This window comes from Micromonospora sp. NPDC005806, from assembly GCF_042871425.1.
Taxonomy (GTDB): domain Bacteria; phylum Actinomycetota; class Actinomycetes; order Mycobacteriales; family Micromonosporaceae; genus Micromonospora.
This window is the reverse complement of the sequence record NZ_JBIAIL010000001.1, coordinates 392465-448187: the sequence shown is the minus strand read 5'-3', so window position 1 is coordinate 448187 and position 55723 is coordinate 392465. Positions and strand designations below refer to the sequence as shown.

Below are 55723 nucleotides of genomic sequence, written 5' to 3'. Positions count from 1 at the left end.
CTGCCCGGTCGGTACGTCCACGATCGCCGGCACGGTGATGCCCCGGTCGTACCCGGGAAACCGGGTGAAGTACGCCTCGGCCAGCCGCTCGATGCCGAGCACCGGGTCCCGGCCACCGGGGTCGAGGTCGAAGGTCCAGCTCCGCTTGTCGTGGGTCGGGCCGGCCACCGCCATCGAGATGGCGTCCTCCAGCCCGAGCAGCCGGCGGACGATGATCAGCCGGTTCGCCCAGGGACAGGCCCGGCTCACCGCGAGCCGGTACCGGCCCGGCTCCACCGGCCAGCCGTCCCGACCGTCGGCGGTGATCCGGGTGGCGATGTAGCGCTGGTCCCGGGTGAACTCGCCGCCCGGCTCGACGTACTTCCCGCCGGTCCGCTCCAGGATCTCGTCGCTCTTGTCGCCCACGCCGCCTCCCGAGGTTGTCGTCCCGTCCCATCATGGTCGCTGCGGCGGCTCTCGACAGGCCGACCGGCCGGGAGCGGGGCTAGGCTGCCGCGGTGACCGATGTGGAGGCGGCGGCCCGACGCTTCATCGCCGACGTGTGGAACGCCGGCCGCGAGGAGAGCGCGTACGACCTGATCGCCGCGGACTGCCCGGGGCTGGGCGGGACCGGGCCGGCGGCCGCGCTGGCCTGGCACCGGGACCGGCGGGCGGCCTTCCCCGACCTCCGTTACAAGATCGTCGAGCTGGTGGCGTCCGGTGACCGGGTGGCCGTGCACTGGCGGGCGGCCGGCACCCAGGCCGGCCAGTTCGGCCCGGTGCCGCCGACCGGCCAGGTGGTCAGCTATTCGGGAGCATCGTTCCTGCGCTTCGACGAGGCCGGCCGGATCGTGGACGTGTGGAGCGTCAACGAGCTGTTCCAGGTGCTCCAGCAGCTCGGCGTCGAGATGATCCCCCCGCCTCCCACCATCGACGTCTGACGGTGGTCGGCCCGCAACCGGGCGATCCGCCGGGTGGTGGTCGCGCGCGACGGGGGCACAGGGCAGGATGGGCGGCATGAGCGAGCGGAGTGGTGCGCGCGGCGAGGGACTGGTGAAGGGGCTGGCGGTCACGCTCCGGACGATGACCCGCCGGTCGACCACCCAGCAGTACCCGGACGTCGCCCCCGAGCTGCCGCCGCGCTCGCGCGGCGTGATCGCCCTGCTGACCGAGAACTGCACGGTCTGCATGCTCTGCGCGCGGGAGTGTCCGGACTGGTGCATCTACATCGACTCGCACAAGGAGGAGGTGGCGGTGCCCGGTGCCGCCCGCCCCCGCCAGCGCAACGTGCTCGACCGGTTCGACATCGACTTCTCGCTCTGCATGTACTGCGGCATCTGCGTCGACGTCTGCCCCTTCGACGCGCTCTACTGGTCCCCCGAGTTCGAGTACGCCGAGTACGACATCAAGGACCTGCTGCACGACAAGGACCAGCTCGGCGAGTGGATGGCCACCGTGCCGCCACCGCCGGCCCACGACCCACAGGGCGAGCCGGCCAAGGAGGAGACCACCGCCGCCCGCAAGGCGTCGGCGCCCGCCGCCCGTCCGGCCCCTTCCGCGGTACGCCCGGAGCCCGGCGCTGAGCAGGGCGGAGGCACGCCGTCATGACGGGTGCGGACGTGCTGCTGCTCGCCCTCGGCGCGGTGGCGGTGGGCGCGGGTGCGCTGGTGGTCGGCACCCGGCACCTGGTCCGGGCCGGCCTCTGGCTGGTGGTCTGCCTGGGCGCACTGGCCGGCGACTACCTGGTGCTCGCCGCCGAGCTGGTGGCCTGGGTGCAGGTGCTGATCTACGTCGGCGCGGTGGTGGTGCTGTTGCTCTTCGCGGTGATGCTGACCCGGGCCCCGATCGGTGCCTCCGACGACCTGGACCGGCCCGGCTGGCCGGCCGCGCTGATCGGCGGGGGCAGCGGCCTCGGCCTCGCGGTGCTGCTGGTCGACGCGTTCCACTGGTCCCGGGTCGACCTGCCCGCGGCGGGCACCGCCGAACGCCTCGGCGAGCAGGTGTTCCGCTCCTGGGTGCTGCCGTTCGAGGTGCTCTCGGTGCTGCTGCTCGCCGCGCTGGTCGGCGCGATCGTGCTGTCCCGCCCGGAGATCGGCCGCTCCGGCCCGGCGGCGGCCGGTACGCCGGCCGATCCCGGTCGGCCGGTCGGCGGCCCGCGTACCGCCCCGGCCCCGGTCGCCGTCTCCGCCGACGAGGGCGGGCGCGCGTGAGGCCGGTCATCCCGTACGTCACCGCCGCACTGCTGTTCGGCCTGGGTGGCTACGGCGTGCTGCGCCGCCGCAACGCCGTCCTGGTGCTGATGGCCGTCGAGCTGATGCTGAACGCGGTCAACCTGATCCTGGTCACCGCCGACAGCACCGTGCGGGCCCAGCTCCCGCACTCCGGCCAGGTCTTCGCGCTCTTCGTGATCGTGCTGGCCGCCGCCGAGATCGGGGTCGGGCTGGCCATCGTGCTCCAGCTCTACCGGCTGCGGGCCAGCGTGACGGTGGACGACGTGCCGCTCACCGAGCCCTCGGAGGGGCCGGCGGCCCCGGCGAAGGATGAGGTGCCGCGGTGAGCGACGGGACCATGGTGACCGGTGCGACCACGTGGCTGGCGCCGCTGCTGCCGGCCGTGCCGCTGGCGGCCGGCCTGGCCGGCCTGCTGCTGCCGCCCGCCCCGCGCGACGGCGCGACGGGCGAGGACCGGGCCCGGCGGGCGGCGATCGCGTTGGGCGTGGCCGCCGCCTCCGTGGCGCTGCTGACCGCGGTGCTCCTGCTGACCCGGACCGACCACCTGGTCGAGGCTTCCACGACCTGGGTGGACCTGGGCGGGCTGCGGGTGACCCTGGGCTACCGGCTGGACGGGGTGGCCGTGCTGGTCGCCACGGCGGTGACCGCGGTGGCGCTGGCCGTCCAGGTCTACTCGATCGCCTACCTCCGGCGCGGTCCGCACGACGACGTCGAGGTCGACCACCGCTACCCGGCGTACGCGGCGCAGATCAGCCTCTTCACCGCCGCGATGCTGGTGGTGGTGGTCTCCGGCGATCTGATCATGCTGCTGGTCGGCTGGGAGGTGATGGGCCTCTGCTCGTACCTGCTCATCGCCCACGACCGCCGGCTGCCCGAGGCGCCGGCCGCCGCGATGAAGGCGTTTCTGGTCACCCGGGTGGGTGACGTCGGTTTCCTGCTCGGCATCGCGCTGCTCGGCGTCTCCGCCGGCAGCTTCCGGATCACCGACGTGCTCGCCCACGACCACTCCACCGCCACCCTCACCGCCGCCTGCCTGCTGCTGCTCGCCGGGGTCGCTGGCAAGAGCGCCCAGTTCCCGCTGCACACCTGGCTGCCGGACGCGATGGCCGGCCCGACGCCGATCTCCGCGCTGATCCACGCGGCCACCATGGTCGCCGCCGGCGTGTACGTCGTGGCCCGGCTCTTCCCGCTCTTCGAACGCGCCCCGGTGGCGCTCGCGGTGCTCGGGGTGATGGCCTCGACCACCCTGCTGCTCGGGGCGTTCGCGGCCACCGCCCAGGACGACATCAAGCGGGTGCTGGCCTGGTCGACGGTCTCCCAGATCGGCTACATGACCGGGGCCCTCGCGGTCGGCTCGCCCACGGCGGCGCTGTTCCACCTGCTCACCCACGCCGCGTTCAAGGCGCTGCTCTTCCTCGCCGCCGGCGCGGTAATCCACGCCGTCGGCACCACGCTGATGTCCCGGATGGGCGGCCTGCGCACCGGCATGCCGGTGACCTTCTGGTGCACGGTGGTCGGCCTCGGCGCGCTCGCCGGGGTGCCGCCGCTCTCCGGGTTCTGGAGCAAGGACGGAGTGCTCGCGGTCGCCGAGGCCGCCGCGCTGGACGGCGCCGGCCCGGCCCCCGGCTGGGTCGGCTGGCTGGTCTGGCTGGCCGGGTTGCTCGGCGTCGCGGTCACCGCCTGGTACGCCACCCGCCTGCTGCTGCGCACCTTCTTCGGCGACACCCGCATCCCGCTCGCGCACCCGCACGACCCACCGGCGCTGATGCGCTGGCCGGTGCTGCTGCTCGCCGTCCTGGCCGCGTTGCTCGGCCTGGCCGCGTTCTGGGGGCCGTTCACCGACCGGATCTTCGCGCCGAGCACCGAGGTCGAGCTGACCGACTTCGGCGTCTCCCTGGTCCATTTCGCCCCGACGCTGCTCCTGCCGCTCGCCCTGCTGCTGGTCGGCGCGGGCGTCGCCTGGGCCGGCTGGCGCCGCGACCCGGCCGCCGACCCGGCCCGCTTCCTGGGCCCGCTGCGGCCGGTCTTCGCCCGGGCGTTCCGGCTCGACGACGTCCAGCATGCCCTCGTCGTACGCCCGACGACCGCGCTCGCCCGGGCCGTGCGCACCGGTGACGAGTTGGGGGTGGACGGCCTGGTGGAGGGGACCGGCCATACCGCGGTGCGGGTCGGCGGCGGGCTGGCCGCGCTGCACCGGGCGGCGCTGCCGCGGGCGGCGGCCGCCGTGCTGGCCGGCGCGCTGCTGATCGGCCTCGCCGCCGCCCTGATCGGGGGGATGGCATGAGCTTCGGACAGTTCCTGCTGATCGCGGTCCTCGCGGTGCCCGCATTGGGTGCGGTCGCGACCGCCGCGACCCCGGGCGACCGGGCCGGACGCCTGGTCGGCACGGCCGCCGCCGGGCTGACTCTGCTCGCCACCCTGCCGCTGGTCGGCGGCGACCACGGCTGGTTCGGCTACGGCCCCCGGCCGGCCGTGCAGCCCTGGCACCAGGTGAACCTGCCCTGGGTGCCCGGCCTGGACCTCCGCTTCCACCTGGGTGTGGACGGCATCTCCTGGCCGCTGGTGGCGCTGACCGCGCTGCTCACCCTGCTCTGCTGCGGGTACACGCTGTGGCGGGTGCCCGAGGGCGGCGGCAGCGGGAAGGCGCTGGTCGCGCTCCTGCTGGTGGTCGAGGTGGGCATCCTGGGCACCTTCCTCGCCCTCGACCTGGTCCTCTTCTTCCTCTTCTTCGAGGTCGTCCTGCTGCCGATGTACGCGATCATCGCCGGCTGGGGTGGCGAGGACCGGCGGCGGGCGGCCCGGAAGTTCACCCTCTACACGCTGCTCGGCTCGGTGCTGCTGCTGGTCGGCGTCTACGTGGTGGTCGCCACCGCTGGCACCGCCGACCTGGTGACGCTGACCGGCGGCGCCGCGCTGTCCCGGGGCACCCAGCTCGCCGCGTTCACCCTGCTGGCGCTCGCCTTCGCGGTGAAGAGCCCGCTCTGGCCGCTGCACTCCTGGTTGCCCGACGCGCACACCCAGGCGCCCACCGTCGGCAGCGTGATCCTCGCCGGGGTGCTGCTCAAGATGGGCACCTACGGCCTGATCCGGGTGGCGGTCGGGGTGGCCCCGGAGGGCGCCCGCTGGGCCGCCCCGGCGCTCGGGGTGCTCGCCGTCGCGGCGATCCTGGTCGGCGCCCTGGTCTGCCTGGCGCAGGACGAGCTGAAGCGACTGATCGCGTATTCCAGCGTCGGGCACATGGGCTTCGTGCTGCTCGGGGTCGCCACCCTCACCGCCACCGGCCTGCAGGCCGCACTGATCGGCAACATCGCGCACGGCGTGATCACCGGACTGCTCTTCTTCCTGGCCGGGGCGGTCAAGGACCGTACGCACACCGGCTCGCTCGCCGAGCTGTCCGGGCTGCGGGAGACCGCGCCCCGGCTGGCCGGGCTGCTCGGCTTCGCGGCGGTCGCCTCGCTCGGGCTGCCCGGGCTGGCCGGCTTCTGGGGCGAGGCGTTCGCCGTGATCGCCGCCGTCCGGCGGGGCGGTGGGCTGTGGACCACCCTGGCCGTGCTGGCCGCGCTCGGCGGCGCGCTGACCGCGGCGTACTTCCTCCGGCTGCTGCGCCGGGTCACCCACGGCCGGCCCAGCCCGGCGGTCGGGCGGCTCGCGCCGGGGCTGGCCGGGGCGGAGTTGACCGCCTGGGCACCGCTCGTGCTGCTCGCCCTCGCCGTGGGCCTGGTTCCCGCCCTCGTCCTGTCCTACGCCTCCGGCCCGGTCGAGGCCCTGGTGGGAGTGGTCACCAAATGAGTCTGGTGCAGAGCGTGGACCACGTGGCGCTGCTGCCGGCGTACCTGGCTGGCGGCACGGCCGTACTCGTGCTCCTGGCCGACCTGCTGGTGGCCCGGGCCGCCGTCACGGTGGCCGTGGCCGCGGCCGGCGCGGCGGCCACTGCGCTCGGCGCGGCCCTGGTCGGCACGGGCGGTGAGCGGCGAACCTTCTGCGTCGGTGCCGACTGCTCGTGGCTGTACGGCGGCCGGGCGGCCCTGGTCGCGGTGGTCTTCGCCCTGCTCACCCTCGGCGTGCTGGCGCTGTCCGGTCCGCTGCTGCGGGCCGGCCGGACGCCGGTGGGGGAGTACTGCTTCCTGCTCGCCTGCGCGCTGACCGGCGGGGTGGTGCTCGGCGCGGCCGGCGACCTGATCACCCTGGTGGTGGCACTGGAGACGCTCACCCTGCCGCTGTACGTCCTGGTCGGGCTGCGCCGGGGCAGCGTGGCCGGCGCCGAGGCGGCGCTGACCTTCTTCGTGGTGAGCGTGGTGGCGACGACGCTGACCCTGCTCGGCGCGGCGCTGCTCTACGCGGTCACGGGCGGGCTGCACCTGGACCGGCTCGGCGCCGCCTTCGCCGACCGGGAGGACCTGCTCGACCTGCCGCTCACCTCGGTCGCCGTGGCGCTGGTGGTGGCCGGGCTGGCGTTCAAGGTGGCCGCGGTGCCGTTCCACGCCTGGGCGCCGGCCACCTACGACGGCGCGCCGCTGCCGGTGGCCGCGTACCTGTCGACCGCGTCGAAGCTGGGCGGGGTGGTGGCCCTGCTCGCGGTGGTGCAGCGGGCGCTGCCGGCCACCGTCACCGGGCCGGTGCTGGCGCTGCTGGCGGTGCTCACCATGACCGTCGGCAACCTGGTGGCGCTGCGCCAGCGGCGCACGATCCGGCTGCTCGCCTGGTCCTCGGTGGCCCAGGCCGGCTACATCCTCGCCCCGCTGGGCGCGCTGGCGCTGGCCGGTGGCCGCACCGCCGACGCCCGCGCCGCGGCGTACGCGGCGGCCGTCGCGTACGCGGTGTTCTTCGTGCTGCTGGAGCTGGCGGCCTTCGCGGCGGTGGTGGCGCTGCGGCCGGCGGAGGGGGACGGTGGCACCCTGGCCGACCTGAGCGGGGCGGCCCGCCGGCATCCGTGGGTGGGTGGCGCCTTCGCCCTCGCCCTGATCGGACTGGCCGGGTTGCCGCCCGGGCTGGCGGGGCTCTTCGCCAAGGTCACCGTGGTCCGCGCGCTGCTGGCCGGGCACGCCGGCTGGCTCGCCCTGGTGGTGGCGGTGAACGCGGTCCTCGGCCTGGCCTACTACCTGCGCCTGGCCGCCACCCTCTACGCCGCGCCCGGACCGGTCACCGCCCGGCCGGCCCGGGTGGTGGTCGTGGCCCTCGGGGTGGCCACCGCGCTGGCCGTGGTGGTCGGCTTCGCCCCGCAACTCGTGCTCGACCTGGCCGCCCGCTGAGCGGGCGTTTCGTCCCTCGGTGCGCAGAGCGCACAGCCGGCCCACAGAAATCCTCAGCCAACTTTCAGCAATGAGCAGGATGGTTGACGGGTACCGGTGGTGTTGAACCGGTCAGCGGGTCCCGCGCGGGCCCGCGCACCGAAGGAGCGATCGTGCATCACAACCGTCTGAAGACCGCAGCGCTGCTCGGCCTGTTGACCTCGCTGATCCTCGCGGTCGGCTACTGGTTCGGCGGAAGTGGCGGCCTCGTCATCGCCGTCGTCGTCTCGTTGCTGATGAACGGCGTGACCTACTTCTACTCCGACAAGCTCGCGCTGCGCTCGATGGGCGCGCAACCGGTCAGCGAGGCACAGTTCCCCGAGCTGTACCGGATGGTGCGGGAGCTCTCCACCCAGGCGGGCCAGCCGATGCCCCGCCTATACGTCAGCCCCACGTCGCAGCCCAACGCGTTCGCCACGGGACGTAACCCGCAGCACGCGGCGGTCTGCGTCACCCAGGGCATCGTCGAGGTCCTCGACTACCGCGAGCTGCGCGGCGTGATCGGACACGAGCTGTCGCACGTCTACAACCGGGACATCCTCATCTCCAGCGTGGCGGCCGGCCTGGCCGGCATCATCACCACGCTGGCCAACCTTGCCTGGTTCATCCCGCTGGGCTCCTCCGACGACGAGGACGGCCCGAACCCGGCGGTGCTACTGCTCACCCTGATCCTCGGCCCGATCGCGGCGACGGTGATCCAGCTGGCGATCAGCCGGAGCCGCGAGTACCAGGCCGACCAGTCCGGCGCCGAGCTGAGCCGGGACCCGCTGGCGCTGGCCAGCGCCCTGCGGAAGATCCACATGGGGACGCAGACGCGTCCGCTGCCCCCGCAGGGCCAGCTCACCAGCACCGCGCACCTGATGATCGACAACCCGTTCAAGCGAGGTGGCGCCATCGCCGCGATGTTCTCCACCCACCCGCCGATGGAGCAGCGGGTGGCCCGGCTGGAGCAGATGGCCCGCAACTCCGGGCCGGTGCAGTTCCAGCGCTGACCCGACCGACCACGCCGCCCGCGTCCGACGCCGGACGCGGGCGGACGTGTCTCAGGAAGTGGCCTCGGGCAACTGGTCCGGCCGGGTGAACAGCACGGCGACGAGCAGCACCACCCCCGCGGCCAGGTACGCGGTGGCCGGACCGAACAGCTCGGCCGTGCTGCCGAGCACGAAGATCCCGCAGCCGGAGACGACGATGTTCCCGGCCACGATGGTCGCCTCGACCTGCCCCATCCGCTCCTTGGGTGCCAGCCGGGCGAAGGTCGCCTGTGCCCCGATCAGCCAGCCACCACCCGCGCCGATCAGCGCGTTCGCCCCCGCCAGCGCCCAGGCGGGGGCGTCGACCGCGACCAGCGCCCCGGCCAGCAGCAGCGCCCCGCCCAACGTGGCGGCGGCGGCCACCTGACCGGCCACCCGGGCCAGCCAGGCCCGCCGCCCCGCCACCAGCACGAAGACCGCGCCGCCGAGCGCCGAGGCGGCCAGCACGACCGGACGCCAGGCGCCACCGGACAGGTTCGGGGCGAGCGTCTCCGGCAACGCCCCGGAGAGCACCGTGCCGAGGGTGAGCAGGGCGACGCCGCGCAGCACCGGGTGGCCGGCGATGGTGCGCACGCCCGCGGTGGCCGGCGGCCGGGCCTTGCGGCGCTCCCCCCGGCCGCCGGGGAGCCCGGCCAGGACGACAGCGGCGAGCAGGAACGACACCAGGTCGACCAGGAGCGCCACCCGGGGGCCGAGCGCCACGGTCACGCTGGCCCCGGCGAGCAGGCCGGTCACCTGCCCGAGCTGGTTCGCGAAGGCGGAGAGGCCGAACAGCGGCAGTCGCAGCGGGGTGTCCACCGCCTCGGCGGCGATCGCCACGTTGACGCTGGAGTACGCGGCCCGGATCGCGCCCAGCAGGCCGGCCGCGACGATCGCCGGCACCAGCCGGGGGACCGCGGTCGGAATCGCGATCAGCACCGCACCGGCCAGCGACAGCCCGACCAGCATGGTGCGCCGGGCCGGAACGTCCAGCCAGCCGCTGAACACGGTGGCGACCAGCAGGGCGGGCAGCGTCCGGGCGGCGTACACGGTGGCCGGGCCGAGCACCGACTGCGTCTGGTCGTACGCGAGCAGCAGCAGGGCGGCCAGCCCGACGAAGTCGCCCAGTTCGGAGATCCCGCGGGCGACAACCAGCCGGGAGGCGACCGGATGGCGGAACAGGGCTCGGTAGCCGGGCGGTGGCGCGAGCCGTTCGTCGGCGTCGGTCATCAGTTCGGCTGGTCCGCTTCCTCAACGCCGATCGGCTGGTAGTTGGCGTGCTCACGCAGCCGGCGGGCCTGCTCCCGCCGGTAGCTGCTGCGGATCTCCGGGTCCTGTCGGCGGCGGCGCAACGCCACGAAGTCCCCCCACACGTCGTCCGGCCACTCGGCGAGGCCCTGCCCGGTCACCAGCTCGGCCTTGCGCGCCGCCTCCAGCGTGGAGCGGTGCACCGGTTGCAGGCACATCAGCGGGAGGTCGCGGTAGAGGCGTACCACCCGGCCGGGCTCGGTGAGCCGCATGATGGTCGGCAGGAGCGAGGTGTACCAGTCGGTCTCGACCACGCCCTCGTAGATCTGCAGCCCGGCCTGGGCGGGCCAGTTCGGCACGCCGCGGGCCAGCAGGCACCAGCCCGGCGAAGTGCGGGCCACCACGCCGGTGACCAGCTCGATCATGTTCGCCGCCCGTGGGTCGGCGTTGATGAACGGAATCTCCCCGCCGTACCGGTCGAAGATGTCCAGGTCGTCCCGGAACCGGTCGGGTGCCTTCGCGAGCTGGGCGGCGGCGTCGGGCAGCTTGCCGTCGTACCCGCCGGCCAGCGAACGCCAGCGGACCGGCTCGTTCTCCTCCAGCAGGCTCCACTCGGTCTCCTGCCCGTCCCAGCGCAGCGCGAAGTCGGCGGGCGGGTGAACGTACCAGCCGAGACCGGACCCGGCGGCGACCGGCGGGCACTGCTGCACAGCCCGGGCCGGGAGCGACCCGCGCAGGCTCGGGGAGGCGGCCTCGGTGGGGCGGGCGTCGGCGTACAGCGAGTAGATCTCCACCCGCAGCGGTTCGATGGTGGTGCCGGTCATCGGACCTCCGTGCGGCGTTGGGCGGAGTCTGCGGGGGTATGGACCTAGTTCGATCAGCAACCTACCGCGTCCCGGCCGGCGAGGCAGCCCCGCCCCGGGCCACCGGTGTGAGCGAGTCGACCATCCCCACGGCGACCTGCGGCGTTAGGGTCGGAAGGGATTCCGCTCGTTACCTGTCCGCACCGGAGGTGCACCCTTGGCCGCGCTGCGCCACTACCTGGGCGTCTGGCGGATCCCCGGCGCCCCGATGCTGCTGATCCTCGGCATCATCGGTCGGCTCGGGATCGGCATGACCTCGCTGGCGCTGCTGCTCGTGGTCGAGGAGGTGACCGACCGGTACTCCCTCGCCGCGGTGGCCGGCGGCGTCTACGCCCTCTCCGGCGCCGCGCTCAGCCCGGTGGCCGGCCGGATCGCCGACCGGGTCGGCCCCACGCCGGTGCTGCTCACCACCGCCGTCGCCCATCCGCTCGCGCTCTTCGGCCTGCTCTGGGCCAGCCGCTCCGGCACCGGCAGCCTGGCCCTGATCTACCTGGCCGCCGCCGCGGCCGGGGCCACCTACCCGCCGCTCACCGCCGCCATCCGAGGTGCGTGGAACGACCTCACCGCCCCGACCACCGGCCGGGCCCACCTGCGCAACACCGCACTCGCCGCGGAGACCTCGCTCTTCGAGATCGTCTTCGTGCTCGGCCCGCTGCTGGTGGCCGCCTTCGTGCTGATCTCCGACGCCGCCGCGGCGCTGGTCGGCGCCGCCGTGGTCACCCTGGTCGGGACCACCGCCGTCGCGCTCGGGCAGGTGATGCGGAGCTGGCGGCCGCACCCCCGGGAACACCACGCCCGAGGGCTCGGCCCGCTGCGGGTCGGCGGCTTCCCGGCCCTGCTGCTCTGCGTGGCCATGCTCGGCATCGCGTTCGGCGCGGCCGGCGTCATCGTCCCGGCCTTCGCCGGGGACGCCACCGCCGACGACCCGGAGAGCCTCGCCGGCCTGCTGCTCGCCGTCTGGGGCATCGGCAGCGCCGCCGGCGGCTTCTGGTTCGGCGTACGTAAGCCCGCCGCCAACATGACCCGTCAGTTCGCCTGGCTGCTCGGCGCGGTCGCGGCCAGCTTCGCCGTCTTCGCGGTGATGCCCACCCCGCTGGCCCTCGGCGTCGCCCTGGTGCTCGGCGGGGCCACCATCGCCCCCGCGCTGACCCTGGAGAACACCCTGGTCGGCCGGATCGCCCCGGCGGGCATGCTGAACGAGGCGTACACCTGGGTGGTCACCATGTCGGTGGCGGCGAGCGCTGCCGGCGGCGCGGTGGCCGGGCTGATCGTCGACCACGCCGGCGGCGTGCCGTGGGCCTTCCTCTTCGCCGGGGCGGCGGTCGCTGTCGGGGCCGCGGTCGCCGCGCTGCCCGCCGGCCCCATCGCCCGCGCCGAGGCCGTGGCGGTACGCGCCGAGCAGCCGGTCGCCGTCTGACGGCTCAGCGTCACCGGCGGATCAATGCCGTCCTGACGGGTACCCGCAGGGATGTTCGTCTTCTTCTCGAACCGGATCGGCTGTCTCGGCTCGATCCTGGTCAGCGCGATCGTGACCGTGATCCTGCTGCTGGTCTTCGCCCGCTGAGCCCGGACCGCCCGTTGCCCCAACCTTCACCGACGGCAACGCCGACATCGGCCGGCATTGAGAAGAACACGTGCCCGATGGTTCTCCGCGCTGGGCGGGCTGTTGCTCAGTGCCGGCCTGCTCACCGGATGCGGAAAGCCGGCGACGGCCTGCCGCACCTGACCGAAGCGGGCGAGGCCGTCGCCAGGCCGTCCGGCGCCGCACAGGGCTACCCACGACGACCCGTGGCGACGGCTCCGCCCAGGCTGTGCGGCGTCACCGCGCTGCGACCAGCGACCGGCGGACGCTCCTACCGGTAGTTGGTGAACTGCAGGGCGACGCCGAAGTCCTCGCCCTTGAGCAACGCGATGACGGCCTGGAGGTCGTCCTTCTTCTTGCCGGTGACCCGGAGCTGGTCGCCCTGGATCTGCGCCTGGACGCCCTTCGGGCCCTCGTCGCGGATCTTCTTGCTGATCGCCTTGGCCTTGTCCGAGTCGATGCCCTGGATCACCTTGGTGTCGATCTTGAAGACCTTGCCGGAGGAGCGCGGATCGCCGGCGTCCAGCGACTTGAGGGAGATGTTCCGCTTGACCAGCTTCTCCTTGAAGACCTCCAGGGCGGCCCGGACGCGCTCCTCGGTCTCCGCCTGGAGGCTGATCGCCTCCTCGCCCGACCAGGAGATCTCCGCGCCCGTCCCGCGGAAGTCGAACCGCGTCGCGAGCTCCTTCTCCGCTTGGCGGAGGGCGTTGTCGACCTCCTGCCGGTCGACCTTGCTCACGATGTCGAACGACGGGTTCGCTGCCATGATCATGCTCCTGCTGTCCGGCGGTCTGTCCTGTTCCATCCCCCGCTGACCAGCGTGGGACCCCCTGACGGTACCCGGTTGTGACGGCACCGGGGGCAACCGCTATTCTTGCTTCCGCCGCCGCGTTACGACGCGGTGGTGCGCCCTGGCGGGTTGCCCGAGCGGCCAATGGGAGCGGACTGTAAATCCGTCGCGAAAGCTACAGAGGTTCGAATCCTCTACCCGCCACCAGGGAACGGCAAGGCCCTTGACCTACGGAAACGTCGGTTGGGGGCCTTCTTCGTCTGCTACTCGTGATGACCGCTGTTGCCCTTGGTCATCCGTCTGATCGGGCACGTATCGGGCACGCTCGGAGGCTAGGGTGGGCGACCGACACGGTGAGGCCCTTCGCGCCGACTCCAAGCCACGGGTCCAGGGCTTTCCGGAGGCGAGGAGGCGTCCGTGCACGACAGCGAGCTGACCCACCGGTTGTCTTCCCCGGCCACCGCCGAGAGCGATCCGGCCGGCTGGTTCGAGCGGCTCTACGCCGACGCCGAGCGGGGCGAGTCGGTCGTCCCGTGGGACCTCGACCGGGCGCATTCCCTGCTCAGCGAGTGGACCGACCGGACCCGGCCGGACGGATCCGGTCGGCGCGCCCTGGTCGTCGGGTGCGGCTTCGGCCGCGACGCCGAACATCTGGCCCGCCTCGGCTTCGCCACCGTCGCCTTCGACATCTCTCCCACGGCGGTACGGGCGGCCCGCCGTCGCCACCCGGACTCCCCGGTCCGGTACGAGACCGCCGACCTGCTCGACCCGCCGCACGACTGGCTGGGCGGGTTCGATTTCGTCCTGGAGAGCATGAACGTGCAGGCACTGCCGGCTGAGCTGCGGCAGCGGGCGATCCCGGCGGTCGGCCGGCTGGTCGCGCCGGGCGGGACGCTGCTGGTGATCGCGGCCGGCCGGCGGGACGACGAGGTCGTCGAGGGCCCGCCCTGGCCGCTGGCCCGAACCGAGGTCGACGCCTTCGCGGCCGGCCCGCTGACCCCGGCCCGGGTCGAGGAGATCGTCGCCCTTGACGGTGGGATCCGCTGGCGCGCGGAGTTCCGCCGCTCCTGAGGTTGGCAACGCCGGGCCTGAGGGTGGCGAACGGGGGGGCACGCGACTCGCGGTGGGTTGGACGGAAACCGGCGCGCTGACCAGCCGCGAAGCTCAGATCATGCGTCGTAGCGCGGTCTCCACGGCATCGATCAGCGGATCACCTTCGGTCCGTGGGTGCCGGGTGAGACCGAGTTCGACGTCCGGCAGGGTGGGCAGGGCGTCCGCGTCGTGGCAGGCCATGGCCGGTTCGAGGTTCGCGGGCATGAGCGCCGCGACGCCGAGCCCGGCCCGTACCGCGGCGAGCACACCGACCAGGCTGTTGCTTTCGAACGCCACCCGCCAGCGCCGATCGGCACGTTCGAGGGTTTCCAGTACTGACGTACGCCAGAAGCATGGGTTCGAGAACAGCACCACCGGCAGCGGATCGGCAGCCACGTCCACACCGTGGCCGATCGCCCAGACCAGCGGGCGGCGCACCGTCCAGCGCGGCGGCCCGGGAACGTACGGCACCTCGTCGAGCACGAGTTGGACGCGGCCCGCGTCGTAGGCCTCCCGCATTGCGGCATTGGAGAAGGTGAGCACCTCCAGCGTGGCGCCGGGGTGCAGCCGGGCGAGGTCGGCGAGGGCCTGTGGAAGCTGGGACGCGGCGAGGTCTTCGAGCAACCCGACGCCGCAGCGGCCGGTAAGCGCGCGCCCGGTTTCGGTGAGTGCCTGTGCGGAGAGCGAGAGAATGCGTTCGGCGTACGGCAGGAGTTCCTCACCCGCCCGGGTCGGCGAGACGCCAGACGGCGACCGGTAAAGCAGCGGACGGCCGACGGCCCTCTCGAGCTTGCGCAACTGCTGGCTGAGCGCGGGCTGGGTATGTCCGAGCGCGGTCGCGGCGCGGCTGATGCTGCCCGTCCGCACGGCGGTGACGAACGACCGCAGCAACGCCGTCTCAAGATCTCTGGCCATAAGCATTCATTATGGCAGGTCCAAGAAGTTGACCACTTCCTACGATCTGACGGGAGATCTAGCGTCACGCAGGTGACCAGATACCGACAGGTACTCGCCGTGCCAGGGATGGCATCGCTGCTGGGCGTCTCGCTGCTCGCCCGTGCCGCGATCACGGCTGACGTGATGGCGCTGACGATGTATGTCGTGCTGGGTCTGGACATGAGCTACGCGGCAGCGGGTGGTGTCGCAGCGGCTCTGACCGCCGGGGTGGCACTGGGCGGGCCGCTGCTTGGCCGCATGATCGACTGGCGGGGCCTACGTCCCGTACTGCTGGCAACTGTCGTACTGCAGGTCTTGTTCTGGCTGAGCGTGCCAATCCTGCCGTACGGGATCCTGCTGGGCGCCGCCTTCGCGGCGGGTCTGCTGATGGTGCCGGCCCAGCCGGTGACCAGGCAGGCGATCGCCGCGATGACGACGGCGGGACAGCGCCGGGCCGCGTTCGCCCTGGAATCGGTGCAGGGGGAACTGTCGTACATCGTGGGCCCGGCTGTAGTGATCCTGTGTGCGGCGAAGATGTCCCCCGATGTGGTGGCGTGGGGGGTCGGCGCCGCGATCGCGGCTGGCGGAGCCGGGATCGCCTTGCTCAACCCGCCGCTGCGTGCCGAGGACGAGGCGGATGCCGGCGCGGCCGGACGGCCCCCGCGCCGGGAGTGGCTGGGCACCGGCATGATTGCCATACTGACGATGGCGTTCGGTGCCACGACGCTGCTCAGCGGCGTCGACCTCGCCATCGTCGCCACGCTCAAAGAAGTAGGTCAGGTGTCCTGGGCCGCCGTGGTCGTAGCCGTGTTCGGCGTGGCCTCCGTCGCCGGCGGGCTGATTTATGGCGCGCAGTCCCGGCCGCTGCCCACGTGGCTGCTGCTCGGCTTGCTCGGACTCGTGACGATTCCCGCCGGGCTTGCCCACGACTGGCCCTGGTTGTGCGTGGCCGTTGTCGGCGCCGGGCTTCTCACCGCGCCGACCCTTTCCACGGTGGCTGACGCGGTGAGCCGGCTGGCGCCGGCCAGCGTGCGGGGTGAGGCGACAGGTCTTCAATCCTCGGCCCTGAGCGCGGGTTTCGCGCTCGGATCCCCGATCGTCGGGCTGGCGATCGACGTCTCCGTGCCAGCGGGCGGCTTCGCGGCGGCCGGGCTGGCCGGCCTCGCCGCCGCGCTGGCTGGATGCCTGCTGTCCCGCCGCTCGCCCGCCCGAACGCGGTCTCCGCTCAGCGATCTCGGCCGCGCCGGGGCACCGGACCTTGAGCCGTCCGGGGCCGGCGCCCGGCCTGGCGCATGAGGTACGGCCGGTGCCTACGGCCGCGCCGCTCCGGTGACGAGTTCAGCCCAGCCGGCCGCGCTCGCGGGGCGGGACGGGGTCGTCGTAGGCACCCGGCGGACCCGTGTACCGCTCACCGTCGAGGGACGGCATGGCGTTCGCGGTGCAGCCGTGCAGGCCCAGCGTCTGCTGCTGCATGACGGGGGCGGGTCGCCCTCGCCCGGGGCACCGCTCGTGACCGTGACCGAGACGGTGCCCGACTTCATGGTTGATCATGTACTGGCGGTAGGTGGTGAGGCTGGCCCCGTAGCCCGGCACGCCCTTCACCCAACGGGCCACATTCAGTACCACCCGGTCGCCGTTGCGGCAGGACGTGTAGCCGTCCCGCCGGTCCTGGCACAACTCGTCGCGGGTGCCGGGCGTGACCAGGTAGATGGTGAAGTCGGCCGGCTGCCCCCAGGCGACCCGGCGTAGCCGCAGCCGCCCATCCGCGGTCCACCCCCGGGCGTCGTTCAAGGTCCTGGTGACCTCCGCCGCGAACTCGGACACGGGGAGGTTCTGGATGTCGCGCTCGACCGCCACGCGGTAGCGCAGCAGTCTTCCCGGACCCGGCGGGGCCGGCACCTCGGCGGTGGCGAAACGCCACCGGTTGCCGCCGTCGGCGGGATAGCTGACCGGGGTGGCCGGTCGCGACGCCGTGCGCATCGGCGGCGGCACCGCCGGCGCCGAAGTGGCGGGGCCGGCTGTCGGGGCGGCCGGGATCGCCGACCGTCCAGCTGCCGGTGCCGCACACCCGGACAGCAGCGCTACCAGCACCATCCCCGATATCGCGCCGACACCAACCGAGCCCGTAGTCTTTCCCGCCATGTGTCTCTCCTCGCTGCGCAGCGTTGGCTGGTGCTGCGCAGCGAGGAGGACGGGTGGACCCGCCGGAAAGTTGGTCTTGCGCCGGCTCAACCTTTCACCCGTCCCACTCGTCCTGTCCGGCGTGGGATGTGGGAAGGGCCGGCATGGCCCGGGGTGACGCGGACTTCGTGGAGTTCGCCCGGGCGGCTTCCGGCCGCCTGGTGCACGCCGCCTTTCTGATGACCGGTAACTACCACCAGGCCGAGGACGCGGCGCAGACCGCACTGGTCCGCACGTACGCGTCGTGGTCCCGGGTCCGTGACAACGACGCCTACGGGTACGCCCGCTCGGTGCTGGTCAACCATCTCATCGACGGCTGGCGGCGCCCGATCCGCGAGTACCCCAGCGAGGACCTCCCCGAGCAACGCCGTGGGGACGTCGCCGACGAGGTCACCACTCGTCGCTGGTTGCTCGCCATCCTCCGCACGCTCAGTCCCCGCGAGCGCGCCATCGTCGTACTGCGCTACTACTTCGACCTTCCGGAGACGCAGGTGGCCCGCGAGCTCGACGTATCGGTCGGAACGGTCAAGAGCACCAGCTCCCGTGCCCTGGAGAAGCTGCGCGGGTTCCGAGTGCCGGAGACGCAGGGGACGTGCCGATGAACGAGGTGGAGCAGTTCCGCCAGGCCATGCGGGCGACCGAACGTGCCGACGGGGAGGCCCTCGACCTGACCACCATCATGCGCGACGGCCGCCGGCTGCGCCGGCGCCGGCGACTCGCCGGCGCCGGCGCGGCGGTGCTGTCGGTGGCGGTCGTCCTCGGCGTGGCGGTCGGGTTGCAGCGGGCCGGCGCGCCGGAGGCGGAGCGACGGTCCGCTCCGGCCGTCATCGCACCCACCCGTCTCACGGCGACCCCCACCCGGCAAGCGCCGCGACCGAAGCCAATCGGCGACGTGGTGGCCAGCGGGCTTCGGTACGGCAGCGAGGAGCGGGTCTTCTACTTCGTCCCGGTCGATGTCCCCCGCCAACCCCACGTGACGATCGGGTTGATGGCCGGCCGCCGCGCCGCCGACGGGGAGCTGATCTCGGACTTCCTGGTCAACGACATCGAGGGCAGCGACCGCCGGCCGGGATTCCACGGGATCGGCTACGACAAGAGTGGAGGCATCCCACCGAAGACTCCGATGCCCACCTTCGGGTATTTCGTCGGACCCGCGAAGCGGATCGTCGGCACCGCCGACGGCCGGCAGGTCACCGCCCGGCTGGCGACGTGGAGCAGGGACCCGCAGGTGATGATCTTCTGGTTCGACCTGCGGCAGCTGGCTCCCGGGGTACCGCTGGACGGCATCGTCGCCCGCGACGCGCACGGCCGGAAGCTCTAGGCAGCCACACCTCTGAAACTCCGCCGAGTGTCGCTTCCCAAGATCGCATTAGGTCGTGGCGAGTGGCTTCCGTCGTTCCTGGCTCGTTTGTCCGCAGTGACGCAGTGATACGAGAGGAAGCGCCGTGCCTGTGTTGGGATTCTGCGCCGGGTTGATGACGGATGGGTGAGCCGGGCGGCGAGCGGCTCATGCGCGAGAAAGCCGACTGGCGGCGGGCGACCGTCCTGGAGCTGCTCTTCGATCTTGTATTCGTGTTCGCGCTCAATCAGGTCAGCTTGCGGCTGATCAAGGACTTCAGCACCGGGGACGAGCTCCTGATCGGTGAAGCTGCCCCGACCCTGCTGCTGTTCCTGGCGTTCTGGGTCCTGTGGTTGTCGACGGTCGCAATCACCAGCCGGCGAAGTCCGGACTCGCTGCTGGTCCAGATCGTGGTGTTCATGTCGATGGCCGGCGCCGTGGTGATGGCCGTCGTGGTACCGCAGGGGTTCGAGCAGCGGGCTCTCGTCTTCGCCGGCGCCTATGCGGCGGTTCGGATTGGCCGCCTGCTGCTCCTCCTGCTCTTCCGCCGGCTAGCGATCCCTCCCTCAACGGGGCTCTGGGTTGCCGCGAGCGGGGTGCTGTGGATCGTGGGCGCGCTGGTGCCCGACCAGGGTCTCCGCGCCGTGCTCTGGGCCCTCGCGCTGGCCATCGGCTACTTCGGGTTCACGGCCGGCTTTAAACGATTCACTGGCGCACCGATCGCGGGTGAGCACCTGGCCGACCGGCTGCAGCAGTTCTATCTGATCACGTTGGGTGAGGCGATCTTCGTGGCTGGCAAGGGCCTCAGCACCAGCGACTTAGGCACCCCGCACACGGCCGGGTTCGGGCTGGCGTTCGTCGCCATCGTGCTGCTCTGGCGGGTCTACTTCTACCGGGCCGGCGCTGTCCTGCCGGTGGCCATCACAGGTGCCCGGAACCCGGTCCGGCAGTCCGTGGCGGTAGCCGGGACTCACCTGCTCATGATCGCCGGTGTCTTCCTGGCCGGTGTTGGCTTCGAGCTGTACATCGTGGAGCCGCTCGGCCGGCCGGAACCGAACTGGCTCATCGCCATCCTCGGCGGGCCCGCGCTGTTCCTGGCGGGGCGGTCACTTCTCGAACTGCAGGTCTTCAGCCGAATCTCCCGATCGCGGCTAGCTGGCCTGCTCGTCCTGGGCCTCCTGATCCCGGCCACCTGGCACCTGCCGCCCCTGGCCGCCGGTGGTGGCGCCGCCGCGGTACTGGCCGGAATCGCCGGCTCGGACGCTTGGCGTGCCTGGGGCCGTGCCCCCGAGCTACCTGCCCCACGGATCTGACCCACCGGGGAAGGTGGTCCGCCGGGCTGATTGAACGCGGAACCGATACGACGACCAGCTCAACCGATCGGTGCCAGGGGCAACCGCCCGGGCAGGTCAGGCCTTGATCGTTGGGGCCCTCTCGGGAAGGGGTTGACACGAGGTGCGGCAGGAGGCATATTCAACCCATAGGTTAATCAACCTGTCGGTTGAGAAAGGCGGAGACAGTGGACCGGCTGAGCGAGGTGTTCAGCGCCCTCGCCGACCCCACCCGGCGGGCCATCCTGGCCCGGCTGGCGGAGGGCGAGGCGACGGTCAATCAGCTCGCCGAGCCGTTCCCGATCAGCCTCCAGGCCATCTCCAAGCACCTGAAGGTGCTGGAGCGGGCGGGGCTGATCACCCGCGGCAAGGAGGCGCAGTGGCGGCCGTGCCGCCTCGACGCGGGGCCGCTGCGCGAAGTGGCCGACTGGATCACCGGCTACCAGCGGTTCTGGGAACAGCGCTATGACCGGCTCGACGAGTACCTGAAACAGCTCCAGAAGGATGGAACGCAGCAGGAGGAGGAGTGAAATGAGCGACGACCTGACGGTGACCCTGCCGTCCGACCTGGAGATCAAGATGGTGCGCGTGTTCGACGCGCCGCGCGAGCTCGTCTTCGAGGCGCACGCGAAGAGCGAACACCTCAAGCACTGGTGGGGGCGGGGCAACCCGGTCGACTGCGAGATGGACTTCCGCCCGGGCGGCACCTACCGCTTCATCGAGCACGCGCCGGACGGCCAGCAGTACGCGTTCCGCGGCGAGTATCGGGAGATCCAGGTGCCGGAGCGGATCGTGCAGACCTTCGAGTTCGAGGGCATGCCCGGCCACGTGTGCGTGGAGACGCTGGAGCTGACCGAGGAAAGCGGCAAGACGACAGTCACCAGCGTCACCCGGTTCGACACGAAGGAAGAGCGCGACGGCATGGTCTCCTCCGGCATGGAGGGCGGCGCCCGCGAGTCGTACGACGCCCTGGCCGCGTACCTGGCCAAGCTCTCCTGAACCGGTCGGACTGTCTCACCCCCGGCGACCCGAAAAGTGGTCACGGCCCCTGAGCGGCAGGACTGCTGCTCAGGGGCCGCTGTCGTTCGCCGTCCGGCTCCGCCGGAAACCACCGTTCCCGACACCGTCGGCACGTGGTTCGAGTCCCGCCTACCTGAGAGATCTTCTCGACGGGCGGGTCCGGTCGGATCCGCGACCCGGGGTTGCCCAGCGGCCAGGGTGAGTTATGGTGGTCGATGCAACGACTCGCGGGGCGATGGACCGGGCCGCCCTGATGGTCGGATCCACGGTGGCATCACCGGATTTGGGCCGTTGGTGAGATTGAGCGATTCGTGGACAGGGTCAGCCGGGCCTGCCAAGCCGGCGATCTGACACGACGAGATGGTGAGGGCTGGGCCGAACGGCGGCACCTGACCGATACTCGGGCCACACGCGGTCTCCAGGCTTTGCTGCCCGTGCGCCGTGTGGCACGATCGTGGGAACCTCCGCCATCCTCGTGACAATTCCCCGACAGGAGCAATGATGTCTGGACGAAGGCTGGGCCGGCTGCTCGGCTCACTCCTCCTGCTCGCCGGCGTCCTGGTCGGTTCCGGCGTGCTCAACTCCGACGCGCAGATGTCCGACGTCATCTGGGGTGCCGGCATCTTCCGGTAAGCCACCGACGGGCTCGTGCCGAGTAGGGGAGTGGTATGGCGGGCCGAGACCAACGACGCAGGTCGACGGAACGCGCCTGGCTCATCACCGCACCCCTGACGCTTCTTGCCGTCGTCTTCAGCACCGCGATCGCCGTCATCTCCGATCAGCCCGTCGGTGAGTGGGGACTGGCGCTGGTCCTCTTCGTGGCCATGACGGCCGTCAGCGTCCCGGTGCTGAACTTCATCGTCCGGCGCCAGTCGGTGGCCGTGACGCTGACCGAGGTGCCGCTGGTGGTGGCGCTGTTCTTCCTGCCGCCACTGACGGTCGTCGTCATCTACACACTGTCGTCGTTGGCGCGCTGCGCCTGGCATCGCTTCGCCCCGGCCAAGTTCTGGTTCAACGTGGCCAAGGCCGCGGCAGCCACCTCCCTGGCCGGTCTACTTCTGCTGGCCCTGCCGCCGCTGCAGGGCGTGGGTCCGGGGACCTGGGGCAGTCTCTTCCTCGCCGTCAACACCATCACGCTGGTCAGCCTGGTGTCGGTGGTCGGCGTGCACGTGCTTCTGCAGGGTTGGCAGGCGGGCCGGGAAGCGCTGCGTACCACTCCCTCGGTCTTCCTGACCACCTCCATCAACGCCTCGGTCGGCCTGCTCCTCCTGATCGCGTTGGAGCGGACGTGGTGGTCCGCGCTGCTGCTGGCCGCGCTCTTCGCGGCGCTCGCCCAGGTCTACCGGTCGTACTCGCAGTTCTTCCAGCAGCACCGCACGTTGACCGGCATGTACGACCTTTCCCGCACGATCACCACCAGCGCCGACGGCGCCCTCGGTGATGTCCTGCTCGGTCGGGTCCGGGCGCTGATGCAGGCTGAGTACGCGACGCTCTGGTTGCCCGCCCAGGGGCGGCATCCCGAGGTGCTGCTCACTGCCCGCGTCGACGCCCCGGGGCTGCTGGATGTCGCCCCGACTCCCGCCGCGTTCCGCGAGCAGGCCCGCGAACTGGGCAGGACCCTGTCAACAGGGCGGCTGCTCGGGGGCGACAGCGCGCTGCGCGGCGTGGCAAACGTGAATCAGGTCAAGGACGCGATCGTCGTGCCACTGCGCTCGGGGCAGGCGGTGATCGGCACTCTCGAGGTCGTCAACCGGCTCAGCGATGTCGGCCACTTCACGCCGACGGACGTCCCCGTCTTCGAGACGGTCGCCGCGCACGCCGCCGTCGCTCTGGAGAACTCCCGCCTGGTCGACCGGCTGCGGCACGACGCGAACCACGACGCGCTCACCAAGCTGCCCAACCGGCGGCGGGTCACCGCGGCGGTGGCCGAGGCGGTCACGATCGCGGCACCGGGCGAGGTGGTGGCGCTGCTGCTGTTCGACGTGGACCGGCTGCGTCAGGTCAACGAGTCGCTCGGCCACGCGGCCGGCGACAAGGTCCTCGTCGAGGTCGCCGAGCGGCTGCGTGCCTGCGCCCCCTCCGCGGCGCTGGTCGGTCGACCCGGCGGCGACGAGTTCCTGGTCACCCTGCGGCTGGAGAGCGCCGAGGCGGCGCTGGAGCTGGCCGGTCAGCTGCGCGAGCAGATCCGCGACGAGATGGTCTTCGACGGGCTCACCCTGGATGTGGACACCGCGGTCGGGGTGGCGGTTCACCCGGACCACGGCAGCGACGCGGTGGCCCTGCTCCAGCGGGTGGACCTGGCGGCGACGGCCGCCAAGTCGGTCCCGGGCAGCGTCCAGCTCTACAGTCCGGCGCTGGAGTCCCGGTCGTTGCGCCGGCTCGGCCTCGCCGGCGACCTGCGCCGCGCGTTGAACGACGGCGCGCTGCAGGTCTACTTCCAGCCCAAGGTGACGCTGCGGGACCGGCGCCTGGTCGGGGTGGAGTGCCTGGCCCGCTGGGAGCACCCCGCGCACGGCACGGTGGCCCCGGACGATTTCGTCGCGGTGGCGGAGCACACCGGCCAGCTGGGGCGGCTCACCGAGTTCGTGCTCCGGGAGAGCCTGCGGCGCAGCCGGGACTGGGGGCACGGCGAGCAGCCGCTCGCGGTCTCGGTCAACCTCGCCGCCCGCACCCTCACCGACCAGCACTTCCCCGCCATAGTGCGGGACCTGCTCGAGGAATACGACGTGCCGCCACAACGGCTCACCCTGGAGATCACCGAGGCCGGGGTGCTGGATGGCACCGAGCGTCCGATACCCACCCTGCGACGCCTTCGCGACCTCGGTGTCCGGCTCTCGGTGGACGACTTCGGCACCGGGAACTCGTCCCTGGCGCAACTGCGCCGGCTGCCGGTGCACGAGGTGAAGGTCGACCGCTCCTTCGTGCAGGGGATGGCGACCGACCCGGGTGACCTGGCGATCGTGAATGCCGTGGTGACCCTCTCGCAGCAGTTCGGCCTGGCGGTGGTGGCCGAGGGCGTGGAGAGCGAACTGACCCTGGAGCTGCTCCAGGACATCGGCTGTGAGATCGGCCAGGGCTTCCTGTTCAGCCGGCCGCTGCCGTACGAGCGGCTGGAGGCCTGGTTCGGTGCCCAGGTCGACCCCGAAACGATCTCCGCCAGCGAGCTTCCCCGGCTCCGAGTGGTGCCCTGAGCTGCGAGTAGGCGGCAAAGGGGGATCCGATTTCACCTCGGCGGCGAGGTCGTGTACTGTTTCCTCTGCGCGGCACCCCACCAGGTGATCGGGCAGGCCCCCTTAGCTCAGTCGGCAGAGCGTCTCCATGGTAAGGAGAAGGTCTACGGTTCGATTCCGTAAGGGGGCTCAAAGGGTCCGGCTGGACCCGCCACGGCGGTGTAGCTCAGATGGCAGAGCAAGCGGCTCATAATCGCTGTGTCGCCGGTTCAAGTCCGGCCACCGCTACTCTCGTCCTCCGGGTTCACCCGGTGGTCGGTGGGATGGGCGCCACAGGCGCCCACTTTGCGTGTCTGCGTCATCAGCGCGTAGGCTGATGCGCCGTAGTTGTTACCCGTTAGCGAGGAAGGCACTCCGCCGTGGCGAAGGCGACCGATGTCCGGCCGAAGATCACTTTGGCGTGTGTGGAGTGCAAGGAGCGCAACTACATCACGCGCAAGAACCGTCGTAACGACCCGGACCGCATCGAGCTGAAGAAGTTCTGCCCCCGGGACGGCAAGCACACGGTCCACCGCGAGACCCGCTGACCCACGGCCGGCCCCGCCGGCCCGGTCCCCGAGCATCTCCCGAAAGCCGATCCGCACGGACGGCGGTCTCGAGCCGCCCACCCGTACGGATCGGCTTTCGTGTTTCCGTGTAGGTTCGCGACATGTCCCTGGACCCGTCCTTCGTCGGCCGGACCTACCCGCCGACCGCCCCCTACCAGGTGGGCCGAGAAAAGATCCGCGAGTTCGCCACGGCCATCGGCGCCACCGACCCGGCGCACCACGATCCGGAGGCGGCCCGGGCGCTCGGGCACCCCGACGTGGTGGCCCCGCCCACCTTCCCGGTGATCGTCACCATGGCCGCCAGCCGGCAGATCATCGAGGACCCGACGCTCGGCGTCGACTACAGCCGGGTGGTGCACGGCGACCAGCGCTTCGCGTACACCCGGGCGGTGGTGGCCGGTGACGAGCTGGTCTGCGTCAACACCATCGAGGAGATCACCAACCGGGGCGGGCACGGCTTCCTGACCACCCGTACCGACGTGAGCACCGCCGCCGGCGAGCCGGTGGTCGCCGTCTGGTCCAAGATCGTCGTACGCGGGGAGGCCTGACCCATGGAGCTGCCCACCCAGACCTTCCGGGTGACCCGGGCGGACCTGGTCCGCTACGCGGGCGCCTCGGGCGACTTCAACCCGATCCACTGGAGCGACCGGACCGCCACCAAGGTGGGGCTGCCGGGGGTCATCGCCCACGGCATGTTCACCATGGCGCTGGTCGGCCGGGCGGTCGCCGCCTGGGCCGGCGCGCCGGACGCGGTGGTCGACTTCGGGGTCCGGTTCACCCGCCCGGTGGTCGTCCCGGACACGGACGAGGGCACCGAGATCGAGGTCAGCGCGGTGGTCAAGGAGGTCACCGAAGACGGCCTGACCAGGCTCGACGTCACCGCGACGTGCCTGGGGGAGAAGGTGCTGTCGCAGGCCCGGGCGACCGTCCGGACGCCTCGCTGAAAAGACTGTCGACGCGCTAGGGGCAGACCGGTTGGGAAAGTCGCACGACTACCCGTACACTGGTCCGCCGTGGGGCAAGTGACCCCTGCCCGGCACTGTGTGCGCGGGTGGGGTGGCAGTTGCCGCACAGGGGTGTAGCTCAATTGGCAGAGCAGCGGTCTCCAAAACCGCAGGCTGCAGGTTCAAGTCCTGTCACCCCTGCGCCTCAGGCCTGACCGTTCCCGTGGGTCGCGCCGCCCGGATGGCGGCGTCCGGCCCGTGGTGGTGGCACCGGCGAAGTGGTTCCGAGGCATTCGGGGCCCTTCCGGTCGGTCCGCCGGCCGCGGCCCGTCGCGGGACGGTTGGTCCGGCCGGCGTGACCACACGCCGCGCACGCCCATCGGCGTGCGACCCGATATCCCGCACGGAGGGCGAAGTGGCCGAGAGCAAGCGGCGCGGCGAGGACGCCGGCGACGAGCGTCTGCCTGAGGACGCGGTCGTCGACGACGTGGCCGACGACGACGCCACCAACGCGGACGAGCCGGTCTCCCGGGGCGGCACCGCCACCCGCAAGCGGGCCCGCGCCGAGTCGACCGAGGGCCGGAAGACCCGGAAGGACACCGAGCGGATCGGGCTGTTCGCCCGCATCGCGCGGTTCTTCCGCGAGGTCGTGGCCGAGCTGCGTAAGGTCATCTGGCCGACCCGCAAGGAGCTGCTGACCTACACGGCCGTGGTGGTCACCTTCGTCGCGGTGATGCTGGCGATCGTGGCCGGCCTGGACTACGGCTTCGCGAAGGCGGTGCTGTTCGTCTTCGGCAACCCCAGCTGACGGGCCAACAGCGATAGTGACGGAAGTGAGCGAGCGTGCCTGAGTACGACGAGACCGCCGAGACCCCGGACGAGCAGTCCGCGGTGGCGACGGCGGCCAACGAGGAGTCGGTCGGGGCCGCCAGCGAGCCGGAATTCCCGACCGCCGAGCCGGCGGACGAGGAGTTCGACCCGGTCGCCGAGCTGCGCCAGAAGCTGCGCTACGCCCCGGGCGACTGGTACGTGGTGCACTCGTACGCCGGCTACGAGAACAAGGTCAAGACCAACCTCGAGACCCGGATCACCTCCCTCGACATGGAGGACTTCATCTACCAGGTCGAGGTGCCGACCCGGGAAGAGGTCGAGGTCAAGAACGGCAAGCGGTCGCAGGTCCAGGCGAAGGTCTTCCCGGGCTACATCCTGGTCCGGATGGAGCTGACCGCCGAGTCCTACTCCTGCGTCCGGAACACCCCGGGCGTCACCGGCTTCGTCGGGGCGACCGACCGGGCCGACCGCCCGGCGCCGCTGAGCCTCGACGAGGTGCTGAAGTGGCTGGCCCCGGCGGTCGAGGCCGTGGAGAAGAAGGCCAAGCCCGAGGTCAAGGTCCTCGACTTCGAGGTCGGCGACTCGGTCACCGTCACCGACGGCGCCTTCGCCTCCCTGCCGGCGACGATCAGCGAGATCAACGCCGACCAGCAGAAGCTCAAGGTGCTGGTCTCGATCTTCGGCCGGGAGACGCCGGTCGAGCTCAACTTCAACCAGGTCGCCAAGATCTGACGTACGCCTGGCACCGGCGGTGGGCCTCCCGGCCCGCCGCCGGTGTGTCGTTTCGCCGCCCCGCCGGACCTCGGCGGAGAGGATGGCGGAAGGCTGCGCTACCCTAGAACGTCGGCTGTCCGCACCGCGCTGACCGTGCGCGCCCGCGGACCGGCGAAATTCCCAGTTCCAAGCCCCAGGAAGAGACATGCCTCCGAAGAAGAAGCTCGTCAAGACGTTCACGCTTCAGCTGCCGGCTGGCCAGGCCACCCCGGCGCCGCCGGTCGGCCCCGCGCTCGGTCAGCACGGTGTGAACATCATGGAGTTCTGCAAGTCCTACAACGCGCAGACCGAGTCGCAGCGGGGCGACATCGTCCCCGCCGAGATCAGCGTCTACGAGGACCGGACCTTCACCTTCGTCCTGAAGACCCCGCCCGCCGCCCGGCTGCTGATCAAGGCCGCCGGCGTGCAGAAGGGCTCGGGCGTCCCGCACACGCAGAAGGTCGGCTCGGTGACCCGCGCCCAGCTGCGCGAGATCGCGGAGAAGAAGATGGCGGACCTCAACGCCAACGACATCGAGCAGGCTGAGAAGATCATCGCCGGCACCGCCCGGTCGATGGGCCTGACCGTCGCCGACTGACCTCTCCTCACCGCTCCACCCGATCAGATCGTGGGAGGGCCGCGGACGTCGCGGGCCCGCCAGAGACCACAGGAGTAACGAGAAATGCAGCGCAGCAAGAGCTACCGCAAGGCCGCCGAGGTCATCGACCGGTCGAAGCTCTACTCTCCCGCCGAGGCCGTCAAGCTGGCCAAGGAGAGCACCAACGTCAAGTTCGACGCCACGGTCGAGGTCGCGATGCGCCTCGGCGTCGACCCCCGCAAGGCGGACCAGATGGTCCGCGGCACGGTCAACCTGCCGCACGGCACCGGTAAGACCGCCCGCGTGATCGTCTTCGCCGCCGGCGCGAAGGCCGAGGAGGCCGCCGCCGCGGGTGCGGACGAGGTGGGCACCGACGAGCTGGTCGCCCGTATCCAGGGCGGTTGGCTGGACTTCGACGCGGCGATCGCCACCCCGGACCAGATGGCCAAGATCGGCCGGATCGCGCGGATCCTGGGCCCGCGCGGCCTGATGCCGAACCCGAAGACCGGCACGGTGACCATGGACGTCACCAAGGCCGTCTCGGACATCAAGGGCGGTAAGATCACCTTCCGGGTGGACAAGCACTCGAACCTCCACCTGATCATCGGCAAGGCCTCGTTCACCGAGACCCAGCTGATCGACAACTACGCGGCAGTGCTGGACGAGGTGCTCCGCTCGAAGCCGTCCGCGGCCAAGGGCACCTACCTCAAGAAGGTCACCCTCACCACCACCATGGGCCCGGGCGTCCCGGTCGACCCGAAGCTGGTGAAGAACCTGCAGGAGGCTCCGGCCGAGGCCTGAGCACCACTGCCCTGACGGGGCCCCGCCACCAGGTGGCGGGGCCCCGTTCGTCTGTCCGGTGTGGCAGGCTCGGCGCATGCGGCTGGAAGGCGTCTGGCTGCGGTACCACCGGCGCGACCCGTGGGTGCTGCGGGAGACCGAGGTACGGATCGGCCCGGCCTCCCCGCCGCCGAGGCGGACCGGGCGGTCCAGCGCTGGGTCGGCCGGCTCGGCCTGACCCGGTTCCACGGGGTCCGGCTGCCGCAGCTCTCCAAGGGCACCGCCCAGAAGGTCGGCCTGGCCCAGGCGCTGCTGCGCCCGCCTGGGCTGCTCGTCCTCGACGAGCCCTGGGAGGGCCTGGACGCCGCCGCCCGCGAGCTGGTGCCGGAGGTGATCGACGAGGTACTGGCTGATGGCGGCACGGTGCTGGTCAGCGACCACCGCGGCGAGACGGTCCGGCTGCCGGCCGCCCGGCACTGGACGGTCGCCGGCGGCGCGGTCACCGAGCAACCGGCGTCCGGGGACGCGGCCGTCGCGGTGGTCGAGCTGGCGGTCCCGGCCGCCGGGGCCGCCGCCGCCGTCGCCCGGTTGCGCGCCGACGGCCACCACGTCCTTCGGGTACGCGACCACGTCGCCCCGCCCCCTGCCACGCGACCCGACACCGGGCCGCTGTCCGACGTCACCCCGGATCCCGCCGTCGACCCGGGCCGTGCCGTCGACCCGGGCCGTGCCGTCGACCCGGGCCGTGCCGTCGGCCCGGGCCTGACGGCCGCCGCGGCGATCCCGGTGGCACCGGCTCCGGCTCCGCCCGACGGTCCTGCCGCGGCGGAGCGGGACCTGACCGGGCCGGCCCCGGAGGTGGCCCGGTGACCGCGCTGGTCCGGCTGCGGCTGGCCGGCTTCCTGCGTACCGGGCGGGCGCTGGCCCCGGTCCTGGCCGGCCTGCTCGCCCTCGGTGTCCTCTACGGCGGCGGCCGGGCCCAGCCGGCGGAGGCCTACGGTGTCTTGGCCGTGGTGCTCTTCCCGGTGCTGGCCTGGCAGACCAAGATCCTTCTGGACGTGGAGCCGGACGTGCAGCGCCGGCTGGCCCAGGTGCTGGTCGGGCCGGCCCGGGAGCGGGTCGCCGGCCTGCTCGCGGCGGCCGTGGCCGGGCTCGGCACGGTGGCCATGGCGCTGGTCTTCCCGTGGTTGGTCGGCGGGGTGAGCGGCCCGGCCGGGCCGGGCGACCGGTCGGTGGTCGCTGGGCTGGCGCTCGGCTGCTGGGCCCACCTGCTCGCGCTGCCCGGCGCGGTGGCCGTGGGTGCCCTGGCCAGCCGGGCGGTCACCCGCAGCGCCGGGTACGGCGTCGCGGTGCTCGCCCTCGGCGCGGTCGGGGCGAAGGTTCTCGGGTTGTCCGGCTCGATGGCGCCCTGGCTGGTGCCGCCGCTGCTGCCGACGGCCCGGGCGCTGGTCGGCCACCTGACGGTCTCCACCGTGCTGCTGCTGACCACCTGGGCGGCCTCCTGGGCGGCCCTGGCGCTCGCCGGCTACGGCTGGGCCCGGCGCACCCGGACATGATGGGCGAAAGGGCGCTCGCGGGCCGTGAGCGTCCCTGAGATCCGCAGAGGTGCGGCGATGCGGTGGCGGCTGGCGGGTCGGTTGCCGGATGGTGACGGGGGGCACTCGGGGGGCGATTTGGAGGTACCGGGACACGTCGCGTAACCTTGTCGCGTAGTTCCACCCAGAGACCGCTGGTCACCGTGCCCTGGCACGGTCGAAGGTCCCGCGATGACGGGCGACCCGCGTAGGGCGGCAAGCGAAAATCGGAGCTGTCCGTGGTCCGCCGACCGCGTCCATGCTGCCGGCCCTCGCCCCGTGCGCCCTGCGCCGGGGCTTTTCTCGTTGTCGTGATGCCTCCGCCGCCGGCGCGAGCCTCCGCTCGTCGCCGGCGTACCAGCTCCGAGCAACGAGAGAGGAGGGACATGGCGGACAAGCCGATCCGGGCCGACAAGGCCACGGCCGTCGCCGAGCTGACCGAGAGCTTCCGCAACGCGGGGGCGACCGTGCTGACCGAGTACCGCGGGCTCACGGTTTCGCAGCTCACCCAGCTGCGGCGCTCGCTCGGCAAGGAGACCAGCTACACGGTCGCGAAGAACACGCTGGCCAAGCGTGCGGCGACCGAGGCGGGCATCTCCGGCCTCGACGAGCTGTTCACCGGTCCTACCGCGCTGACTTTCGTTTCGGGCGACGTCGTCGAGGCGGCGAAGGGGCTTCGCGAATTTGCGAAGGCCAACCCGAAGCTCGTCATCAAGGGCGGTGTCTTCGAGGGCAAGGCCATTTCCGCGGCCGAGGTCACGAAGCTCGCCGACCTGGAGTCCCGCGAGGTGCTGCTGGCGAAGCTGGCCGGCGCCATGAAGGGCAACCTGAGCAAGGCCGCGGCCCTGTTCCAGGCTCCGCTCGCCAAGACCGCGCGTCTGGCGGCCGCTCTGCAGGACAAGCGCGAGAAGGAGGGCGCCGAGGCGGCCTGAGGCCACCCGGCGCACCCACGTTCTTAGTTAAACCATTCAGGAAAGGACGCCAGACATGGCGAAGCTCAGCACCGACGAGCTGCTCGACGCGTTCAAGGAGATGACGCTGATCGAGCTCTCCGAGTTCGTGAAGCAGTTCGAGGAGACCTTCGAGGTCACCGCCGCGGCTCCGGTCGCGATGGCCGCCGCCGCCCCGGGTGCCGCCCCGGCCGCGGTCGAGGAGGAGAAGGACGAGTTCGACGTCATCCTCGACGCCGACGGTGGCAAGAAGATCCAGGTCATCAAGGTCGTGCGTGAGCTGACCGGCCTGGGCCTGAAGGAGGCCAAGGACCTGGTCGAGGCCGCGCCGAAGGCCGTCCTGGAGAAGGCCAACAAGGAGACCGCCGAGAAGGCCAAGGCCAAGCTCGAGGGCGAGGGCGCCAAGGTCACCCTCAAGTGACCTTGCGTTGACCTGACGCGCGTCCGGCTCACGTGAGCCGGGGCACACCGCGTAGCGGCGGGCGGTGATCCGGGAACGGATCGCCGCCCGCTGTGGTTGGTGGACTCCGGTGGCAGCGGCGTGAGCAGGGCGTCCAGGTTGCTCGTACCGGCTTCACAGCTACGCCTGTCGGTAGCCCGTCGGTGGGAATGACACCCCGAGCGGTAACCGGCCCTTGACGCGGCACCGGCCCGACAGGCACGCTGACACCAGCAAGACCTTCCGCGCTTGCAACGGCCACCTCTTGGGTAATGGCAGCGGCAGCAACACCGCTGTGACGCCCGAGCGGACCGGCAGGAGCGTCGCGTTCCGAGCGGCCCGGTAGACCTGGTTTTCGAGGTCCCGAGGCAAGTTCCGCGACGACCTGCGGGGTGGGCTGGACAGCGGTTAGCCTCTCGGCTACACTGCTAGTTTGCGCTGCCTTCCGAACTGACCCCTGCTCGGAAATGTCCGTTTGCGGATATTTCTGGTGGGGTCATTGGAGTGCACGCATACCAGCCGTTCTGCAGCACCGGTCCTCGGAAGGACGCATCTTGGCAGCTTCCCGCCCTGCGAAGACCAGTCGTACGTCGAGCGCTTTCGCGCCCCGCCGAGTTTCTTTCGGTCGGATCACCGAACACCTCGAGGTCCCCAACCTCCTCGCCATCCAGAACGAGTCCTTCGACTGGCTCGTCGGCAACGAGGCTTGGCAGGGTCGGTCGGGGGACGACCCGCACGCACGCTCGGGTCTCGCGGAGATCCTCGACGAGATCAGTCCCATTGAGGACTTCTCCGGCACCATGTCGCTCTCCTTCTCCGCTCCGCGCTTCGACGAGGTCAAGGCCTCGATCGAGGAGTGCAAGGAGAAGGACCTGACCTACTGCGCCCCGCTGTTCGTGACCGCGGAGTTCACCAACAACACCACTGGCGAGATCAAGAGCCAGACGGTGTTCATGGGTGACTTCCCGATGATGACGCCGAAGGGCACCTTCATCATCAACGGCACCGAGCGCGTCGTGGTCAGCCAGCTCGTCCGCTCGCCGGGCGTCTACTTCGACAAGCAGCCGGACAAGACCTCCGACCGCGACCTCTCCAGCGTCAAGGTCATCCCGAGCCGGGGTGCCTGGCTGGAGTTCGACATCGACAAGCGCGACACGGTCGGCGTCCGCATCGACCGCAAGCGCCGGCAGGCCGTCACCGTCCTGCTCAAGGCCATCGGGTGGTCCGCGGAGCAGATCCGCGAGAAGTTCGGCTGGTCCGAGCTGATGATGACCACGCTCGAGAAGGACCACATCGGCGGCCAGGACGAGGCGCTGCTGGACATCTACCGGAAGCTCCGTCCGGGCGAGCCGCCGACCCGCGAGAACGCCCAGACCCTGCTCGACAACCTCTTCTTCAACCCGAAGCGGTACGACGTCGCCAAGGTCGGTCGTTACAAGTTCAACAAGAAGCTCGAAGTGGACGTGCCGATCACCACCGGCACGCTGACCGAGGACGACATCGTCGCCACCGTGGAATACCTCTGCCGGCTGCACGCCGGTGAGGAGGGCTACGAGGCCGACGACATCGACCACTTCGGCAACCGTCGCCTGCGTACCGTGGGCGAGCTGATCCAGAACCAGGTCCGGGTCGGCCTCTCCCGCATGGAGCGGGTCGTCCGCGAGCGGATGACCACCCAGGACGTCGAGGCGATCACGCCGCAGACCCTGATCAACATCCGCCCGGTGGTGGCGGCGATCAAGGAGTTCTTCGGTACGTCGCAGCTGTCCCAGTTCATGGACCAGACCAACCCGCTGGCGGGCCTGACCCACCGGCGCCGGCTGAGCGCGCTCGGCCCGGGTGGTCTGTCCCGGGAGCGGGCCGGCTTCGAGGTCCGCGACGTGCACCCGTCCCACTACGGCCGGATGTGCCCGATCGAGACGCCGGAAGGCCCGAACATCGGTCTGATCGGCGCGCTCTCCACCTTCGCCCGGGTCAACCCGTTCGGCTTCATCGAGACGCCGTACCGGAAGGTCGTCAACGGTCGGGTCACCGACCAGATCGACTACCTGACCGCGGACGAGGAGGACCGGTTCGTCAAGGCGCAGGCCAACGCCCCGCTGAAGTCCGACGGGTCGTTCGCCGAGGACCGCGTCCTGGTCCGCCGTAAGGGCGGTGAGACCGAGGACGTGCCGCCGGAGGCCGTGGACTACATGGACGTCTCGCCGCGGCAGATGGTCTCCGTCGCGACCGCGATGATCCCGTTCCTCGAGCACGACGACGCCAACCGCGCGCTCATGGGCGCGAACATGCAGCGCCAGGCGGTGCCGCTGGTCAAGGCCGAGTCGCCGCTGGTCGGTACGGGCATGGAGTACCGCGCGGCCGTGGACGCCGGCGACGTGGTTGTCGCCGAGGTCGGCGGTGTGATCGAGGACCTCTGCGCGGACTACATCACCGTCCACCAGGACGACGGCCACCGCCGGACGTACCTGCTGCACAAGTTCCGCCGCTCCAACGCCGGCTCCTGCGTCAACCAGAAGCCGGTCGTCTTCGAGGGCGACCGCGTCGAGGCCGGCCAGGTCATCGCCGACGGTCCGTGTACCGACGAGGGCGAGATGGCGCTCGGGCGCAACCTGCTCGTGGCGTTCATGACCTGGGAGGGCCACAACTACGAGGACGCGATCATCCTGTCGCAGCGCCTCGTCCAGCAGGACGTGCTCACCTCGATCCACATCGAGGAGCACGAGGTCGACGCCCGGGACACCAAGCTCGGCCCGGAGGAGATCACCCGCGACATCCCGAACGTCAGCGAGGAGATGCTCGCCGACCTCGACGAGCGCGGCATCATCCGGATCGGCGCCGAGGTCGTCCCCGGCGACATCCTGGTCGGCAAGGTCACCCCGAAGGGTGAGACCGAGCTGACCCCTGAGGAGCGGCTGCTCCGCGCGATCTTCGGTGAGAAGGCGCGCGAGGTCCGGGACACCTCGCTGAAGGTGCCGCACGGCGAGACCGGCACGGTCATCGGCGTGCGTACCTTCTCCCGCGAGGACGGCGACGAGCTGCCCCCGGGCGTGAACGAGCTGGTCCGGGTCTACGTGGCCCAGAAGCGCAAGATCCAGGACGGTGACAAGCTCGCGGGCCGCCACGGCAACAAGGGCGTCATCTCCAAGATCCTGCCGATCGAGGACATGCCGTTCCTGGAGGACGGCACCCCGGTCGACATCGTGCTGAACCCGCTCGGTGTGCCGTCCCGGATGAACATCGGCCAGGTCCTGGAGACCCACCTCGGGTGGGTGGCCAAGACGGGTTGGCAGGTCGAGGGCGACGACGCGGAGTGGAAGAAGGCGCTGCGTTCGATCAACGCCCACGAGTCCGAGGCGGACACCAACGTGGCCACTCCGGTGTTCGACGGTGCCCGCGAGGCGGAGATCTCGGGTCTGCTCGCGTCGACCCTGCCCAACCGGGACGGCAAGCAGCTGATCGGTTCTTCTGGTAAGGCGCAGCTGTTCGACGGCCGCTCCGGTGAGCCGCTGCCGGACCCCATCGCGGTCGGCTACATCTACATCCTGAAGCTCAACCACCTGGTCGACGACAAGATCCACGCCCGGTCGACCGGCCCGTACTCGATGATCACTCAGCAGCCGCTGGGTGGTAAGGCGCAGTTCGGTGGCCAGCGCTTCGGTGAGATGGAGTGCTGGGCGATGCAGGCGTACGGCGCCGCCTACGCCCTGCAGGAGCTGCTGACGATCAAGTCCGACGACGTCCTCGGCCGGGTGAAGGTCTACGAGGCCATCGTCAAGGGCGAGAACATCCCCGAGCCGGGCATCCCGGAGTCGTTCAAGGTGCTGCTCAAGGAGCTGCAGTCGCTGTGCCTCAACGTCGAGGTGCTCTCCAGCGACGGCGTGGCCCTGGAGATGCGCGAGACCGACGACGAGGTGTTCCGGGCTGCGGAGGAGCTGGGCATCGACCTGTCCCGGCGCGAGCCGAGCTCGGTCGAAGAGGTCTGAGGTTGGTGGTTCGGGGGCCGGTCCGCCGGCCCCCGACCCCGCCCGTTAGCTAAGCAGTACAGACGACGACATAGGGGACATAGTGCTCGACGTCAACTTCTTCGACGAGCTGCGCATCGGCCTCGCCACCGCCGACGACATCCGTCAGTGGTCCCACGGCGAGGTCAAGAAGCCCGAGACCATCAACTACCGCACCCTGAAGCCGGAAAAGGACGGGCTCTTCTGCGAGAAGATCTTCGGTCCGCAGCGGGACTGGGAGTGCTACTGCGGTAAGTACAAGCGGGTCCGCTTCAAGGGCATCATCTGCGAGCGCTGCGGCGTCGAGGTGACCCGCTCCAAGGTTCGCCGGGAGCGGATGGGTCACATCGAGCTGGCCGCTCCGGTGACCCACATCTGGTACTTCAAGGGCGTGCCGAGCCGGCTGGGCTACCTGCTGGACCTCGCCCCGAAGGACCTCGAGAAGATCATCTACTTCGCCTCGTACGTCGTGACGAGCGTGGACGCCGAGGCGCGTCACCGTGACCTCTCGACCATCGAGAACGAGATCCTGGCCGAGAAGCGGCAGGCCGAGAACAGCCGCGACTCGGAGATCGAGAAGCGGGCCACCAAGCTCGAGGCCGACCTGGCCGAGCTGGAGGCCGAGGGCGCGAAGGCGGACGTCCGGCGCAAGGTCAAGGAGGGCGGAGAGCGCGAGATGCGCCAGATCCGCGACCGGGCCCAGCGCGAGATCGACCGCCTCGACGAGGTCCTCGACACCTTCCGCAAGCTCGAGCCGAAGCAGCTGGTCACCGACGAGCTGCTCTACCGTGAGCTGCGCGACCGCTTCGGCGAGTACTTCACCGGCAGCATGGGCGCCGAGGCCATCAAGGCACTGGTCCAGAACATGGACCTCGACGCCGAGGCTGAGAGCCTGCGCGAGACCATCCGCTCCGGCAAGGGGCAGCGGAAGATCCGGGCGCTCAAGCGACTGAAGGTCGTCGCGGCGTTCCAGAACACCCGCAACTCGCCGCTCGGCATGGTGCTCGACTGCGTCCCGGTCATCCCGCCGGACCTGCGTCCGATGGTGCAGCTGGACGGTGGCCGCTTCGCGACCTCCGACCTGAACGACCTGTACCGCCGCGTGATCAACCGGAACAACCGCCTCAAGCGGCTGATCGACCTCGGCGCGCCCGAGATCATCGTCAACAACGAGAAGCGGATGCTCCAGGAGGCCGTCGACGCGCTGTTCGACAACGGCCGTCGCGGTCGGCCGGTCACCGGCCCGGGTAACCGCCCGCTGAAGTCGCTGTCCGACATGCTCAAGGGCAAGCAGGGTCGGTTCCGCCAGAACCTGCTGGGCAAGCGCGTCGACTACTCCGGCCGTTCGGTCATCGTGGTCGGCCCGAAGCTCAAGCTGCACCAGTGCGGACTGCCCAAGCAGATGGCGCTGGAGCTGTTCAAGCCGTTCGTGATGAAGCGGCTGGTCGACCTCAACCACGCGCAGAACATCAAGTCCGCCAAGCGGATGGTCGAGCGGCAGCGGCCGGTCGTGTGGGACGTGCTGGAAGAGGTCATCGGCGAGCACCCGGTCCTGCTGAACCGGGCGCCGACCCTGCACCGGCTGGGCATCCAGGCCTTCGAGCCGCAGCTGGTCGAGGGCAAGGCCATCCAGATCCACCCGCTGGTCTGCACCGCGTTCAACGCCGACTTCGACGGTGACCAGATGGCGGTCCACGTGCCGCTGTCCGCCGAGGCCCAGGCCGAGGCGCGGATCCTGATGCTGTCGTCGAACAACATCCTCAAGCCGGCCGACGGCAAGCCGGTCACCATGCCCACCCAGGACATGGTCATCGGTCTCTACCACCTCACCCACCTGACCCCGGGTGGCCAGGGCGAGGGCCGGGCGTTCAGCTCGGACGCCGAGGCCCGGATGGCGTTCGACAACGGCGAGCTGCACCTCCAGACCCCGGTCAAGATCCGCCTGCGCGACATCGTCGGGGTCGACAACGGCGCCGGCGCCGAGCCGTGGGTCGCGCCGGAGGGCTGGGTCGAGGGCGAGCCGGTGACCGTGGAGACCACGCTCGGCCGGGTCCTGTTCAACGAGACGCTGCCGCAGGGCTACCGCTTCGTGAACTACGAGATCCGCAAGGGCCAGCTCTCCGCGATCGTCAACGACCTCGCCGAGCGCTTCCCGAAGGTGGCCCTCGCGGCCACCCTGGACGGGCTCAAGGAGGCCGGTTTCCACTGGGCCACCTGGTCCGGCGTCACCATCGGCATGGAGGACGTCATCGCTCCGCCGCGCAAGCGGGAGATCCTGGAGCGGTACGAGAAGGAAGCCGACCGGATCGACAAGCAGTACCAGCGTGGTCTGATGACCGCCGAGGAGCGTCGCGGCGAGCTCATCGAGATCTGGACCAAGGCGACCAACGAGGTCGCCAAGGAGATGGACACTGCGCTGCCGCAGGAGAACCCGCTGTGGAAGATGATCAACTCGGGTGCCCGCGGTAACCTGCTCCAGCTCCGGCAGATCGCGGCGATCCGTGGTCTGGTGGCCAACCCGAAGGGTGAGATCATCCCGCGGCCCATCAAGGCGTCGTACCGGGAGGGTCTCTCCGTGCTGGAGTACTTCATCTCCACGCACGGTGCCCGTAAGGGTCTCGCCGACACCGCGCTGCGTACCGCCGACTCGGGTTACCTGACCCGTCGTCTGGTGGACGTGTCGCAGGACGTCATCATCCGCGAGGAGGACTGCGGCACCGACCGCGCCATCCCGATGCAGATCGGCGAGCGGCTCGACGGCAAGCTGGTCGTGCACACGCACGCCGAGACCAGCGTGCACGCTCGGACCCTGGCTGACGACATCAAGGGGCCGGACGGCACCGTGGTCGCCGAGCGGGGTCAGGACATCAACTCGATCGGGGTCGACCGGATCGTCGCGGCCGGGGTGGAGACCGTCCGGGTGCGCAGCGTGCTCACCTGCGAGTCGAAGCTGGGCGTCTGCGCGGCCTGCTACGGCCGCTCGCTGCCGACCGGCAAGTCGGTCGACATCGGTGAGGCCGTCGGCATCATCGCCGCCCAGTCCATCGGTGAGCCGGGTACGCAGCTGACGATGCGTACCTTCCACACCGGTGGTGTCGCGGGTGAGGACATCACCCAGGGTCTGCCCCGTGTCCAGGAGATCTTCGAGGCCCGGATCCCGAAGGGTAAGGCGCCCATCGCCGACACCCCGGGCCGGATCCGGATCGAGGACGGCGAGCGGTCGCGGAAGATCATCGTGATCCCGGACGACGGCAGCGACGAGATCGTCTACGACAAGATCTCGAAGCGCGTGAAGCTGCGGGCCCACGACGGCGACCACGTCGAGGTTGGCGAGAAGCTCACCGAGGGCACCATCGACCCGCACGAGCTGCTCCGCATCCTCGGCCCGCGGGCGGTCCAGGTCCACCTGACCCAGGAGGTCCAGGAGGTCTACCGCTCGCAGGGTGTGCTCATCCACGACAAGCACATCGAGATCATCATCCGCCAGATGCTCAAGCGGGTGACGGTCATCGACTCCGGCTCGACCGAGTTCCTGCCGGGCGTGCTGGTCGACCGGGCGCTCTTCGAGTCGGAGAACCGCCGACTCGTCTCCGAGGGCGGCGAGCCCGCCGCGGGTCGCCCGGTGCTGATGGGTATCACCAAGGCCTCGCTGGCCACGGATTCCTGGCTGTCGGCGGCCTCCTTCCAGGAGACCACCCGGGTGCTGACGGACGCGGCGATCCACGCCCGCAGCGACTCGCTGATCGGCCTCAAGGAGAACGTGATCATCGGTAAGCTCATCCCGGCCGGTACCGGCATCAGCAAGTACCGCAACGTCCGGGTCGAGCCGACCGAGGAGGCGAAGGCCAAGGTCTACTCGATGACCGGCTACCCGGAGACCGACTACGGCTTCGGGCCGGCCAGCGGCCAGGCGGTGCCGCTGGACGACTTCGACTTCGGGTCGTACCGCTAAGCAGTAGGAAACGACGAGGCCCCCGGCACCCGCCGGGGGCCTCGTCGCGTCTGCGGGTGCATCATCTGAAGAGATAGCTCTCGAAAGAAAGCTGTCGAGAGAATACTCTCGACACTGTGGAGACCGACGGACCTCGCACCCTCACCGACGCCCGCGAGCTGCGGGCGTTGAGCCATCCCGTACGGCTGGCCCTGCTGGAGGCGCTCGGCGGCGGTCCGCTCACCGCCACCCAGGCCGGCGACCTGATCGGCGAGACCCCGACCACCTGCTCGTTCCACCTGCGGCAGCTCGCCCGCTATGGCTTTGTCGAGGAGGCCGGCGGCGGCCGTGGGCGGGCCCGGCCCTGGCGGCTGACCCGACGGGGCTGGTCCGCGCCGGCCCGGCCCGGCGACCCGGACTGGACCCGGGCCTCCCAGGCCCTCGACCGGGTGCTGCTCGACCGGTACACGCAGCGGCTGCGCCGCTTCGTCGACGAAGCCCCCACCTACCCGAAGGAGTGGTACGAGGCGGCCGTCGGGCGGCAGCATCTCGTGCACCTCACCCCGGCTGAGCTGGCCGAGTTCGCCGCCGCCTATCAGGAACTCGTCGCCGACTTCACCGCACGGTTCGACGCCCGGCGCACCGATCCCGCCGCCCGGCCGATCGGGACGCTCCCGGTCGAACTGCTCCTGTTCGGTTACCCGGTGCAGCCCCCGGAGGTGTCGGATGTCGACCCGACGACTGCTGGCTGACCCGCCCGCCCGCCGCTACCTCACCGGGCAGGCCCTGTCCCTGGTCGGCGACAGCTCGATGTGGCTGGCCTGCGGCATCTGGGTCAAGGCGCTGACCGGCAGCGACGGCGCGGCCGGCCTGACCTTTCTCTTCTTCACCGCCCCGGCCCTGCTCGCGCCGCTGGCCGGGCTGCTCGCCGACCGGCTGCCGCGCCGCCGGCTCCTGGTCGTCGCCAACCTGGCCGGTGCCGCGATCCTGCTGCCGTTGCTGGCGGTCCGCGGCCCCGACCAGGTGCCGCTGATCTACGCGGTGATGTTCCTGTACGGCTGCCTCAACCTGGTCATCGAGCCCGCCCAGTCCGCCCTGCTCGTCACCCTGCTCCCCGCTGACCTGCTCGCCAGCGCGAACGCGCTGCTGCGTACGGTCCGGGAGATCCTGCGGCTGCTCGCCCCGCTCGCCGGTGCCGGCCTGTACGCGCTGTACGGCGGCGCGGCGGTGGCCGTACTGGACATGGCGACCTTCGTCGGCGCGGCGGTGCTGCTGCTGACCCTGCGCGGGCCCGACCCCGCTCCGGAGCGCCCGGTGCGTACGGGCGGTGTGCTGCGGCACTGGACGGGGGAGGTGAGCGCCGGGTTCCGGCACCTCGCCGGCCACCCGCTGCTCCGCCGGGTGGTGCTCGCGACTGCGGTGCTCGCCCTGGTCCTCGGCTTCGCCGAGTCCACCGGATACGCGGTCGTCGACCGCGGCCTGCACCGCTCCCCGGAGTTCCTCGGCGTGCTCCAGGCCGCGCAGGGGCTCGGCGCGGTCCTCGGCGGGCTGGGCAGCGCGGCCGCGGTCCGCAAGTTCGGCGAGGTACGCGTCGCCGCGGCGGCGTTCCTCGCCTGGGCCGCCGGTGCCGCACTGGCCGCCACCCCGTTGCTCGGGGTGGTCCTGGTCGGCCGGGTCGGCTCCGGCGCCGGGCTGACCGTCATGGCGATCGCGCTGCTGACGCTTCTCCAGCGCAGCACGCCCGACCGGCTCCAGGGCCGGGTGTACGCCGGCTTCGAGGTGACCACCACCGTCCCGCAGACCGCCTCGATCGCGCTGGGGGCGTACCTGATCGACGTGCTCGACTACCGCCTGCTCCTGTTCACCGAGGCCGCCGTCGTGGCGGTCGCCGCGCTCCTGCTGCTCCGGGCGAACCGGTACGCGACGTCGGTGGCCGACGCCGTCCCGGTGCCGCCGGTCGGGCCGGCGGCGGACCCCGGCGAGGACGGGTCGGGGCATGATGGGGGGTATGACGACCCTGCCCGGGCAGGCGCCCGTCGCCCCGCCGGCGCCGCGCCATCCGCTCGACCCTGAGCCGGTCCGGTCGACGAAGGCCCGCGCGGTCTTCGCCCTCGGGCTGATCGGGGCGCTCACCGGGTTCTTCGTCGGCGGTCTGGTCCCGTCGACCATCGCCGTCATCCTCGCCCGGCAGGCCCGCCGGGAGGCGCACGCCTCGGGCGGCTACCTCACCGGCGGGGACTGGCTGCGCCGGGGCGAGCGGATGGCGTGGACCGGCCTGGTGCTGGCGGCCGTCGCGGTGGTGGCGGCGCTGGTGATCGGGGTGGTCCGGCTCGCTGACGGCCCCTTCGGCCACGACTACGCCCCGAACATCGACTGACCGGGCGGGGGAGCGCTCCGCGCCCGGCCCCTCCATCGGGACCCGCGACGGTAGCCTGGCCGGTGTCCGCCGCGTGGCGGGTGAGTCACGTCGACAGGAGGACCCCGTGACGGAACCGGCCCCTCCGCCGGGAGACGACCCGACCCGGTCCAGCGCCGGGCCGGACGCCGTCGGGGGCTCGCCCGGCGCCGACCCGGCCAGCCCGTGGGCCGCGCCGGGTGCCGGGCCCGACGAGGGGCCGAGCGCGCCGCCGGAGGTCGCCCCCGTGGGGTACGCCCCACCGCCGGTCGCCCCGCCGTCTGCGCCGTCCGGCGCCGGGCCGCAGGCCGGCCCGCACCCGCCGGCCCCGGGCGGCCAGCCCCCGGCACCGCCCGGCTACCGGGGGTACACCCTGCCGTCCGGACCGGGTCCGCACTGGGGCCCGCCGCAGCTGGCGGGCGGCGGGTGGCCGACGCCCGGGGCGTATCCCGGAAACCCGCCGGGTCCCGGTGGTGGCTGGGCCCCGGTGCCGCCGGCGGTCGGACCCCGGCCGGGTGCGGTGCCGCCGCCCCCGCGCGAGGCGCCCCGGCCGCCGAAGCGGGTCGACCCGGTCCCCGGCACCCCGTTCGGCGTGGTCCACCTCGATGTGCCCCCGGTGACCTCGGGGCTCGCCGTCGGGTCGCTGGTCACCGGGATCGCGTCGATCCTGGTGTCGCTGCTGGTCCTCTGCTTCGGCGTCGCCGGTCCGAACTACGGCGGGGCCTGGGCGGCCGGGGCGTTCACCGTGCTCGGCGCGCTCGCCGGGACCGCGGCGATCGTCGCCGGCCTGCTGGCCCGGCGGCAGATCCGGCGGCCGGCGCCCCCGCCGGCGGTCCGGTTCACCGGCCGTGGCCCGGCCGTGGCGGGCCTGGTGTGCGGGGCAGTGGGGCTGCTGCTCAGCCTGCTCGGGCTCGCGGTGGCACTGGTGGTGCAGATCACCTGATCGTTAGTGCCGGCCGGTGACGGCGGTGAGCAGGTGTGACGGCCGTCCCCGGCTGTCCGGTGTTCGGGCGGAACCCGGGCCGCCCGGTCGCCGGCAGGCGAAGCCGGTACACTTATCGCCGTAGGTGCCCGTCACGGGTGGGCAGGGACATACGACCGGCGGGTGGACTGCGGCGCAGTTCTCCCGGACCGCTCCGTTTTGACCTGCGCGGCTGTGGTAGGTACTCTTTCTCCTTGTGCCCGGGCCAGCCCGGGCAATGCGTGCGTGCGCTGGAACCGGTCAGCCGGTGATCGCGCGACGGCACGACCAAAACCAAGATCCGGCGTTTGAACTTTCCTGCGTCGGTGACAGAAATACCGGTACGACGCGCGAGCGGCGACACCGGGACCGTGATCCGGGCGACACGCCCGACCGCGGGTGCTGGGACCACCGTCAGGTGACCCTGGTTGGAATGTAGGAGAGCCGTCCATCAGGTCGGCTAACGAGCAGACGGCGCGGTCGCCTCGCAGCGGCCGAAGGGAGCGGAGAAACCCGGTGCCCACCATTCAGCAGCTGGTCCGAAAGGGCCGCCAGGCCAAGACGACCAAGACCAAGACCCCGGCGCTGAAGGGGTCCCCCCAGCGGCGCGGCGTGTGCACCCGCGTGTACACCACCACCCCGAAGAAGCCGAACTCGGCGCTGCGCAAGGTCGCTCGTGTGAAGCTCAGCAGCCAGATCGAGGTGACCGCGTACATCCCGGGCGTCGGCCACAACCTGCAGGAGCACTCGATCGTGCTCGTGCGCGGTGGTCGTGTGAAGGACCTCCCCGGCGTGCGGTACAAGATCGTCCGCGGCTCGCTGGACACCCAGGGTGTCCGCAACCGCAAGCAGGCGCGCAGCCGCTACGGCGCGAAGAAGGAGAAGAGCTGACATGCCGCGTAAGGGACCCGCTCCGCGGAAGCCGCTGGTCGCTGACCCGGTGTACAACTCGCCGTTGGTCACCCAGCTGGTGAACAAGATCCTGATGCGCGGTAAGCGTCAGCTCGCCGAGCGCATCGTGTACGCCGCCCTCGAGGGCTGCCGCGAGAAGTCCGGCACCGACCCGGTCGTCACCCTGAAGCGGGCGATGGACAACGTCAAGCCGACCCTCGAGGTGCGCAGCCGCCGTGTCGGTGGCGCCACCTACCAGGTTCCGGTCGAGGTCCGTCCCGCCCGGGCGACCACCCTCGGGCTGCGCTGGCTGGTGACGTACTCCAAGGCGCGTCGTGAGAAGACCATGGTCGAGCGGCTGATGAACGAGCTGCTGGACGCGAGCAACGGTCTGGGCGCCGCCGTCAAGCGGCGCGAGGACACGCACAAGATGGCCGAGTCGAACAAGGCCTTCGCGCACTACCGCTGGTAACACCCTGGTTCCGGCGTCGGACCGGCGCCGGAACCGCCACCAGTTGTGTCGAGACGACGAGAAGTAGGGATTGAAGTGGCCGCCGCAGACGCGCTCGCCAACGTACGCAACATCGGCATCATGGCGCACATCGATGCCGGTAAGACCACGACCACCGAGCGGATCCTGTTCTACACCGGTATCACGTACAAGATCGGTGAGGTCCACGAGGGCGCTGCCGTTATGGACTGGATGGAGCAGGAGCAGGAGCGTGGTATCACCATCACCTCCGCCGCTACCAAGTGTGAGTGGAAGGGCCACACGATCCAGATCATCGACACGCCCGGTCACGTCGACTTCACGGTCGAGGTCGAGCGGTCGCTGCGGGTGCTGGACGGTGCGGTCGCGGTTTACGACGGCGTCGCCGGCGTGGAACCGCAGACGGAGAACGTCTGGCGCCAGGCCGACAAGTACCACGTCCCGCGGATGTGCTTCGTCAACAAGCTCGACCGGACCGGCGCCGACTTCTTCCGCTGCGTGCAGATGATGATCGACCGGCTCAACGCCACCCCGTTGGTGCTCCAGATCCCGATCGGGCTCGAGGGCGACCACATCGGTGTCGTCGACCTGATCGGCATGCGCGCCCTCACCTGGCGCGGGGAGACCCAGAAGGGTGAGGACTACGCCATCGAGGAGATCCCGGCTGAGCTGGCCGACTCCGCGGCCGAGTGGCGCGAGAAGCTGATGGAGACCCTGGCCGACGTCGACGACGCGGTGATGGAGAAGTACCTGGAGGGCGAGGAGATCTCTGTCGAGGAGATCAAGGCCGCCATCCGGCGCGCCACCATCGCCAGCAAGGCCAACCCGGTGCTCTGCGGCTCGGCGTTCAAGAACAAGGGCGTCCAGCCCATGCTCGACGCCGTGGTCGACTTCCTGCCGTCGCCGCTGGACGTCCCGGCCATCGAGGGCACCGCCACCGACGGCGAGACCCCGATGCAGCGGAAGCCTTCCCCCTCGGAGCCGTTCTCCGGCCTGGCCTTCAAGATCCAGACCGACAAGCACCTCGGCAAGCTGACCTACGTCCGGGTCTACTCGGGCGTGGTCGAGTCCGGGTCCCAGGTGGTCAACTCCACCAAGGACCGCAAGGAGCGGATCGGCAAGATCTACCAGATGCACGCCAACAAGCGGGAGGAGCGCGGCTCCGCCAAGGCTGGCGACATCATCGCGGTCCAGGGTCTCAAGCAGACCACCACCGGTGACACCCTGTGCGACCCGGCGAACCCGGTCATCCTGGAGTCGATGACCTTCCCGGAGCCGGTCATCGAGGTGGCCATCGAGCCGAAGACCAAGGCCGACCAGGAGAAGCTCAGCACCGCCATCCAGCGGCTGGCCGAGGAGGACCCGACCTTCCGCGTCAAGCTGGACGAGGAGACCGGTCAGACGGTCATCTCCGGCATGGGCGAGCTGCACCTGGACATCCTGGTCGACCGCATGCGCCGCGAGTTCAACGTCGAGGCGAACATCGGTAAGCCGCAGGTGGCGTACCGCGAGACCATCCGCCGCAAGGTGGAGAAGATCGAGTACACCCACAAGAAGCAGACTGGTGGTTCCGGCCAGTACGCCCGCGTGATCGTGAGCATCGAGCCGCTGCCGCTGGACAACGACTCGCCGACCTACGAGTTCGCCAATGCCGTCACCGGTGGCCGCATCCCCCGGGAGTTCATCCCCTCGGTGGACGCGGGCGCCCAGGACGCCATGCAGTACGGCATTCTCGCCGGCTTCCCGCTGGTGGGTGTCAAGCTGACGCTGCTGGACGGTCAGTACCACGAGGTCGACTCGTCGGAAATGGCATTCAAGATCGCCGGCTCGATGGTGATGAAGGAGGCGGCCCGCAAGGCCGACCCCGCGCTGCTCGAGCCGATGATGGCCGTTGAAGTCACCACTCCTGAGGAGAACATGGGTGACGTCATCGGCGACCTCAACTCCCGCCGCGGCATCATCCAGGCGATGGAGGAGCGCAGCGGCGCCCGCATCGTCCGGGCTCTGGTGCCGTTGTCGGAGATGTTCGGCTACGTCGGCGACCTGCGGTCGAAGACCCAGGGCCGGGCTAGCTACAGCATGCAGTTCGACTCCTACGCCGAGGTTCCGCAGAGCGTGGCGAAGGAGATCATCGCTAAGGCTACGGGTGAGTGACGCTCGCCTGAGCTGATCCGATGAGCCGGGGTCGGTCGCGGGAGGGTTCTCCCGCCCGCGGCCACCTCGGTCGGGTTGTGTGAATCCGGGCCTGTAGGCTTCATCGCCGCAGAACCCACAAAGGCTCTCCGGCCGTCAGGCCGGAAAGGCTGTCGACAGAGTCCTAAGCGCCGACCTGGCGCGCCGGGCGAACGAACCAAGAAAGTCCACAGGAGGACACCAGTGGCGAAGGCGAAGTTCGAGCGGACTAAGCCGCACGTCAACATCGGCACCATTGGTCACATCGACCACGGTAAGACGACGCTGACGGCGGCCATCACCAAGGTCCTGCACGACCAGTTCCCGGACCTGAACCCGTACACGCCGTTCGACGAGATCGACAAGGCGCCGGAGGAGAAGGCCCGCGGCATCACGATCTCGATCGCGCACGTCGAGTACCAGACCGAGGCGCGTCACTACGCGCACGTCGACTGCCCCGGTCACGCCGACTACATCAAGAACATGATCACCGGTGCCGCCCAGATGGACGGCGCGATCCTGGTGGTGGCGGCGACCGACGGCCCGATGCCGCAGACCCGCGAGCACGTGCTGCTGGCCCGTCAGGTCGGCGTGCCGTACATCGTCGTGGCGCTCAACAAGAGCGACATGGTCGACGACGAGGAGCTCCTGGAGCTCGTCGAGCTCGAGGTCCGCGAGCTGCTCTCCTCGCAGGAGTACCCGGGTGACGACCTGCCGGTCGTCCGGGTCTCGGCGCTGAGGGCCCTCGAGGGCGACCCGGAGTGGACCGGGAAGCTCATGGACCTGATGAACGCTGTCGACACCGCGATTCCGCAGCCGGAGCGCGAGACCGAGAAGCCGTTCCTCATGCCGATCGAGGACGTCTTCACCATCACCGGCCGCGGCACCGTGGTCACCGGTCGCGCCGAGCGCGGCATCCTCAAGCCGAACGAGGAGGTGGAGATCGTCGGCATCCGCGAGAAGTCGATGAAGACCACCTGCACCGGCATTGAGATGTTCCGCAAGCTGCTCGACGAGGCCCGCGCGGGTGAGAACGTCGGTCTGCTGCTGCGCGGCATCAAGCGCGAGGACGTCGAGCGCGGCATGGTCGTCGTCAAGCCGGGCACCACGACCCCGCACACGGAGTTCGAGGCGACGGTCTACATCCTCTCCAAGGAGGAAGGTGGCCGCCACACCCCGTTCTTCCAGAACTACCGTCCGCAGTTCTACTTCCGGACCACGGACGTCACCGGCGTCGTCACGCTGCCCGAGGGCACCGAGATGGTCATGCCGGGCGACAACACCACGATGACCGTGAAGCTGATCCAGCCCATCGCGATGGAGGAGAACCTCAAGTTCGCGATCCGGGAGGGTGGCCGTACGGTCGGCGCGGGTCGCGTCACCAAGATCATCAAGTGAGCTGGGTAACCCCGATTAGCGTCGCCGCCGGTCGTGCGGCATACTAGTCAGGTTGCGTAACGACGGTTAGTCGCCTGCGTCCGGTGCATGCTGGACCTCCGGGTTGACCAACAGTCGCGCGCAGGGTGGTTGATCGCCCCTGGCGGTCAACCACCCTCGCACGGCGTCCAGGTCGCGGTAAACGCGATCGGCGCCATGACCCACCGCGTGGTCAGAGGATCGCTCCGGAGCCCCGGGGCGGAGCCTGGTCCACGGGCGCGACACGCCCGACCGCGGGGGTCGGCGGAAGTGGGCCTGTGCCAGCCGGTACAGGCGCCCGCAACACAGCGGCATCGAGAGAAGGAACAGAAGCCACCATGGCGGGACAGAAGATCCGCATCCGGCTCAAGGCCTATGACCACGAGGTCGTCGACTCCTCGGCTCGGAAGATCGTCGAGACGGTGACGCGTACCGGGGCGCAGGTCGCTGGCCCGGTGCCGCTGCCCACGGAGATCAACCGTTTCTGCGTTATCCGCTCGCCGCACAAGTACAAGGACTCGCGCGAGCACTTCGAGATGCGCACGCACAAGCGGCTGATCGACATCATCGACCCGACCCCGAAGACGGTCGACTCGCTCATGCGCCTCGACCTGCCGGCTGGCGTCGACATCGAGATCAAGCTGTAGGGACCGGACAAATGGACAGGCAAGTCAAGGGGATCCTGGGCGCAAAGCTCGGCATGACCCAGGTCTGGGACAACAACAAGGTTGTCCCGGTGACCGTGGTTCAGGCCGGCCCGTGCGTCATCAGCCAGGTTCGTAGCGCCGAAAAGGACGGTTACTCCGCGGTCCAGCTGGCGTACGGCACGATCGACCCGCGCAAGGTGAAGAAGCCGATCGGCGGGCACTACGCGAAGGCGGACGTCGCGCCGCGCCGGCACATCGTCGAGCTGCGCACCAAGGACGCCGCGGACTACTCGCCGGGCCAGGAGGTCACGGTCGAGGAGTTCCCCGCCGGCGTGACCGTCGACGTCACCGGCAAGACCAAGGGCAAGGGCTACGCCGGCCCGATGAAGCGGCACGGCTTCCACGGTCTGCGCGCCAGCCACGGTGTCGAGCGCAAGCACCGCTCGCCGGGCTCCATCGGCGCCTGCGCGACCCCGGGCCGCGTCTTCAAGGGCACCCGGATGGCCGGTCGGATGGGTGGCGTGCGCTACACCGTCCAAAACCTCACGGTCCAGGCGATCGACACCGAGAACAACCTCCTGCTCGTCCGCGGCGCCATCCCCGGCCCCAAGGGCGCGCTGGTCCTGGTCCGTTCCGCGGCCAAGACCAAGGTGAAGAAGGGCGGTGCGGCCAAGTGACCACCGTTGACGTCCGCAACGTCGAAGGCGCCAAGAGCGGCTCCGTCGAGCTGCCGGCCGACATCTTCGACGTCCAGGCCAACATCGCGCTGATGCACCAGGTCGTGGTGGCTCAGCTCGCGGCGGCCCGGCAGGGCACGCACAAGGCCAAGACCCGCGGCGAGGTCTCCGGTGGAGGCAGGAAGCCGTACAAGCAGAAGGGCACCGGTCGTGCCCGCCAGGGCTCGACCCGCGCGCCGCAGTTCGCCGGCGGTGGCGTGGTCCACGGCCCGGTGCCGCGCGACTACAGCCAGCGCACCCCGAAGAAGATGAAGGCCGCCGCCCTGCGTGGCGCCCTCTCCGACCGGGCCCGCGCCGGCCAGGTGCACGTCGTCGAGGCGTTCGTCTCGGGCGAGAAGCCGTCGACCAAGGCCGCGCTGGCCACGCTGACGAAGCTGACCGAGGCCCGTCGCGTCCTGGTCGTGCTGAGCAGCACCGACGAGCTGAACTGGGTGTCGCTGCGCAACGAGCCGCGGGTGCACCTGATCGAGGCCGGCCAGCTCAACACCTACGACGTGCTGGTGGCCGACGACGTGGTCTTCACCAAGGAGGCCCTGGACGAGTTCCTGGGCGTTCCCGCCGAGACCACCGAGGAGGGTGGCAAGTGAGCACGATCGCCGATCCGCGCGACATCATCGTCGCGCCGGTCGTCTCGGAGAAGAGCTACAGCGAGCTGAACCGCAACTGGTACACCTTCCTGGTGCACCCGGACGCCAACAAGACCGAGATCAAGATCGCTATCCAGCAGATCTTCAACGTCCGCGTCCTGACGGTCAACACGCTCAACCGCGAGGGCAAGCGCAAGCGCACCAAGACCGGCTTCGGTCAGCGCAAGGCCACCAAGCGGGCGATCGTGAAGCTGGCTGACGGTGACCGTATCGAGGCCTTCGGCGGCCCGGTCAGCTGAGGGGTGTAGACAATGGCTATCCGTAAGTACAAGCCGACGACGCCGGGCCGGCGTGGCTCGAGCGTCGCCGACTTCGCCGAGATCACCCGGTCGACGCCCGAGAAGTCGCTGCTGGCTCCGCTGCCGAAGAAGGGCGGTCGCAACGCCCACGGCCGGATCACCACCCGGCACCACGGTGGCGGCCACAAGCGCCAGTACCGTCTGATCGACTTCAAGCGGGTCGACAAGGACGGCGTGCCGGCGAAGGTCGCCCACATCGAGTACGACCCGAACCGCACCGCGCGTATCGCGCTGCTGCACTACGCCGACGGCGAGAAGCGCTACATCATCGCGCCGAAGGACCTGAAGCAGGGCGACACGGTGGAGTCGGGCCCGGGCGCCGACATCAAGCCGGGCAACAACCTGCCGCTGCGCAACATCCCGGTCGGTACCACCATCCACAACGTGGAGCTGCGTCCGGGCGGCGGTGCCAAGCTGGCCCGCTCGGCCGGCGTCGGCATCCAGCTGCTCGGCCGTGAGGGCGCCTACGCGACCCTCCGCATGCCGTCCGGTGAGATCCGGCGCGTCGACGTGCGCTGCCGCGCCAGCGTCGGCGAGATCGGCAACGCCGACCAGTCGAACATCAACTGGGGTAAGGCCGGCCGGATGCGGTGGAAGGGCAAGCGCCCGACCGTCCGTGGTGTCGCGATGAACCCGGTCGACCACCCGCACGGTGGTGGTGAGGGTAAGACCTCCGGTGGTCGCCACCCGGTCAACCCGCAGGGTAAGCCCGAGGGCCGCACCCGTCGTAAGGGCCAGCCGAGCGACCGGCTGATCGTCCGCCGCCGCTACGCCACGCGTAAGCGCGGCTGAGGGAGATAAGACATGCCTCGCAGCCTGAAGAAGGGCCCGTTCGTCGACGACCACCTGCTCAAGAAGGTGGAGACGCAGAACGAGAAGGGCTCGAAGAACGTCATCAAGACCTGGTCGCGGCGCTCGACGATCATCCCCGACATGCTGGGGCACACGATCGCCGTGCACGACGGGCGCAAGCACGTCCCGGTTTTCGTGACCGAGGCCATGGTCGGGCACAAGCTCGGCGAGTTCGCGCTGACCCGCACGTTCAAGGGTCACGAGAAGGACGACCGGAAGAGCCGCCGGCGCTGACGCCGCGGGCATACGGATAGAGGAACAAGGGGTTACAGCGATGCCAGGAAAGGGCGACGCTCCGGTGCTTCCGGGCGCGCGGGCGGTTGCGCGGCACGTGCGCATCTCGCCGATGAAGGCGCGCCGGGTGGTCAACCTCGTCCGCGGCCTGCCCGCGAAGGAGGCGCTCACGGTGCTGCAGTTCGCGCCGCAGGCTGCGAGCGAGCAGGTGTACAAGGTGCTCGCGAGCGCGATCGCCAACGCGGAGAACAACGAGCGGCTGGACCCCGACGCGCTGCTCGTCAGCGAGGCGTTCGTCGACGAGGGCCCGACGATGAAGCGGTTCCGGCCGCGGGCGCAGGGCCGGGCGTACCGGATCCGCAAGCGGACCTGCCACATCACCGTGGCGGTCGAGGCGGTCGCGCCGGCCGCGCCGAAGAAGTCGGCGAAGAAGGCCGCCCCGGCCAAGCAGGCCGAGGCCGCCGAGGGGCAGAGCACGACGGAAGGTGCCGAGTAATGGGTCAGAAGGTTCACCCCACTGGGTTCCGGCTCGGCATCTCGACCGACTGGAAGTCCCGCTGGTTCGCGGACAAGCTCTACAAGGACTACATCGGCGAGGACGTCAAGATCCGCCGGATGATGTCCAAGGGCCTGGAGCGCGCCGGCATCTCCAAGGTCGACATCGAGCGCACCCGGGACCGGGTCCGCGTCGACATCCACACCGCCCGGCCGGGCATCGTCATCGGCCGTAAGGGTGCGGAGGCCGACCGGATCCGGGGCGAGCTGGAGAAGCTCACCGGCAAGCAGGTTCAGCTGAACATCATCGAGGTGAAGAGCCCCGAGTCGGACGCGCAGCTGGTCGCCCAGGGCGTCGCCGAGCAGCTGTCCAGCCGGGTCAGCTTCCGTCGGGCCATGCGCAAGGCGATGCAGTCCGCGATGAAGAACCCGGCCTGCAAGGGCATCCGGGTCCAGGTCTCGGGTCGCCTCGGCGGCGCCGAGATGAGCCGGACCGAGTTCTACCGCGAGGGCCGGGTTCCGCTGCACACGCTGCGGGCCAACATCGAGTACGGCTTCTTCGAGGCCCGTACCACCTTCGGCCGGATCGGCGTGAAGGTCTGGATCTACAAGGGCGACGCGGTCCCGGGCCGGGAGGCTCCGGCCGAGGCCGGCCCGTCCCGCCCGCGCCGTGACCGCGGCGACCGCCCCGAGCGGCCGCGTCGTGGCCGGTCGGGCTCGTCCGGCACGACCGCCGGTGGCACCGAGGCCGGCCGGGCTGCCGCGACCACCATCGCGCAGCAGGCCGAGACGCCGAGTGGCGAGCCGATTGACAGTGCTGCTGTCGCTTCGGCCGCTTCGACTCCGGCAGAAACGCAGCAGGAGGGCTGACAGATGCTGATGCCGCGCAAGCCCCCGAAGGGCTTCCGCAAGCCGCACCACCCGGACCGCCACGGCGCGTCCAAGGGTGGTAACCGGGTGGTGTTCGGCGAGTTCGGGATCCAGGCTCTCGAGCCGGCGTACGTGACCAACCGCCAGATCGAGTCGGCGCGTATCGCGATGACCCGCCACATCAAGCGTGGTGGCAAGGTCTGGATCACGATCTTCCCGGACCAGGCCCTCACCAAGAAGCCGGCGGAAACCCGGATGGGTTCCGGTAAGGGTTCGCCCGAGTGGTGGGTCGCCAACGTCAAGCCGGGGCGGGTTCTCTTCGAGATGTCCTTCCCCAACGAGCAGATCGCGCGAGAGGCGATGCGTCGTGCGATCCACAAGCTCCCGATGAAGTGCCGCATTGTTACGCGCGAAGTGGGTGAATCCTGATGGCAGCGGGCGTCAGTGTCTCCGAGCTGCGTGAGCTCTCCGAGGAGGAGCTGGTCACGAAGCTGCGCGAGGCGAAGGCGGAGCTGTTCAACCTCCGCGTACAGGCCGCAACCGGGCAGCTGGACAACAACCGGCGGCTGCAGGTCATCCGTCGGGAGATCGCCCGGATCTACACGATCATGCGTGAGCGTGAGCTGGGTCTCTCGGCCGCGCCGACTGAGGTGACTGCATCATGAGTGAGAACACCACCGCCGCCGCGCGGGCCCGCCGCAAGGTGCGTGAGGGCCTCGTGGTCAGCGACAAGATGGACAAGACCGTCGTGGTCGAGGTCGAGGACCGGGTCAAGCACGCTCTGTACGGCAAGATCATGCGCCGGACGAGCAAGCTGAAGGTGCACGACGAGCAGAACTCGGCCGGCATCGGCGACCGGGTCCTGATCATGGAGACCCGGCCGCTGTCCGCCACCAAGCGGTGGCGGCTCGTGGAGATCCTCGAGAAGGCCAAGTAGCGAAGGCTCGAGCTCGGCCGGTATCGGTCGGGCGCAGGTTCCGCCAGGCTCCGGCCGCCCCCGGGCGGCCGGAGAACCGGCAGACATAGGAGATAGACGTGATTCAGCAGGAGTCGCGACTGCGCGTCGCCGACAACACGGGTGCCCGGGAGATCCTGTGCATCCGGGTTCTCGGTGGCTCCGGTCGGCGCTACGCGAGCATCGGCGACGTCATCGTGGCCACGGTCAAGGACGCGATCCCGGGTGCCGGTGTGAAGAAGGGCGACGTCGTCAAGGCTGTCGTCGTTCGCACCGCCAAGGAGAGGCGGCGGCCGGACGGCTCGTACATCCGCTTCGACGAGAACGCCGCCGTCATCATCAAGGACGGCGGGGACCCGCGCGGCACCCGCATCTTCGGCCCGGTGGGTCGTGAGCTGCGGGACAAGCGGTTCATGAAGATCATCTCTCTCGCGCCGGAGGTGTTGTGACCGTGAAGGTCAAGAAGGGCGACACGGTCGTCGTCATCGCCGGTAAGGACAAGGGTGCCAAGGGTAAGGTCATCGCGGCCTACCCGCGGCAGGACAAGGTCCTCGTCGAGGGCGTGAACCGGGTCAAGAAGCACACCCGCATCAGCACCACCCAGCGTGGCGCCAAGACCGGTGGCATCGTCACCCAGGAGGCCCCGATCCACGTTTCGAACGTGCAGGTCCTGGACTCCGACGGCAAGCCGACCCGCGTCGGCTACCGGATCGACGACAATGGCCAGAAGGTCCGCATCGCGCGTAGCACCGGTAAGGACCTGTGATGACCACGGCTACCGAAAGCAAGACCATGCCGCGCCTCAAGGAGCGGTACCGCAACGAGATCGTGGCCCAGCTGCAGGAGCAGCACAACTTCGGCAACCCCATGCAGGTGCCGCGGTTGGTCAAGATCGTCGTCAACATGGGTGTCGGCGAGGCCGCTCGGGACGCCAAGCTGATCGACGGCGCGGTCCGCGACCTGGCCACCATCACCGGCCAGAAGCCGCAGGTGCGGCGGGCGACCAAGTCCATCGCGCAGTTCAAGCTCCGTGAGGGCATGCCGATCGGCGCGAAGGTCACCCTGCGGGGCGACCGGATGTGGGAGTTCCTGGACCGGCTGCTCTCCATCGCGCTGCCGCGTATCCGCGACTTCCGCGGCCTGGACGGGCGCAAGCTCGACGGGCACGGCAACTACACGTTCGGTCTGACCGAGCAGTCGGTGTTCCACGAGATCGACCAGGACAGGATCGATCGCCAGCGGGGCATGGACATCACGGTGGTCACGACCGCCACGACCGACGACGAGGGCCGGGCGCTGCTCAAGCTCCTGGGCTTCCCGTTCAAGGAGAACTGAGATGGCCAAGAAGGCGCTGATCATCAAGGCGGCCGCGAAGCCGAAGTTCTCGGTTCGCGCGTACACCCGCTGCCAGCGGTGCGGGCGTCCGAAGGCGGTCTACCGCAAGTTCGGTCTCTGCCGGGTGTGCATCCGGGAGATGGCCCACCGCGGTGAGCTGCCCGGCGTGTCCAAGGCTTCCTGGTAATAGCTCGGCGCGCTCTGCGTGTTGGCTGAACTGTCTCTTCGCCGTAGGCCCCGGGCGATGCTCGGGGAACCCCGGCGAGAAAGGTTGACGAATTCATGACGATGACCGACCCGATCGCAGACATGCTCACGCGTCTGCGTAACGCCAACCAGGCGTACCACGATCAGGTGAAGATGCCCTACTCGAAGATCAAGGCGAACATCGCCGAGGTCCTCAAGGCCGAGGGTTACATCGCCACTTGGTCGGTCGAGGAGCCCGAGGAGGGCGCCGTCGGCAAGCGACTGGTCGTCGAGCTGAAGTACGGCCAGAACCGGGAGCGGAGCCTGGCCGGCATCAAGCGCGTGTCCAAGCCCGGTCTGCGGGTTTACGCCAAGTCGGACGGGCTCCCGCGGGTGCTCGGCGGGCTGGGCGTGGCGATCATTTCGACGTCCCAGGGGCTGCTCACCGACCGGCAGGCCCGCAAGCGGAGCGTTGGCGGGGAAGTCCTCGCCTTCGTCTGGTAACGGAGACAGGTAGAAATGTCGCGTATTGGACGTAAGTCGATCCCGGTGCCGTCCGGCGTCGACATCACGATCGACGGCCAGACCGTCAAGGTCAAGGGCCCGAAGGGCGAGCTGAGCCACGTGCTGGCCGAGCCGATCACGGCGGAGCGGGGCGAGGACGGCCAG

General features: G+C 70.6%; 62 protein-coding genes and 4 tRNA genes (2 of these 66 cut by a window edge). 60 read left to right on the top strand and 6 right to left on the bottom strand.

The genetic code is table 11. The features are described 5' to 3' along the window. Positions 1-405, bottom strand: partial view of a glutathione S-transferase family protein gene (locus ACFYOS_RS02215; RefSeq protein WP_387135043.1) — the 5' portion only. It extends 651 nt beyond the left edge of the window; 405 of the gene's 1056 nt are visible here — the first part of the coding sequence; its start codon is at positions 403-405; the stop codon falls past the left edge of the window. Between the two features lie 92 nt (positions 406-497). Between ACFYOS_RS02215 and ACFYOS_RS02210 the strand changes: the two genes are divergently transcribed. The 8 genes from ACFYOS_RS02210 to htpX all read left to right on the top strand — a co-directional run bounded on the left by ACFYOS_RS02210 (position 498) and on the right by htpX (position 8490). Then, entirely contained in the window at positions 498-920 is a 423-nt protein-coding gene (locus tag ACFYOS_RS02210; protein WP_387135041.1) for an ester cyclase, read from the top strand. Between the two features lie 76 nt (positions 921-996). Continuing rightward, positions 997-1587: a NuoI/complex I 23 kDa subunit family protein gene (locus tag ACFYOS_RS02205; RefSeq protein WP_387135039.1), complete on the top strand. Its 591-nt coding sequence runs from the start codon at positions 997-999 to the stop codon at positions 1585-1587. After that, positions 1584-2189 carry an NADH-quinone oxidoreductase subunit J gene (locus tag ACFYOS_RS02200; protein WP_387135037.1) on the top strand — a complete coding sequence of 202 codons (606 nt, stop codon included), beginning with the start codon at positions 1584-1586 and terminating at the stop codon, positions 2187-2189. Before ACFYOS_RS02205 ends, ACFYOS_RS02200 begins: the two co-directional genes overlap by 4 nt. Next, entirely contained in the window at positions 2186-2536 is a 351-nt protein-coding gene (nuoK, locus tag ACFYOS_RS02195) for an NADH-quinone oxidoreductase subunit NuoK (RefSeq protein WP_387135035.1), read from the top strand. Before ACFYOS_RS02200 ends, nuoK begins: the two co-directional genes overlap by 4 nt. An 11-nt stretch (positions 2537-2547) precedes the next feature. Beyond that, positions 2548-4494, top strand: coding sequence for an NADH-quinone oxidoreductase subunit L (locus ACFYOS_RS02190; RefSeq protein ID WP_387135244.1), 1947 nt, complete (start codon positions 2548-2550; stop codon positions 4492-4494). Then, complete coding sequence (locus tag ACFYOS_RS02185; RefSeq protein WP_387135033.1) at positions 4491-5999, top strand: NuoM family protein; 1509 nt, start codon at positions 4491-4493, stop codon at positions 5997-5999. The genes ACFYOS_RS02190 and ACFYOS_RS02185 overlap by 4 nt, the downstream gene beginning before the upstream one ends. Further along, positions 5996-7459 carry an NADH-quinone oxidoreductase subunit N gene (locus ACFYOS_RS02180; RefSeq protein ID WP_387135031.1) on the top strand — a complete coding sequence of 488 codons (1464 nt, stop codon included), beginning with the start codon at positions 5996-5998 and terminating at the stop codon, positions 7457-7459. Before ACFYOS_RS02185 ends, ACFYOS_RS02180 begins: the two co-directional genes overlap by 4 nt. A gap of 152 nt (positions 7460-7611) precedes the next feature. Continuing rightward, positions 7612-8490, top strand: coding sequence for a zinc metalloprotease HtpX (gene htpX / locus ACFYOS_RS02175; RefSeq protein WP_387135028.1), 879 nt, complete (start codon positions 7612-7614; stop codon positions 8488-8490). A gap of 51 nt (positions 8491-8541) precedes the next feature. Here htpX and ACFYOS_RS02170 read toward each other — a convergent pair whose 3' ends face one another. Both ACFYOS_RS02170 and ACFYOS_RS02165 read right to left on the bottom strand, forming a co-directional pair. After that, complete coding sequence (locus ACFYOS_RS02170) at positions 8542-9738, bottom strand: MFS transporter (protein ID WP_387135026.1); 1197 nt, start codon at positions 9736-9738, stop codon at positions 8542-8544. Further along, a complete protein-coding gene (locus ACFYOS_RS02165; RefSeq protein ID WP_387135024.1) occupies positions 9738-10580 on the bottom strand; it encodes a DUF6065 family protein in 843 nt (280 codons plus the stop codon). The genes ACFYOS_RS02170 and ACFYOS_RS02165 overlap by 1 nt, the downstream gene beginning before the upstream one ends. Before the next feature lie 196 nt (positions 10581-10776). On the opposite strand from ACFYOS_RS02165, the gene ACFYOS_RS02160 reads away from it, so the two are divergent. Continuing rightward, positions 10777-12036 (top strand): MFS transporter, encoded by a 1260-nt coding sequence (locus ACFYOS_RS02160; RefSeq protein WP_387135022.1) that lies wholly within the window; start codon positions 10777-10779, stop codon positions 12034-12036. 436 nt (positions 12037-12472) lie between these two features. On the opposite strand, the gene ACFYOS_RS02155 is transcribed toward ACFYOS_RS02160, so the two are convergent. Next, positions 12473-12967 carry a YajQ family cyclic di-GMP-binding protein gene (locus ACFYOS_RS02155; RefSeq protein WP_387135019.1) on the bottom strand — a complete coding sequence of 165 codons (495 nt, stop codon included), beginning with the start codon at positions 12965-12967 and terminating at the stop codon, positions 12473-12475. 147 nt (positions 12968-13114) lie between these two features. Between ACFYOS_RS02155 and ACFYOS_RS02150 the strand changes: the two genes are divergently transcribed. Both ACFYOS_RS02150 and ACFYOS_RS02145 read left to right on the top strand, forming a co-directional pair. After that, a tRNA-Tyr gene (locus tag ACFYOS_RS02150) sits at positions 13115-13198 on the top strand. A 210-nt stretch (positions 13199-13408) separates the two neighbouring features. Beyond that, positions 13409-14062 carry a class I SAM-dependent methyltransferase gene (locus ACFYOS_RS02145; RefSeq protein WP_387135017.1) on the top strand — a complete coding sequence of 218 codons (654 nt, stop codon included), beginning with the start codon at positions 13409-13411 and terminating at the stop codon, positions 14060-14062. 93 nt (positions 14063-14155) lie between these two features. Here the strand turns inward: ACFYOS_RS02145 and ACFYOS_RS02140 are convergent, their stop codons facing one another. Then, positions 14156-14974: a LysR family transcriptional regulator gene (locus ACFYOS_RS02140; RefSeq protein WP_387135014.1), complete on the bottom strand. Its 819-nt coding sequence runs from the start codon at positions 14972-14974 to the stop codon at positions 14156-14158. A 132-nt stretch (positions 14975-15106) separates the two neighbouring features. Between ACFYOS_RS02140 and ACFYOS_RS02135 the strand changes: the two genes are divergently transcribed. Beyond that, complete coding sequence (locus ACFYOS_RS02135; RefSeq protein WP_387135012.1) at positions 15107-16315, top strand: MFS transporter; 1209 nt, start codon at positions 15107-15109, stop codon at positions 16313-16315. A 42-nt stretch (positions 16316-16357) separates the two neighbouring features. Here the strand turns inward: ACFYOS_RS02135 and ACFYOS_RS02130 are convergent, their stop codons facing one another. Further along, positions 16358-16999, bottom strand: a complete 642-nt coding sequence (locus ACFYOS_RS02130) for a DUF3152 domain-containing protein (protein WP_387135010.1) — start codon at positions 16997-16999, stop codon at positions 16358-16360. A 305-nt stretch (positions 17000-17304) separates the two neighbouring features. On the opposite strand from ACFYOS_RS02130, the gene ACFYOS_RS02125 reads away from it, so the two are divergent. The 48 genes from ACFYOS_RS02125 to rplF form a co-directional block, all read left to right on the top strand. After that, positions 17305-17802 carry a SigE family RNA polymerase sigma factor gene (locus tag ACFYOS_RS02125; protein WP_387135008.1) on the top strand — a complete coding sequence of 166 codons (498 nt, stop codon included), beginning with the start codon at positions 17305-17307 and terminating at the stop codon, positions 17800-17802. Further along, a complete protein-coding gene (locus tag ACFYOS_RS02120) occupies positions 17799-18521 on the top strand; it encodes a hypothetical protein (RefSeq protein WP_387135006.1) in 723 nt (240 codons plus the stop codon). The genes ACFYOS_RS02125 and ACFYOS_RS02120 overlap by 4 nt, the downstream gene beginning before the upstream one ends. Positions 18522-18682: 161 nt before the next feature. After that, positions 18683-19852 (top strand): low temperature requirement protein A, encoded by a 1170-nt coding sequence (locus tag ACFYOS_RS02115; RefSeq protein WP_387135004.1) that lies wholly within the window; start codon positions 18683-18685, stop codon positions 19850-19852. Positions 19853-20058: 206 nt separating this feature from the next. Continuing rightward, complete coding sequence (locus ACFYOS_RS02110; protein WP_387135002.1) at positions 20059-20400, top strand: ArsR/SmtB family transcription factor; 342 nt, start codon at positions 20059-20061, stop codon at positions 20398-20400. Between the two features lies 1 nt (position 20401). After that, a complete protein-coding gene (locus ACFYOS_RS02105; protein WP_387135000.1) occupies positions 20402-20869 on the top strand; it encodes an SRPBCC family protein in 468 nt (155 codons plus the stop codon). Between the two features lie 522 nt (positions 20870-21391). Next, the gene (locus ACFYOS_RS02100; RefSeq protein ID WP_387134997.1) at positions 21392-21523 is read left to right on the top strand and encodes a hypothetical protein; all 132 of its coding nucleotides are present in this window, start codon (positions 21392-21394) and stop codon (positions 21521-21523) included. 35 nt (positions 21524-21558) lie between these two features. Further along, positions 21559-24081, top strand: coding sequence for a putative bifunctional diguanylate cyclase/phosphodiesterase (locus ACFYOS_RS02095; protein WP_387134995.1), 2523 nt, complete (start codon positions 21559-21561; stop codon positions 24079-24081). Positions 24082-24177: 96 nt separating this feature from the next. Next, a tRNA-Thr gene (locus ACFYOS_RS02090) sits at positions 24178-24250 on the top strand. Between the two features lie 25 nt (positions 24251-24275). Beyond that, positions 24276-24348 (top strand) — tRNA-Met (locus ACFYOS_RS02085). Positions 24349-24479: 131 nt separating this feature from the next. Further along, a complete protein-coding gene (rpmG, locus tag ACFYOS_RS02080; RefSeq protein ID WP_013288652.1) occupies positions 24480-24647 on the top strand; it encodes a 50S ribosomal protein L33 in 168 nt (55 codons plus the stop codon). A gap of 122 nt (positions 24648-24769) precedes the next feature. Beyond that, positions 24770-25216: a MaoC family dehydratase N-terminal domain-containing protein gene (locus tag ACFYOS_RS02075; RefSeq protein ID WP_387134993.1), complete on the top strand. Its 447-nt coding sequence runs from the start codon at positions 24770-24772 to the stop codon at positions 25214-25216. 3 nt (positions 25217-25219) lie between these two features. After that, positions 25220-25612, top strand: a complete 393-nt coding sequence (locus ACFYOS_RS02070; protein WP_387134991.1) for a MaoC family dehydratase — start codon at positions 25220-25222, stop codon at positions 25610-25612. Between the two features lie 128 nt (positions 25613-25740). Next, positions 25741-25813: transfer RNA gene (locus ACFYOS_RS02065), tRNA-Trp, on the top strand. A gap of 214 nt (positions 25814-26027) precedes the next feature. After that, positions 26028-26420 (top strand): preprotein translocase subunit SecE, encoded by a 393-nt coding sequence (gene secE, locus ACFYOS_RS02060; protein WP_387134988.1) that lies wholly within the window; start codon positions 26028-26030, stop codon positions 26418-26420. Between the two features lie 35 nt (positions 26421-26455). Then, positions 26456-27175: a transcription termination/antitermination protein NusG gene (nusG, locus tag ACFYOS_RS02055; RefSeq protein ID WP_387134985.1), complete on the top strand. Its 720-nt coding sequence runs from the start codon at positions 26456-26458 to the stop codon at positions 27173-27175. Between the two features lie 187 nt (positions 27176-27362). Continuing rightward, positions 27363-27794 (top strand): 50S ribosomal protein L11, encoded by a 432-nt coding sequence (rplK, locus tag ACFYOS_RS02050; protein WP_212831294.1) that lies wholly within the window; start codon positions 27363-27365, stop codon positions 27792-27794. An 84-nt stretch (positions 27795-27878) separates the two neighbouring features. Further along, complete coding sequence (gene rplA / locus ACFYOS_RS02045) at positions 27879-28595, top strand: 50S ribosomal protein L1 (RefSeq protein ID WP_387134983.1); 717 nt, start codon at positions 27879-27881, stop codon at positions 28593-28595. A gap of 120 nt (positions 28596-28715) precedes the next feature. Next, positions 28716-29444, top strand: a complete 729-nt coding sequence (locus ACFYOS_RS02040) for an ATP-binding cassette domain-containing protein (RefSeq protein WP_387134981.1) — start codon at positions 28716-28718, stop codon at positions 29442-29444. Next, positions 29441-30130, top strand: coding sequence for a hypothetical protein (locus ACFYOS_RS02035; protein WP_387134978.1), 690 nt, complete (start codon positions 29441-29443; stop codon positions 30128-30130). Before ACFYOS_RS02040 ends, ACFYOS_RS02035 begins: the two co-directional genes overlap by 4 nt. A 404-nt stretch (positions 30131-30534) precedes the next feature. Then, positions 30535-31080: a 50S ribosomal protein L10 gene (rplJ, locus tag ACFYOS_RS02030; protein WP_091198320.1), complete on the top strand. Its 546-nt coding sequence runs from the start codon at positions 30535-30537 to the stop codon at positions 31078-31080. A gap of 55 nt (positions 31081-31135) precedes the next feature. After that, the gene (rplL, locus tag ACFYOS_RS02025; RefSeq protein WP_387134975.1) at positions 31136-31519 is read left to right on the top strand and encodes a 50S ribosomal protein L7/L12; all 384 of its coding nucleotides are present in this window, start codon (positions 31136-31138) and stop codon (positions 31517-31519) included. Positions 31520-32091: 572 nt separating this feature from the next. Continuing rightward, the gene (locus ACFYOS_RS02020; RefSeq protein ID WP_387134974.1) at positions 32092-35523 is read left to right on the top strand and encodes a DNA-directed RNA polymerase subunit beta; all 3432 of its coding nucleotides are present in this window, start codon (positions 32092-32094) and stop codon (positions 35521-35523) included. An 82-nt stretch (positions 35524-35605) separates the two neighbouring features. After that, complete coding sequence (locus ACFYOS_RS02015) at positions 35606-39493, top strand: DNA-directed RNA polymerase subunit beta' (RefSeq protein ID WP_387134972.1); 3888 nt, start codon at positions 35606-35608, stop codon at positions 39491-39493. 116 nt (positions 39494-39609) lie between these two features. Next, on the top strand, positions 39610-40224 hold the full coding sequence (locus tag ACFYOS_RS02010) for an ArsR/SmtB family transcription factor (RefSeq protein WP_387134969.1): 615 nt from the start codon (positions 39610-39612) through the stop codon (positions 40222-40224). Beyond that, positions 40199-41545, top strand: coding sequence for an MFS transporter (locus ACFYOS_RS02005; protein WP_387134966.1), 1347 nt, complete (start codon positions 40199-40201; stop codon positions 41543-41545). Before ACFYOS_RS02010 ends, ACFYOS_RS02005 begins: the two co-directional genes overlap by 26 nt. Continuing rightward, positions 41481-41849 carry a hypothetical protein gene (locus ACFYOS_RS02000; RefSeq protein ID WP_387134965.1) on the top strand — a complete coding sequence of 123 codons (369 nt, stop codon included), beginning with the start codon at positions 41481-41483 and terminating at the stop codon, positions 41847-41849. Before ACFYOS_RS02005 ends, ACFYOS_RS02000 begins: the two co-directional genes overlap by 65 nt. Positions 41850-42387: 538 nt before the next feature. Then, a complete protein-coding gene (locus ACFYOS_RS01995; RefSeq protein ID WP_387135241.1) occupies positions 42388-42810 on the top strand; it encodes a hypothetical protein in 423 nt (140 codons plus the stop codon). A gap of 534 nt (positions 42811-43344) precedes the next feature. Continuing rightward, complete coding sequence (rpsL, locus tag ACFYOS_RS01990; RefSeq protein ID WP_007465318.1) at positions 43345-43719, top strand: 30S ribosomal protein S12; 375 nt, start codon at positions 43345-43347, stop codon at positions 43717-43719. A gap of 1 nt (position 43720) precedes the next feature. Further along, positions 43721-44191, top strand: coding sequence for a 30S ribosomal protein S7 (gene rpsG / locus ACFYOS_RS01985; protein ID WP_088647009.1), 471 nt, complete (start codon positions 43721-43723; stop codon positions 44189-44191). A 75-nt stretch (positions 44192-44266) separates the two neighbouring features. Further along, positions 44267-46363 (top strand): elongation factor G, encoded by a 2097-nt coding sequence (gene fusA / locus ACFYOS_RS01980; protein WP_387134962.1) that lies wholly within the window; start codon positions 44267-44269, stop codon positions 46361-46363. A gap of 222 nt (positions 46364-46585) precedes the next feature. Next, entirely contained in the window at positions 46586-47779 is a 1194-nt protein-coding gene (gene tuf / locus ACFYOS_RS01975; protein WP_387134959.1) for an elongation factor Tu, read from the top strand. A gap of 356 nt (positions 47780-48135) precedes the next feature. Continuing rightward, the gene (gene rpsJ / locus ACFYOS_RS01970) at positions 48136-48444 is read left to right on the top strand and encodes a 30S ribosomal protein S10 (RefSeq protein WP_007073037.1); all 309 of its coding nucleotides are present in this window, start codon (positions 48136-48138) and stop codon (positions 48442-48444) included. A gap of 11 nt (positions 48445-48455) precedes the next feature. Continuing rightward, positions 48456-49121, top strand: a complete 666-nt coding sequence (gene rplC, locus ACFYOS_RS01965) for a 50S ribosomal protein L3 (protein ID WP_387134957.1) — start codon at positions 48456-48458, stop codon at positions 49119-49121. Beyond that, positions 49118-49768: a 50S ribosomal protein L4 gene (gene rplD / locus ACFYOS_RS01960; protein WP_387134955.1), complete on the top strand. Its 651-nt coding sequence runs from the start codon at positions 49118-49120 to the stop codon at positions 49766-49768. The genes rplC and rplD overlap by 4 nt, the downstream gene beginning before the upstream one ends. Further along, complete coding sequence (gene rplW / locus ACFYOS_RS01955; protein WP_073834931.1) at positions 49765-50067, top strand: 50S ribosomal protein L23; 303 nt, start codon at positions 49765-49767, stop codon at positions 50065-50067. Before rplD ends, rplW begins: the two co-directional genes overlap by 4 nt. Before the next feature lie 12 nt (positions 50068-50079). Continuing rightward, entirely contained in the window at positions 50080-50919 is an 840-nt protein-coding gene (gene rplB, locus ACFYOS_RS01950; protein WP_088997376.1) for a 50S ribosomal protein L2, read from the top strand. Positions 50920-50931: 12 nt separating this feature from the next. Continuing rightward, entirely contained in the window at positions 50932-51213 is a 282-nt protein-coding gene (gene rpsS, locus ACFYOS_RS01945) for a 30S ribosomal protein S19 (protein WP_091079388.1), read from the top strand. Between the two features lie 40 nt (positions 51214-51253). Continuing rightward, positions 51254-51709: a 50S ribosomal protein L22 gene (gene rplV / locus ACFYOS_RS01940; RefSeq protein ID WP_073834929.1), complete on the top strand. Its 456-nt coding sequence runs from the start codon at positions 51254-51256 to the stop codon at positions 51707-51709. After that, entirely contained in the window at positions 51709-52578 is an 870-nt protein-coding gene (gene rpsC, locus ACFYOS_RS01935) for a 30S ribosomal protein S3 (RefSeq protein WP_387134951.1), read from the top strand. The genes rplV and rpsC overlap by 1 nt, the downstream gene beginning before the upstream one ends. Before the next feature lie 3 nt (positions 52579-52581). Next, positions 52582-53007, top strand: coding sequence for a 50S ribosomal protein L16 (gene rplP, locus ACFYOS_RS01930; protein ID WP_073834927.1), 426 nt, complete (start codon positions 52582-52584; stop codon positions 53005-53007). Continuing rightward, on the top strand, positions 53007-53243 hold the full coding sequence (gene rpmC / locus ACFYOS_RS01925; protein WP_387134948.1) for a 50S ribosomal protein L29: 237 nt from the start codon (positions 53007-53009) through the stop codon (positions 53241-53243). Before rplP ends, rpmC begins: the two co-directional genes overlap by 1 nt. Continuing rightward, positions 53240-53515 carry a 30S ribosomal protein S17 gene (gene rpsQ, locus ACFYOS_RS01920; RefSeq protein ID WP_387134945.1) on the top strand — a complete coding sequence of 92 codons (276 nt, stop codon included), beginning with the start codon at positions 53240-53242 and terminating at the stop codon, positions 53513-53515. Before rpmC ends, rpsQ begins: the two co-directional genes overlap by 4 nt. Positions 53516-53613: 98 nt before the next feature. After that, entirely contained in the window at positions 53614-53982 is a 369-nt protein-coding gene (rplN, locus tag ACFYOS_RS01915; RefSeq protein ID WP_007465279.1) for a 50S ribosomal protein L14, read from the top strand. Beyond that, complete coding sequence (gene rplX / locus ACFYOS_RS01910) at positions 53979-54299, top strand: 50S ribosomal protein L24 (protein ID WP_007465276.1); 321 nt, start codon at positions 53979-53981, stop codon at positions 54297-54299. Before rplN ends, rplX begins: the two co-directional genes overlap by 4 nt. Further along, a complete protein-coding gene (gene rplE / locus ACFYOS_RS01905; protein WP_387134943.1) occupies positions 54299-54868 on the top strand; it encodes a 50S ribosomal protein L5 in 570 nt (189 codons plus the stop codon). The genes rplX and rplE overlap by 1 nt, the downstream gene beginning before the upstream one ends. A gap of 1 nt (position 54869) precedes the next feature. Then, a complete protein-coding gene (locus ACFYOS_RS01900) occupies positions 54870-55055 on the top strand; it encodes a type Z 30S ribosomal protein S14 (RefSeq protein WP_007465272.1) in 186 nt (61 codons plus the stop codon). Between the two features lie 95 nt (positions 55056-55150). Then, positions 55151-55558: a 30S ribosomal protein S8 gene (gene rpsH, locus ACFYOS_RS01895; protein ID WP_007465270.1), complete on the top strand. Its 408-nt coding sequence runs from the start codon at positions 55151-55153 to the stop codon at positions 55556-55558. A gap of 15 nt (positions 55559-55573) precedes the next feature. Further along, positions 55574-55723, top strand: the 5' end (the start) of a protein-coding gene (rplF, locus tag ACFYOS_RS01890) for a 50S ribosomal protein L6 (protein WP_387134940.1). The gene runs 393 nt beyond the window's last position; the window shows 150 of its 543 coding nt (coding positions 1-150); its start codon is at positions 55574-55576; its stop codon lies off the right edge, out of view.

Coding starts and splice junctions, on each gene's coding strand:
- ACFYOS_RS02205 (WP_387135039.1), top strand. CDS start 997: ATGAGCGAGCGGAGTGGTGCGCGCGGCGAGGGACTGGTGAAGGGGCTG.
- ACFYOS_RS02200 (WP_387135037.1), top strand. CDS start 1,584: ATGACGGGTGCGGACGTGCTGCTGCTCGCCCTCGGCGCGGTGGCGGTG.
- ACFYOS_RS02190 (WP_387135244.1), top strand. CDS start 2,548: ATGGTGACCGGTGCGACCACGTGGCTGGCGCCGCTGCTGCCGGCCGTG.
- ACFYOS_RS02185 (WP_387135033.1), top strand. CDS start 4,491: ATGAGCTTCGGACAGTTCCTGCTGATCGCGGTCCTCGCGGTGCCCGCA.
- ACFYOS_RS02180 (WP_387135031.1), top strand. CDS start 5,996: ATGAGTCTGGTGCAGAGCGTGGACCACGTGGCGCTGCTGCCGGCGTAC.
- ACFYOS_RS02170 (WP_387135026.1), bottom strand. CDS start 9,738: ATGACCGACGCCGACGAACGGCTCGCGCCACCGCCCGGCTACCGAGCC.
- ACFYOS_RS02165 (WP_387135024.1), bottom strand. CDS start 10,580: ATGACCGGCACCACCATCGAACCGCTGCGGGTGGAGATCTACTCGCTG.
- ACFYOS_RS02155 (WP_387135019.1), bottom strand. CDS start 12,967: ATGGCAGCGAACCCGTCGTTCGACATCGTGAGCAAGGTCGACCGGCAG.
- ACFYOS_RS02135 (WP_387135012.1), top strand. CDS start 15,107: ATGGCATCGCTGCTGGGCGTCTCGCTGCTCGCCCGTGCCGCGATCACG.
- ACFYOS_RS02130 (WP_387135010.1), bottom strand. CDS start 16,999: ATGCGCACGGCGTCGCGACCGGCCACCCCGGTCAGCTATCCCGCCGAC.
- ACFYOS_RS02125 (WP_387135008.1), top strand. CDS start 17,305: ATGGCCCGGGGTGACGCGGACTTCGTGGAGTTCGCCCGGGCGGCTTCC.
- ACFYOS_RS02120 (WP_387135006.1), top strand. CDS start 17,799: ATGAACGAGGTGGAGCAGTTCCGCCAGGCCATGCGGGCGACCGAACGT.
- ACFYOS_RS02115 (WP_387135004.1), top strand. CDS start 18,683: ATGGGTGAGCCGGGCGGCGAGCGGCTCATGCGCGAGAAAGCCGACTGG.
- ACFYOS_RS02105 (WP_387135000.1), top strand. CDS start 20,402: ATGAGCGACGACCTGACGGTGACCCTGCCGTCCGACCTGGAGATCAAG.
- ACFYOS_RS02100 (WP_387134997.1), top strand. CDS start 21,392: ATGTCTGGACGAAGGCTGGGCCGGCTGCTCGGCTCACTCCTCCTGCTC.
- ACFYOS_RS02095 (WP_387134995.1), top strand. CDS start 21,559: ATGGCGGGCCGAGACCAACGACGCAGGTCGACGGAACGCGCCTGGCTC.
- ACFYOS_RS02075 (WP_387134993.1), top strand. CDS start 24,770: ATGTCCCTGGACCCGTCCTTCGTCGGCCGGACCTACCCGCCGACCGCC.
- ACFYOS_RS02070 (WP_387134991.1), top strand. CDS start 25,220: ATGGAGCTGCCCACCCAGACCTTCCGGGTGACCCGGGCGGACCTGGTC.
- rplK (WP_212831294.1), top strand. CDS start 27,363: ATGCCTCCGAAGAAGAAGCTCGTCAAGACGTTCACGCTTCAGCTGCCG.
- rplA (WP_387134983.1), top strand. CDS start 27,879: ATGCAGCGCAGCAAGAGCTACCGCAAGGCCGCCGAGGTCATCGACCGG.
- rplJ (WP_091198320.1), top strand. CDS start 30,535: ATGGCGGACAAGCCGATCCGGGCCGACAAGGCCACGGCCGTCGCCGAG.
- rplL (WP_387134975.1), top strand. CDS start 31,136: ATGGCGAAGCTCAGCACCGACGAGCTGCTCGACGCGTTCAAGGAGATG.
- ACFYOS_RS02005 (WP_387134966.1), top strand. CDS start 40,199: ATGTCGACCCGACGACTGCTGGCTGACCCGCCCGCCCGCCGCTACCTC.
- ACFYOS_RS02000 (WP_387134965.1), top strand. CDS start 41,481: ATGACGACCCTGCCCGGGCAGGCGCCCGTCGCCCCGCCGGCGCCGCGC.
- rpsG (WP_088647009.1), top strand. CDS start 43,721: ATGCCGCGTAAGGGACCCGCTCCGCGGAAGCCGCTGGTCGCTGACCCG.
- rpsJ (WP_007073037.1), top strand. CDS start 48,136: ATGGCGGGACAGAAGATCCGCATCCGGCTCAAGGCCTATGACCACGAG.
- rplC (WP_387134957.1), top strand. CDS start 48,456: ATGGACAGGCAAGTCAAGGGGATCCTGGGCGCAAAGCTCGGCATGACC.
- rplB (WP_088997376.1), top strand. CDS start 50,080: ATGGCTATCCGTAAGTACAAGCCGACGACGCCGGGCCGGCGTGGCTCG.
- rpsS (WP_091079388.1), top strand. CDS start 50,932: ATGCCTCGCAGCCTGAAGAAGGGCCCGTTCGTCGACGACCACCTGCTC.
- rplV (WP_073834929.1), top strand. CDS start 51,254: ATGCCAGGAAAGGGCGACGCTCCGGTGCTTCCGGGCGCGCGGGCGGTT.
- rpsC (WP_387134951.1), top strand. CDS start 51,709: ATGGGTCAGAAGGTTCACCCCACTGGGTTCCGGCTCGGCATCTCGACC.
- rplP (WP_073834927.1), top strand. CDS start 52,582: ATGCTGATGCCGCGCAAGCCCCCGAAGGGCTTCCGCAAGCCGCACCAC.
- rpmC (WP_387134948.1), top strand. CDS start 53,007: ATGGCAGCGGGCGTCAGTGTCTCCGAGCTGCGTGAGCTCTCCGAGGAG.
- rpsQ (WP_387134945.1), top strand. CDS start 53,240: ATGAGTGAGAACACCACCGCCGCCGCGCGGGCCCGCCGCAAGGTGCGT.
- rplE (WP_387134943.1), top strand. CDS start 54,299: ATGACCACGGCTACCGAAAGCAAGACCATGCCGCGCCTCAAGGAGCGG.
- ACFYOS_RS01900 (WP_007465272.1), top strand. CDS start 54,870: ATGGCCAAGAAGGCGCTGATCATCAAGGCGGCCGCGAAGCCGAAGTTC.
- rpsH (WP_007465270.1), top strand. CDS start 55,151: ATGACGATGACCGACCCGATCGCAGACATGCTCACGCGTCTGCGTAAC.